The sequence below is a fragment of the Pseudomonas jilinensis genome (assembly GCF_003586265.1).
Classification (GTDB): Bacteria; Pseudomonadota; Gammaproteobacteria; order Pseudomonadales; family Pseudomonadaceae; genus Halopseudomonas; species Halopseudomonas phragmitis.
The window spans coordinates 1-50,968 of sequence record NZ_QJSA01000020.1 but is presented as its reverse complement, the minus strand read 5'-3'; the positions used below and the strand labels follow the sequence as shown (position 1 = coordinate 50,968).

At 60.8% G+C, this 50,968-nt stretch carries 50 protein-coding genes, 1 other RNA gene and 1 pseudogene; 21 read left to right on the top strand and 31 right to left on the bottom strand.

The features are described from left to right. Positions 1 to 252 precede the first annotated feature (252 nt). Positions 253 to 585 (bottom strand): DUF7693 family protein, encoded by a 333-nt coding sequence (locus C2846_RS17705; RefSeq protein ID WP_119702121.1) that lies wholly within the window; start codon positions 583 to 585, stop codon positions 253 to 255. 66 nt (positions 586 to 651) lie between these two features. On the opposite strand from C2846_RS17705, the gene C2846_RS17700 reads away from it, so the two are divergent. The 4 genes from C2846_RS17700 to modC all read left to right on the top strand — a co-directional run bounded on the left by C2846_RS17700 (position 652) and on the right by modC (position 3,786). Then, positions 652 to 1,020, top strand: coding sequence for a winged helix-turn-helix domain-containing protein (locus C2846_RS17700; protein WP_119702120.1), 369 nt, complete (start codon positions 652 to 654; stop codon positions 1,018 to 1,020). Between the two features lie 230 nt (positions 1,021 to 1,250). Beyond that, a complete protein-coding gene (gene modA / locus C2846_RS17695) occupies positions 1,251 to 2,027 on the top strand; it encodes a molybdate ABC transporter substrate-binding protein (protein WP_205890272.1) in 777 nt (258 codons plus the stop codon). 2 nt (positions 2,028 to 2,029) lie between these two features. Then, positions 2,030 to 2,716 carry a molybdate ABC transporter permease subunit gene (modB, locus tag C2846_RS17690; RefSeq protein WP_119702118.1) on the top strand — a complete coding sequence of 229 codons (687 nt, stop codon included), beginning with the start codon at positions 2,030 to 2,032 and terminating at the stop codon, positions 2,714 to 2,716. Then, entirely contained in the window at positions 2,713 to 3,786 is a 1,074-nt protein-coding gene (modC, locus tag C2846_RS17685) for a molybdenum ABC transporter ATP-binding protein (protein WP_119702117.1), read from the top strand. The genes modB and modC overlap by 4 nt, the downstream gene beginning before the upstream one ends. 8 nt (positions 3,787 to 3,794) lie before the next feature. On the opposite strand, the gene C2846_RS17680 is transcribed toward modC, so the two are convergent. Continuing rightward, entirely contained in the window at positions 3,795 to 4,277 is a 483-nt protein-coding gene (locus tag C2846_RS17680) for a nuclear transport factor 2 family protein (RefSeq protein WP_119702116.1), read from the bottom strand. Between the two features lie 31 nt (positions 4,278 to 4,308). Beyond that, a complete protein-coding gene (locus C2846_RS17675; RefSeq protein WP_119702115.1) occupies positions 4,309 to 5,052 on the bottom strand; it encodes an SDR family oxidoreductase in 744 nt (247 codons plus the stop codon). A 170-nt stretch (positions 5,053 to 5,222) separates the two neighbouring features. Here C2846_RS17675 and C2846_RS17670 point away from each other — a divergent pair, with 170 nt between their 5' ends. Continuing rightward, a complete protein-coding gene (locus C2846_RS17670; RefSeq protein WP_240638228.1) occupies positions 5,223 to 6,152 on the top strand; it encodes an AraC family transcriptional regulator in 930 nt (309 codons plus the stop codon). A 12-nt stretch (positions 6,153 to 6,164) separates the two neighbouring features. Here C2846_RS17670 and C2846_RS17665 read toward each other — a convergent pair whose 3' ends face one another. From C2846_RS17665 to C2846_RS17625, 9 genes are all read right to left on the bottom strand, one after another. Further along, on the bottom strand, positions 6,165 to 7,532 hold the full coding sequence (locus C2846_RS17665; RefSeq protein ID WP_119702124.1) for a diguanylate cyclase: 1,368 nt from the start codon (positions 7,530 to 7,532) through the stop codon (positions 6,165 to 6,167). 56 nt (positions 7,533 to 7,588) lie between these two features. After that, positions 7,589 to 8,221: an FMN-binding negative transcriptional regulator gene (locus C2846_RS17660; RefSeq protein WP_119702114.1), complete on the bottom strand. Its 633-nt coding sequence runs from the start codon at positions 8,219 to 8,221 to the stop codon at positions 7,589 to 7,591. A gap of 117 nt (positions 8,222 to 8,338) precedes the next feature. Further along, complete coding sequence (locus tag C2846_RS17655) at positions 8,339 to 10,225, bottom strand: S9 family peptidase (protein WP_119702113.1); 1,887 nt, start codon at positions 10,223 to 10,225, stop codon at positions 8,339 to 8,341. Further along, entirely contained in the window at positions 10,191 to 11,345 is a 1,155-nt protein-coding gene (pqqE, locus tag C2846_RS17650) for a pyrroloquinoline quinone biosynthesis protein PqqE (RefSeq protein ID WP_095623770.1), read from the bottom strand. The genes C2846_RS17655 and pqqE overlap by 35 nt, the downstream gene beginning before the upstream one ends. Further along, positions 11,317 to 11,595: a pyrroloquinoline quinone biosynthesis peptide chaperone PqqD gene (gene pqqD, locus C2846_RS17645; RefSeq protein ID WP_080051256.1), complete on the bottom strand. Its 279-nt coding sequence runs from the start codon at positions 11,593 to 11,595 to the stop codon at positions 11,317 to 11,319. The genes pqqE and pqqD overlap by 29 nt, the downstream gene beginning before the upstream one ends. Next, on the bottom strand, positions 11,592 to 12,341 hold the full coding sequence (gene pqqC, locus C2846_RS17640) for a pyrroloquinoline-quinone synthase PqqC (RefSeq protein ID WP_080051257.1): 750 nt from the start codon (positions 12,339 to 12,341) through the stop codon (positions 11,592 to 11,594). The genes pqqD and pqqC overlap by 4 nt, the downstream gene beginning before the upstream one ends. Positions 12,342 to 12,351: 10 nt before the next feature. Further along, on the bottom strand, positions 12,352 to 13,263 hold the full coding sequence (pqqB, locus tag C2846_RS17635; protein ID WP_119702112.1) for a pyrroloquinoline quinone biosynthesis protein PqqB: 912 nt from the start codon (positions 13,261 to 13,263) through the stop codon (positions 12,352 to 12,354). Between the two features lie 67 nt (positions 13,264 to 13,330). Next, positions 13,331 to 13,402 (bottom strand): pyrroloquinoline quinone precursor peptide PqqA, encoded by a 72-nt coding sequence (gene pqqA / locus C2846_RS17630; RefSeq protein ID WP_063607997.1) that lies wholly within the window; start codon positions 13,400 to 13,402, stop codon positions 13,331 to 13,333. 207 nt (positions 13,403 to 13,609) lie between these two features. After that, positions 13,610 to 15,202: a BCCT family transporter gene (locus C2846_RS17625; protein ID WP_240638227.1), complete on the bottom strand. Its 1,593-nt coding sequence runs from the start codon at positions 15,200 to 15,202 to the stop codon at positions 13,610 to 13,612. A gap of 367 nt (positions 15,203 to 15,569) precedes the next feature. On the opposite strand from C2846_RS17625, the gene C2846_RS17620 reads away from it, so the two are divergent. The 8 genes from C2846_RS17620 to C2846_RS17585 all read left to right on the top strand — a co-directional run bounded on the left by C2846_RS17620 (position 15,570) and on the right by C2846_RS17585 (position 22,344). Then, positions 15,570 to 16,160 carry an amino acid synthesis family protein gene (locus C2846_RS17620; protein ID WP_119702123.1) on the top strand — a complete coding sequence of 197 codons (591 nt, stop codon included), beginning with the start codon at positions 15,570 to 15,572 and terminating at the stop codon, positions 16,158 to 16,160. Between the two features lie 25 nt (positions 16,161 to 16,185). Beyond that, complete coding sequence (locus tag C2846_RS17615; RefSeq protein ID WP_119702110.1) at positions 16,186 to 17,019, top strand: alpha/beta fold hydrolase; 834 nt, start codon at positions 16,186 to 16,188, stop codon at positions 17,017 to 17,019. Next, on the top strand, positions 17,016 to 18,497 hold the full coding sequence (locus tag C2846_RS17610) for an aldehyde dehydrogenase (protein WP_095623777.1): 1,482 nt from the start codon (positions 17,016 to 17,018) through the stop codon (positions 18,495 to 18,497). The genes C2846_RS17615 and C2846_RS17610 overlap by 4 nt, the downstream gene beginning before the upstream one ends. Before the next feature lie 13 nt (positions 18,498 to 18,510). Further along, positions 18,511 to 18,996: a flavin reductase family protein gene (locus C2846_RS17605; protein WP_119702109.1), complete on the top strand. Its 486-nt coding sequence runs from the start codon at positions 18,511 to 18,513 to the stop codon at positions 18,994 to 18,996. A gap of 103 nt (positions 18,997 to 19,099) precedes the next feature. Continuing rightward, complete coding sequence (locus C2846_RS17600; protein WP_119702108.1) at positions 19,100 to 20,539, top strand: NAD-dependent succinate-semialdehyde dehydrogenase; 1,440 nt, start codon at positions 19,100 to 19,102, stop codon at positions 20,537 to 20,539. An 18-nt stretch (positions 20,540 to 20,557) separates the two neighbouring features. Then, positions 20,558 to 20,947, top strand: coding sequence for a carboxymuconolactone decarboxylase family protein (locus C2846_RS17595; protein WP_119702107.1), 390 nt, complete (start codon positions 20,558 to 20,560; stop codon positions 20,945 to 20,947). 76 nt (positions 20,948 to 21,023) lie between these two features. Then, positions 21,024 to 21,776, top strand: a complete 753-nt coding sequence (locus C2846_RS17590) for a GntR family transcriptional regulator (protein ID WP_080051266.1) — start codon at positions 21,024 to 21,026, stop codon at positions 21,774 to 21,776. A 4-nt stretch (positions 21,777 to 21,780) separates the two neighbouring features. After that, the gene (locus tag C2846_RS17585; RefSeq protein ID WP_119702106.1) at positions 21,781 to 22,344 is read left to right on the top strand and encodes an NUDIX hydrolase; all 564 of its coding nucleotides are present in this window, start codon (positions 21,781 to 21,783) and stop codon (positions 22,342 to 22,344) included. 7 nt (positions 22,345 to 22,351) lie between these two features. Here C2846_RS17585 and C2846_RS17580 read toward each other — a convergent pair whose 3' ends face one another. Then, positions 22,352 to 22,639, bottom strand: a complete 288-nt coding sequence (locus C2846_RS17580; RefSeq protein WP_119702105.1) for a DUF1330 domain-containing protein — start codon at positions 22,637 to 22,639, stop codon at positions 22,352 to 22,354. Between the two features lie 81 nt (positions 22,640 to 22,720). Here C2846_RS17580 and ribBA point away from each other — a divergent pair, with 81 nt between their 5' ends. Further along, positions 22,721 to 23,830 carry a bifunctional 3,4-dihydroxy-2-butanone-4-phosphate synthase/GTP cyclohydrolase II gene (ribBA, locus tag C2846_RS17575; RefSeq protein WP_119702104.1) on the top strand — a complete coding sequence of 370 codons (1,110 nt, stop codon included), beginning with the start codon at positions 22,721 to 22,723 and terminating at the stop codon, positions 23,828 to 23,830. A gap of 41 nt (positions 23,831 to 23,871) precedes the next feature. Here the strand turns inward: ribBA and C2846_RS19230 are convergent, their stop codons facing one another. Beyond that, on the bottom strand, positions 23,872 to 24,600 hold the full coding sequence (locus C2846_RS19230; RefSeq protein WP_420849062.1) for a methyl-accepting chemotaxis protein: 729 nt from the start codon (positions 24,598 to 24,600) through the stop codon (positions 23,872 to 23,874). Between the two features lie 126 nt (positions 24,601 to 24,726). Then, positions 24,727 to 25,761, bottom strand: a pseudogene (locus C2846_RS19225) (HAMP domain-containing protein); the annotation flags it as partial. 257 nt (positions 25,762 to 26,018) lie between these two features. Here C2846_RS19225 and C2846_RS17565 point away from each other — a divergent pair. Next, positions 26,019 to 27,062 carry an LLM class flavin-dependent oxidoreductase gene (locus C2846_RS17565; protein ID WP_119702102.1) on the top strand — a complete coding sequence of 348 codons (1,044 nt, stop codon included), beginning with the start codon at positions 26,019 to 26,021 and terminating at the stop codon, positions 27,060 to 27,062. A 158-nt stretch (positions 27,063 to 27,220) separates the two neighbouring features. Here the strand turns inward: C2846_RS17565 and exaC are convergent, their stop codons facing one another. Both exaC and C2846_RS17555 read right to left on the bottom strand, forming a co-directional pair. Further along, a complete protein-coding gene (gene exaC / locus C2846_RS17560) occupies positions 27,221 to 28,741 on the bottom strand; it encodes an acetaldehyde dehydrogenase ExaC (protein WP_119702101.1) in 1,521 nt (506 codons plus the stop codon). A gap of 153 nt (positions 28,742 to 28,894) precedes the next feature. Continuing rightward, positions 28,895 to 29,629, bottom strand: coding sequence for a substrate-binding periplasmic protein (locus tag C2846_RS17555; RefSeq protein WP_205890269.1), 735 nt, complete (start codon positions 29,627 to 29,629; stop codon positions 28,895 to 28,897). 133 nt (positions 29,630 to 29,762) lie between these two features. Here C2846_RS17555 and C2846_RS17550 point away from each other — a divergent pair, with 133 nt between their 5' ends. Then, positions 29,763 to 30,056 carry a hypothetical protein gene (locus C2846_RS17550; RefSeq protein WP_119702100.1) on the top strand — a complete coding sequence of 98 codons (294 nt, stop codon included), beginning with the start codon at positions 29,763 to 29,765 and terminating at the stop codon, positions 30,054 to 30,056. Between the two features lie 225 nt (positions 30,057 to 30,281). After that, positions 30,282 to 31,142 (top strand): pirin family protein, encoded by an 861-nt coding sequence (locus tag C2846_RS17545; RefSeq protein WP_080051274.1) that lies wholly within the window; start codon positions 30,282 to 30,284, stop codon positions 31,140 to 31,142. Positions 31,143 to 31,190: 48 nt separating this feature from the next. Here C2846_RS17545 and recR read toward each other — a convergent pair whose 3' ends face one another. The 4 genes from recR to ffs all read right to left on the bottom strand — a co-directional run bounded on the left by recR (position 31,191) and on the right by ffs (position 34,298). Then, positions 31,191 to 31,790: a recombination mediator RecR gene (gene recR / locus C2846_RS17540; protein WP_080051275.1), complete on the bottom strand. Its 600-nt coding sequence runs from the start codon at positions 31,788 to 31,790 to the stop codon at positions 31,191 to 31,193. Between the two features lie 10 nt (positions 31,791 to 31,800). Continuing rightward, a complete protein-coding gene (locus C2846_RS17535) occupies positions 31,801 to 32,127 on the bottom strand; it encodes a YbaB/EbfC family nucleoid-associated protein (RefSeq protein WP_080051276.1) in 327 nt (108 codons plus the stop codon). 17 nt (positions 32,128 to 32,144) lie between these two features. Further along, positions 32,145 to 34,097, bottom strand: coding sequence for a DNA polymerase III subunit gamma/tau (dnaX, locus tag C2846_RS17530; RefSeq protein ID WP_080051277.1), 1,953 nt, complete (start codon positions 34,095 to 34,097; stop codon positions 32,145 to 32,147). A 104-nt stretch (positions 34,098 to 34,201) separates the two neighbouring features. Next, positions 34,202 to 34,298: signal recognition particle sRNA small type (gene ffs / locus C2846_RS17525), an RNA gene on the bottom strand. Between the two features lie 142 nt (positions 34,299 to 34,440). Between ffs and arsB the strand changes: the two genes are divergently transcribed. Next, a complete protein-coding gene (gene arsB / locus C2846_RS17520) occupies positions 34,441 to 35,496 on the top strand; it encodes an ACR3 family arsenite efflux transporter (RefSeq protein ID WP_080051278.1) in 1,056 nt (351 codons plus the stop codon). Here the strand turns inward: arsB and C2846_RS17515 are convergent. The 3 genes from C2846_RS17515 to algB form a co-directional block, all read right to left on the bottom strand. Beyond that, entirely contained in the window at positions 35,480 to 36,178 is a 699-nt protein-coding gene (locus C2846_RS17515) for a hypothetical protein (RefSeq protein WP_205890268.1), read from the bottom strand. The two genes, arsB and C2846_RS17515, sit on opposite strands and share 17 nt — an antisense overlap. 97 nt (positions 36,179 to 36,275) lie before the next feature. Next, a complete protein-coding gene (locus tag C2846_RS17510) occupies positions 36,276 to 38,051 on the bottom strand; it encodes an ATP-binding protein (RefSeq protein WP_119702099.1) in 1,776 nt (591 codons plus the stop codon). Continuing rightward, complete coding sequence (gene algB, locus C2846_RS17505) at positions 38,048 to 39,394, bottom strand: sigma-54-dependent response regulator transcription factor AlgB (protein ID WP_119702098.1); 1,347 nt, start codon at positions 39,392 to 39,394, stop codon at positions 38,048 to 38,050. The genes C2846_RS17510 and algB overlap by 4 nt, the downstream gene beginning before the upstream one ends. Positions 39,395 to 39,631: 237 nt before the next feature. Between algB and C2846_RS17500 the strand changes: the two genes are divergently transcribed. Beyond that, a complete protein-coding gene (locus tag C2846_RS17500; RefSeq protein ID WP_080051281.1) occupies positions 39,632 to 39,796 on the top strand; it encodes a DUF1328 domain-containing protein in 165 nt (54 codons plus the stop codon). A 57-nt stretch (positions 39,797 to 39,853) separates the two neighbouring features. On the opposite strand, the gene C2846_RS17495 is transcribed toward C2846_RS17500, so the two are convergent. Next, positions 39,854 to 40,771, bottom strand: a complete 918-nt coding sequence (locus C2846_RS17495) for an AEC family transporter (RefSeq protein ID WP_119702097.1) — start codon at positions 40,769 to 40,771, stop codon at positions 39,854 to 39,856. Between the two features lie 25 nt (positions 40,772 to 40,796). Further along, a complete protein-coding gene (locus tag C2846_RS17490; protein WP_119702096.1) occupies positions 40,797 to 41,456 on the bottom strand; it encodes a thiopurine S-methyltransferase in 660 nt (219 codons plus the stop codon). Between the two features lie 118 nt (positions 41,457 to 41,574). Here C2846_RS17490 and C2846_RS17485 point away from each other — a divergent pair, with 118 nt between their 5' ends. Next, positions 41,575 to 43,323, top strand: a complete 1,749-nt coding sequence (locus C2846_RS17485; protein WP_119702095.1) for a potassium/proton antiporter — start codon at positions 41,575 to 41,577, stop codon at positions 43,321 to 43,323. 51 nt (positions 43,324 to 43,374) lie between these two features. Here C2846_RS17485 and C2846_RS17480 read toward each other — a convergent pair whose 3' ends face one another. Genes C2846_RS17480 through edd form a run of 3 tightly spaced genes read right to left on the bottom strand, consistent with a single transcriptional unit; the run spans position 43,375 to position 46,569 of the window. Beyond that, positions 43,375 to 44,019 (bottom strand): bifunctional 4-hydroxy-2-oxoglutarate aldolase/2-dehydro-3-deoxy-phosphogluconate aldolase, encoded by a 645-nt coding sequence (locus C2846_RS17480; RefSeq protein ID WP_080051285.1) that lies wholly within the window; start codon positions 44,017 to 44,019, stop codon positions 43,375 to 43,377. A gap of 10 nt (positions 44,020 to 44,029) precedes the next feature. Beyond that, a complete protein-coding gene (gene pgl, locus C2846_RS17475) occupies positions 44,030 to 44,740 on the bottom strand; it encodes a 6-phosphogluconolactonase (RefSeq protein WP_119702094.1) in 711 nt (236 codons plus the stop codon). Further along, positions 44,737 to 46,569, bottom strand: coding sequence for a phosphogluconate dehydratase (edd, locus tag C2846_RS17470; protein WP_119702093.1), 1,833 nt, complete (start codon positions 46,567 to 46,569; stop codon positions 44,737 to 44,739). Before edd ends, pgl begins: the two co-directional genes overlap by 4 nt. Before the next feature lie 122 nt (positions 46,570 to 46,691). On the opposite strand from edd, the gene pyk reads away from it, so the two are divergent. Further along, positions 46,692 to 48,143, top strand: a complete 1,452-nt coding sequence (pyk, locus tag C2846_RS17465; protein ID WP_119702092.1) for a pyruvate kinase — start codon at positions 46,692 to 46,694, stop codon at positions 48,141 to 48,143. Between the two features lie 120 nt (positions 48,144 to 48,263). Here the strand turns inward: pyk and C2846_RS17460 are convergent, their stop codons facing one another. Both C2846_RS17460 and C2846_RS17455 read right to left on the bottom strand, forming a co-directional pair. Continuing rightward, the gene (locus C2846_RS17460; protein ID WP_119702091.1) at positions 48,264 to 50,429 is read right to left on the bottom strand and encodes a lipase family protein; all 2,166 of its coding nucleotides are present in this window, start codon (positions 50,427 to 50,429) and stop codon (positions 48,264 to 48,266) included. Between the two features lie 11 nt (positions 50,430 to 50,440). Beyond that, the coding region (locus tag C2846_RS17455) for a hypothetical protein (RefSeq protein WP_119702090.1) at positions 50,441 to 50,968 on the bottom strand (528 nt) is incomplete at its 5' end.

The window sequence follows — 50,968 nt, the reverse complement described above, 5'->3', positions numbered from 1 at the left end:
CCATGAAACCCGGGGCGATTCAGGTTTTTTATTAAAAATCAAAAGATTGGAACCCATTCAAACCTCGGCCCTGCACGTTAAACCGTGCACGATATAGCGCCATCACCACTGCATGCCCACTGGTTGAGCCAGTGTGTGCTGAGCTGGGGATGCTTTAGTGCGGATTGGCATCCTTGCCTCAGAGGTGGGCTGCATGATGGCAGTTAGCTAGATACTGCAACGTTTTGCCGGGCTTGCCAAGTCGAATGCCGGCTAGCGCAGAGCTTCCAATGCCGCCTCCAACCTACCCCGCTCCCAAACGCTCAACAGCTCCAGCGGATCAGTGCCACGTTCTGCCCAGGAGTGCATGTCGGCGTGGCGGCCATCGGGGGTTGTGCAGGCGGCGCAGTAGTCCAGGGTGCCGGCTTCCTTGTTCAGGGTGATGAGCCAGCCGTCGATATCGATGGTAACCAGACCGCTATGCACATCGTTCCAGTTTTGCTGCCCATGACGGCGGGCGGTGGCGGTGCCCAGGCAGACGTCCTTGAGCCGTTGATAGACCTCGCGGGCCGGAAGATTGGTGGCGTTGGCGGCTGGCTGATTCACGAGCTCATGTCCTGTTCGGGTTTGTGGGTATACTGAGCGGCAACTGTCATCCGATGCAATATTTCCATGCCTTCACGATTACGTCTGCGCCAGCGATTGATGTTCGGCAATGCCATTGCCCTGGGGCCGGGTAAGGCCGAGTTGTTGCAGCACATCGCGGACTGCGGTTCGATCTCGGCGGCGGCCAGGCGCATGGGCATGAGTTATCGCCGTGCCTGGCTGCTGGTGGAAACCATGAATCAGTGCTTTCGGGCCCCGCTGATTGAAACCGCTGCCGGTGGTAAAGGTGGTGGTGGCGCGGCGCTGACTTCGCTCGGCCAGCAGGTGCTGATTCACTATAAGCGCATTCAGACGCTGGCTGAGGCGGCGACGGCTGGTGAACTGGATGAGTTGGAGGGGTTGCTTGCGGCGGCCCCACCTGCCGATCCTCACTAGGGAAACGCTGATTAAATCAGTTTTGGGCACTCCCAGGGGATTGCACGGAGATTGGTCTGTGGCTTGAGTAGCGTCGCACGTAATCAGTGTTTACCTAGCCCCCTCTGAAAACTACCTATACCTCCAACGGCAGATTGACGCTTTAATTCTTAGCCGGCTACCCTGCGCCATATTCAACTGTATATAGCGAAGCAGTTGCCTTTCCCTACTCGCTCACGCAAGGAGCCCGCATGTCCTTTCGGAGGATGATCCGTTGGATCGCCGCTTGTGCAGCGCTGCTGTTGGCCGGCACGCTGCAGGCCAGTGAGCCGGTGCGGATTGCTGCGGCTTCTGATCTGCGCTATGCCCTTGATGAGATTCTGGCGGTTTACCGCCAAGCCCATCCGGATGCAGCCATCGATGTGATCTACGGCTCATCCGGCAAGATGACCACCCAGATCATCAACGGGGCGCCCTACGATATTTTCTTCTCTGCCGACATTGCCTTCCCCAGGCAGTTACAGGAGCACGGCCTGACCGTGACTGAGCCGGCGGTGTATGCCCTGGGCCGGATCGTGCTGTGGAGCAATTCGCTGGATGCCAGCCAGCTCAGCCTTGCGGACCTGACCGACTCGCGCATCCGGCGCATCGCTATTGCCCAGCCCAGTCATGCGCCCTATGGCCAACGGGCCCAGGAAGCGCTGCAGGCCGCTGGTGTCTGGGACGCGGTGCAGCCCAAGCTGGTGTTCGGTGAGAACATCGCTCACACCGCCCAGATGACCCAGTCAGGCGCGGCGCAGGTTGGCATCATTGCTCTGTCGCTGGCGAGGTTTCCGGACCTGGCCAGGCATGGCTACACACTGATTGACGATGCCCTGCACAACCCACTGACTCAGGGCTACGTAGTCACTAGGCGGGGCGCTGACAAGCCGGCGGCTCTGGCGTTTGCCGAGTTCATGGCTACCAGGCCCGCGCATGAAATCATGCGGCGCTATGGCTTTCTGATGCCCGGCGAGCAGGAGCCATAAGCATGCTCGGACTCAGCCCGGCAGACTGGCAGGCCATTGAGGTCACCTTGCGGCTTTGCCTGTACACCACCCTGATTCTGCTGGTGATCGCCACGCCGCTGGCCTGGTGGCTGGCGCAGGGGCGTTCTCGCACGCGGGTGGTTGTACAGGCGATTGTCGCGCTGCCATTGGTGCTGCCACCCACGGTGCTGGGGTTCTATCTGCTGGTCACGCTGGGGCCGCATGGTTTTGTTGGCCGCACGCTGGAGAACATGGGGCTTGAGCATCTGGCCTTTTCGTTCGAGGGCATTCTGTTTGCCTCGGTGCTGTACTCGATGCCCTTTGCCGTACAGCCGCTGTGCGAGGCGTTCAGCAATCTCGGCCGGCGTCCGGTGGAAGTGGCCAGCAGCCTGGGCGCTGGCGCGCTGGATCGCTTTCGCAGCGTCATTTTTCCCCTGACCCGTGGCGGCTTTGTGGTCGCGGCGACCCTGACCTTTGCCCATACGCTGGGCGAGTTCGGGGTGATTCTCATGCTGGGCGGCAGTATTCCCGGGGAGACCAAGGTGCTGTCGATCCTCATCTATGACCATACCGAGGCCATGAACTACGCTGCGGCACACCGGCTCTCGCTGATGCTGCTGATCTTTGCCTTTATCACCCTGTTTATTGTCTACAGCATCAACCGGCGCTTTCAGGTGGCCAGAGCATGACACTGCATATTCAGGCCCTGCTGCGCCATGGCGATGACTTTCAGTTGCAGGTCGATACCGAGCTGCCGTTGCAGGGTGTCACCGCGTTATTCGGCCGCTCGGGCTGCGGCAAGACCACGCTGCTGCGGATCATTGCCGGGCTGGAGCGGGTGCCGGGTGCCACACTGCGGTTTGGCGAGCAGATCTGGCAGCAGGGACGCAGTTTTGTGCCGCTGCACCGGCGCCGCATCGGTCTGGTCTTTCAGGAAGACAGCCTGCTGCCGCACCTGTCGGCGCGTGACAACTTGCTGTATGGCTACCGGCGTACCCCGGCGGCCCTGCGCCGGCTGCATCCCCCCGAGGTGTGCGCCATGCTGGATATTGAAGGCCTGCTCGAACGGCGGATCGACCAGCTTTCCGGCGGCCAGCGCCAGCGATTTGCCTTGGGGCGGGCGCTGCTGATCAGCCCGCAGTTGCTGTTGCTCGATGAGCCGCTGTCTGCGCTGGACACCCAGACCAAGCGGGAAATCATGCCGTTTCTCTCATGCATGGCGGCGCAGTCCGGGGTGCCGATCATCATGGTGACCCATGCTCCGGACGAGGTGGAGCGGCTGGCCGACCGCATCGTGTTCATGCGCGACGGCCGGATCGAATGTATTGAGTCGCTGGGCGCCGCCCTGGCCCGGCACGACTCGCCGTTGTTTGCCGATGAAGGGGCCGCCAGTGTTCTGCACGGCGTGCTGGGTGAAGCCGCGGCCGATGGTCTGCGGCCCTTCGGCCCGGCCGAGGCGCGCCTGTGGCTTTCAGCGGCGGCTTCGGGGGCAGACACACGCCCGCAACGCCTGCAGATACGTGCTCAGGATGTCAGCCTGGCGCTTGATGACCCGCAACGCATCAGCATTCAGAATCACCTGAAAGTCACCATCGAACGCATCGACCCGATCAAGCTCCAGCATGTTCTGGTGGCCTGCCGGACCGGCGACGGCCAACTGCTGCTGGCCGAAATTACCCGGCGGGCCACCCAGCAGCTGCAACTGGCCCCCGGGCAAAGCGTGTTCGCCCTGATCAAGTCGGTGGCGCTGCTGGAGTAACGGGCCAATTACTCCAGCAACTCATTCAAGGCCCAGGTATCCAGAAATGCCGTAACGCGGGTGATCCTACCCCCCTCCAGCACCATATGCCAGGCATAACTGTTGAGGTATTCCGATCCATCGCTGGCCGTGGCGCGGCCATCCCACAGCACCACAACATTGTTGTCCTGAGCTATGACCTGCTTGACCTCTGGCGTTATCGGCGTCGCCAGACGGGCATTGATAGGGCCTACCGCCTCATCAATCAGTGCCTGCCTGCTGCGATAGACCGCAGATACCGGGCTGAATCCGGCTACGGTCCATTCGGCATCCTCTGCCAGCAGGTCAAACACACTGCCGCGTCCATGCCGCCAGTCTTCAAATGCCTGCCGAACCAGCGATTCGGCACTGTGCGGCGGTTGCTCCGGGCTTTTGGCATTCGCCACAACAGTCAGGCCAACACACAGAAAAAGCGTGCAACAGGCTCTGGCCAGGTGGGTTCTGTTACTCATGGGAGTCTCCTTGGTCAGGCTGGCAATGGTTTCAATGCGCGCTGGCAGTGGGCCGCACGATGATCTCGCTGGTATCGACATCCTCGGGTTGCTCAATGGCAAACCGAATGGCGCGCGCAATCGCAAACGGGCTGATGGCAACCTGTCTGAAGGTTTTCATTGCTTCACGCCCCTGCGGGTCAGAGATGCTTTCAGCCAGCTCGGACTCGGTTACCCCTGGGCTTACCGTGGTAACGCGAATGTTCGGATGTTCCTGACGCAAGCCATCGGAAATTGCCCAAACCGCGTACTTGGTCGCGCAGTACACGGCTGCCGTGGGTGACACGGCATGCGCGCCAATGGACGCCACATTGATAATCTGGCCGTAACCTTGCGCCTGCATCATTGGCAATACGGCGGCAATGCCGTGCAGTACGCCGCGGATGTTAACGTCGATCATGCGATCCCACTCGTCCACCTTAAGGGCCGCCAGCGCGGAAAGCGGCATGACTCCGGCGTTATTGATGATCACATCAACTCTGCCGCACTCGGCTCTGGCGAAATCGGCAAAGGCCTGAACCTGATCGCGCTGGGTAACATCAAGGCGCTGGGCCCAGGCCTTACCACCGCGGGCGTGGATCTCGGCTACCAGTTGCTCCAGGCGCTCGATACGCCGGGCACCGAGCACAACGTGCGCGCCCTGCTCTGCCAGCACTCTGGCAGTCGCCTCACCGATGCCACTACTGGCTCCTGTAATCAGTACAACCTTGCCCTGGATATTTTCTCTTGCTGTCATAAGACCTCCGATCCGAATACATGTGATGACTGCCCGGATAATCCTAGAGAGCCAGATGCAGGCGGCGAAGGTCAGTTCATATGCCAGTCTTGCCTATTCGTATTGACCGGGACACACGGCGTGTAAACCTGTGGTTTCATAGACTCTGGTGGTTATGGAGAGAACGGCCGATGAGCAGCAACAGCGTTCAGCAGTTACGCATGGTCGAGTTGATCAAAAGCCTGGCACCTACCGAGGGCTACACGGAGTCGATGCTCGACGGTGTTACCTTTATGCGCTCGGACCAGGCTGTGCCCAACACGCCAGCACTCTATGAGCCCAGCATCGTTATCGTGGTGCAGGGCCGCAAACGCGGATTCCATGGTGGCCGGATGTATGTTTATGACGCTCGCCACTATCTGGTGCTGGCCGTTCCCCTGCCCTTCAGCATTGAGACCGAGGCCAGTGCCGCAGAGCCCTTGCTGGGCCTGATCCTGCGCATTGATCCGACCATGGTTGCCGAGCTGGCCATGGAGGTCGACGAGACCTTGCTCCAACGCCCGCTCAACCCCGTCAGCCTCAACGCGACACCGATTGACGACAAACTAGAGAGCGCCACCCTCAGACTGCTGGAGGCGCTAAGCTCGCCGCTTGAGTGCAAGCTGCTGGCACCAGCGATTGTGCGTGAGATTACTTACCGGGTATTGACTGGCGAGCAGGGTGACGGATTACGCGCAGCCCTGGTGCAGGGCAGCAACTTTGGGCGCATCGCCAGGGTACTGCGGCGCATACACGACCAGTTCGATCACAACCTGGATGTTGGCACACTGGCCCAGGAGGCCAGCATGAGCGTTCCGACCTTCCATACACACTTCAAGGCTGTGACCCTGACCTCACCGCTTCAGTACATCAAGACGATACGCCTGCATCAGGCCCGGCTGATGATGATCCGCAATGGCATCAGCGCAGTTGCCGCCTCGCAGCAGGTCGGCTATGAGAGCACGTCGCAATTCAGCAGAGAGTTCAAGCGCCTGTTTGGCCGTAGCCCGAAGGATGAGACCAGACACCTGAAAACCTTGCTGTCGTTATCAGAGCCAGTAACTGCCGACACAATAAAGTGAAGCAAAAGGCGTTTACTGCGCCACCACCACCCGATTACGCCCGCTGTGCTTGGCCTGATACAGCGCCTCATCCGCGCGGCGCATCAGTTGCTGATAGTCCGGGTGCCCGTCGAAACCGGCCACACCAATGCTGACGGTAACGTTCAGGCTCTGTTCCTGGGGCAGGCGGAAGACTTCCCGGGCGACGTTCTGGCGCAGTTTTTCCGCTGCTCGCCGGGCTCCATCTGCTCCGGTATCGACCAGCAACATCAGGAACTCTTCACCGCCCAGACGGAACAGGTAGTCGCCTGCCCGGCTGCTGTTGATCAGCAGCGTGGCAAACTGCTGCAACACCCGGTCCCCGGCCTCATGGCCATGACTGTCGTTGATGGTTTTGAAGTGATCAATGTCGACCGCCAGCACCGCAAACGGGGTGCCTTTGTCTCGGGCATAGCTGACCTGCTTGGTCAGAACCACGGAGAGAAACTTGCGATTGAGCAGCCGGGTCAGAACATCGCGTCCCGCTTCTAGGGCATTGTTCTGCTCGAACAGGTGGTCCAGGCTGAAACGGATGACCTTGACCCGGTCACGCAGCTCGCGCAGCCGCTGAACCTTTTGTTCGGGCTGCTCATCGAACAATGGCAGCAGCGTGTCGTCGACCTGCTCCATGATTTCCATGATGGTGGTGGCCTCAGCGGTGCCTTCAAAGGCATGGATGCCCTTGTGGCGGAACCACAGCCCAAACTCCGAGGCGTGGATCCGCGGCAGTTGCGCGGCCTGCAACCCTACCGCCTGATCGAACATCAACTGGTTCTCCCAGTCCAGCAGAGCTGCGCGCTGACGCTCCTTTTCACTGGCGATGTTCTGGGTCATGGCAAACAGTCGGTAGGCTTCTTCGGTTCGGGAGTTGCGGTCATGGGACACCGAATAGGCATGGCTCATGATTTCCATGGCCAGGTCTATGGTATCCGACAGCAGCCGGGCTGCCGCCAGGCGTTGGCCCTCGGCCTGGGTGCCGGCCTGATCCAGCAGTTCGACAAACCGGTCTTTCAGGCAACGTGCCCCGCGCAGAACCAGATGCACCGGCACATCGATACGGGCGTGCACCTCACCTATCTTTTTCTGCTCGGCGATCAGGCGCTGCAGGGCTTCGTCATCAGACGCCGCGAACAGTCCTGCAATCCAGCGCTGCATTGAGCCCTGCAACCGGCTGTGTACCTGATCATGGGAAAGGAACAGCGATGCCGCCGGATCCTGCAGCATCTCGCTGTAGAAATGTTGCGCCAGGTCCAGGCTGTGTTCACAACAGAACTCCAGTACGAACTGGCGAACCTGAGCGGGAAACTTCTGGTTCAGTGCCGCCCATTCGACCGACAGCTGCTCCATAGACAATCGTGGCATGACAATATCCATCGCATAAGTTGCCGCCATTGTTCCATGCCATCAGACCAGTGTCATCAAACCTCGCCGGACCCTGCCAGCATCATGTCCAGCAACGCGGCGCTCTCCGACTCGGCGTTCAGCCCGTCGATCACGCCCTGACGGTTGGCCGCGCTCTGGTTCTGGCTCATCTTCCATTTGCCTTCGATCGCTGCAATCGGAATTTCCACCCCGACGATGCCCCTGAGCTGGGCGGAGATATAGTCCGCCGGGGCATCAGAGACTTGCCAGGGTTGCGAGCGCTGGTTTTCGTGGTTGGCGGTCAGTTGTTCAAGCTGCTCACGCAGCCAGCCGACCTGTTCAATTACCTGCGGCTGCCCGCGTACCTGCACCATGCAGTAGTTCCAGGTTGGCACGGCTTTGCCATGCTCGGCCTTGCTCGGATACCACGACGGGGTGACATACCCCTGCGGGCCCTGGAACAACACCAGCACTTCGGCCCCCTCACGCAGGGCCTCAAGCTGCTGATTGTTGCGGGCCAGGTGAGCACGCAGCAGGCCATGTTCGCCGCCACTGTGCAGCGAGAACGGCACCAGATTGGCGATCAGGCCACCACTGCCGGCAGTGATCAGGGTGCCCAGCGGATGCCTGGCCATCAGCTCGTGCAACACGGGTAGCCGAGTTTCTCGGAAAGCGGATGGGCAATGCATGACGGGCCTCGCGGTATTCAGGTGTTTGGCCGCTATTGTGCCGTCTGTACTGCTGGCCGGTAAGGGACAGTTGCCGGTCAAATCAGCCGTGCAATTCAGGCTGGTGCCGGATGCCCCCTACAACCACGCCCGATAAAACCCCAGCTCCTGCTCCAGCACCCGGGCCAGGTTGTCGGGGCGGCGAAAGCCATGGCGTTCTTCAGCGAAGGTGACGCACTGCACCGGTACGCCGTTATCTTCCAGGGCCTGGACCATTTGCTTGGTCTGCTCAGGCAGAACCACGGCGTCCTGCAAGCCCTGGAAGAAGATCACCGGAGTGCGGATGCGTTCGGCCTGGGCCAGCGGTGAGCGTTGCTGGTAGCGTACGGCATCGGTTTGCGGGTGGCCGATCAGCCAGTCGATATAGTCGGCCTCGAACTTGTGGGTAATGGCGCGCAGGCGCAACGGATCACTGACGCCGTAGAGACTGGCCGCAGCGCGAAACCGCTCGCTGGCTGCCACCAGGCTGCACAGAGTGGTATAGCCACCGGCGCTCTGGCCACGAATGAAGACCCGCTCGGGGTCGATGCTTCCCTGATGTGCCAGATGATCAATGACTGCCAGTACATCTTCAACATCCACCTGCCCCCAGCCATGGCGCAACTTGTCACGATAGGCCCGGCCAAAGTTGCTGCTGCCCCGATAGTTGAGGTCGGCGACGGCGAAGCCGCGCTGGGTCCAGAACTGGATGCGATTATCGAGGGTGGCGTAGCAGGCCGAGGTTGGGCCGCCGTGGGTGAAGATCACCAGGGGCGGACGCTGATCGGCAGGGCCGCGCACCTGGCTGTTGCAGGGCGGGTAGAAGAAACCATGAGCGGTGTCACCCTGCCCGCTCAGGTACAGCAGGCGTCGTGGCTTGGCGATATCGGCTTCGGCCAGCGCACTGGATGCCTGGCTGAGTACGCTCAACTCCCCGTTATGTGGATTGATCCGCACAATCGCGGCGCTGCAGGTCGGCGAGCCGGCAATACAGAACAGCCAGTGGCTGTTGTGGGTCAGCGCCCGAAACCGGGTGTAGCCATGCGCCAACCGGCGCTCTTCGGCGGTTTCCCGCTGACGCAGGGCCAGGTGGCCCAGCCCGCCCTCGAACCAGCTCAATGCCAGCCACCGGCTGGGCAAGTCGGCGTAGTGCTGCGGGTTGAGCTGCCAGGGTGCCGGGGCGTGGTCGGCAGTCTGGGCCGGCAACGGCTGCCAGCCACCGTCGCCATCGATGCGCCAGGGCATCCAGTAACCACGTCGGTCGGACAGACAGATCAACTCCCCTTCAGGACTCCAGGACGGCTGCTGGATCGACTCATTCCCGGTACTGTCGGCGTAGTGAAACATCACCACCCGCCCCGCCTGATCTAGCTGGCCAATCCCCAGCCGGGTCCGCGTCCATGGTAAATCCGGGCGTGACCATTCGATCCAGGCCAGTTGATCACCGTCTGGACTCAGGCATGGGCTGTTGTAGAAGTCGGCGCCTTCGATCAGGACCTGGCGCAGGCCATCGAGGCCAATACTGACCAGCCGGTGGGTTACCCGCTGACCGGCATGGCACTCCTCGACCGCCAGCACCTGCCGACGCCGGGCATCGAAACGCAGGCCGCCATAGCGGCAGTGCTCGCGGCCGAACAGCCGCTGGCAGTCATCGCTGTCCAGGGCCTGGTAATACAGAGCCTGATCGGCGTCGTTGATGAACACCAGCGCTTCACCGGCCAGGCACAATGCCCCGCCGCCGTATTCATAGACCCGGCTGTGAACGCTGTAGCCCTCGGGGGTGAGCCGACGCAATCCGGCTTCGGTCCATTCGACAACCACATTACGGCCATCGCCAGGCTGAAATTCGACCCACAGCAGTCGCTGCTCATCGCAGCAGAGGTCGGCGTAATCGGTGCCGGCAACCACTGCCTGCCGGGCGCTGAAATCAGTGTTCCAGTGGCCGTAGGGTTCAACCTTTACAGATGATCCTCGAGGTACGCTCATTGCGGAATGTCAAAGCCTCTATCGGCGGCTGGGGCTGCTCGGCCTCGGCGCGGGCGGCGAGGATCTTGTGGTGGTGCGGCGATTTGCTGCACACCGGGTCGGCCTGGCTGGCGTCGCCGGTCAGCATGTAGGCCTGACAGCGACAACCACCGAAGTCACGTTCCTTCTCGTCGCAGGAGCGGCACGGTTCGGGCATCCAGTCGTAGCCGCGAAACCGGTTGAAGCCGAACGAGTCGTACCAGATGTGCGACAGGCTGTGTTCCTTGACACTGGGAAAGCTCACCGGCAGTTGCCGGGCGCTGTGACAGGGCAAGGCCGTGCCGTCGGGCGTGATGGACAGGAAAATATTGCCCCAGCCATTCATGCAACCCTTGGGCCTCTCTTCATAATAGTCCGGTGTGACGAAGATGAGTTTGCACGGGTGGCCTTCGGCTTCCAGTTGGGCCCGATAACGGTTGGTCACCGCTTCGGCATGGTCGAGCTGGGCCTTGGTCGGCAACAGGCCGGCGCGGTTCAGATGGGCCCAGCCGTAATACTGGCAGGTGGCAAGTTCGACGAAATCGGCTTCCAGCGCCAGACACAGTTCGATGATGCGCTCGATCTGGTCGATGTTGTGCCGGTGGGTAACGAAGTTAAGCACCATCGGGTAGCCGGCTGCCTTGACCGCGCGGGCCATTGCCAGTTTCTGCTCGAAGGCCTTGCGTGAGCCGGCCAGCAGATTGTTGACCTGCTCGTCAGAGGCCTGGAAGCTGATCTGGATATGATCCAGTCCGGCATCACGGAAGGCCTCCAGCTTGGCCTGGGTCAGGCCCATGCCGGAGCTGATCAGGTTGGTGTAGTAACCCAGGTCACGGGCGGCCGCGATCAACTCGACCAGATCCTCACGGACCAATGGCTCCCCCCCGGAAAAACCGAGCTGGGCGGCCCCCAATGCCCGTGCCTGGGTAAACACGTCGATCCACTCGCTGGTGCTGAGCTCGGTCTTGTGCTGAGCAAAATCCAGCGGGTTGGAGCAATACGGGCACTGCAACGGGCAGCGATAGGTCAGCTCAGCCAGCAGCCATAGCGGCGGCCCCTGGCTGGCCGAGGTCTCAGTGCAACTGGAGCCAGTGTTGGGCATGGGCCACCTCGATAAAAGCCAGCACGTCCTCATCGAGGCCGGGCACATTGGGGAAACGCTCATCGAGCTGGGCAATGATGGTCTCGACTGCTCGGGTGCCATCGATCAATTGAAGAATCTCGGCGGCGCTGTCGTTGAGCTTGATCATGCCTTCCGGATAGAGCAGCACATGGCAGTTCTGTACCGGCTCCCACTGCAAGCGGAAGCCGCGGCGCAGGCTCGGTACCTGATCACGGGTAATCGGCGTCACAGGGCTATCCCCCGATGCCAGACGGCATCCTTGGTAACCGTGTGATACGGCGGGCGCTCCAGTTCATAGGCCATGCTCATGGCGTCGAGCATGCTCCACAGCACATCCAGCTTGAACTGGAGGATTTCCAGCATGCGCTGCTGGGCTTCCCAAGTGGTGTAATGGCCAAGGGTGATGCGCAGGCCGTGCTCGACATCGCGGCGCGCTTCTTTCAGGCGCTTGCGGAAATAGTCATAGCCAGCCGGATCGATCCACGGGTAGTGCTGCGGCCAGGTGTCCAGACGCGACTGATGGATGGTCGGGGCAAACAGTTCGGTCAGCGACGAGCTGGCCGCCTCCTGCCAACTGGCACGGCGGGCAAAGTTGACATAGGCATCTACGGCAAAACGCACGCCCGGCAAGACCATCTCGCCAGAGAGCACCTTGTCGCGCGGCAGACCGACCGCTTCTCCCAGTCGCAGCCAGGCTTCGATGCCGCCTTCACTGCCGGGCTCGCCGTCGTGGTCGATGATCCGCTGAATCCACTCGCGACGGGTGTCACGGTCCGGACAGTTGGCCATGATCGCCGCGTCCTTGACCGGAATGCTGATCTGGTAATAGAAGCGGTTGGCGACCCAGCCCTGGATCTGCTCGCGTGTAGCCCGGCCCTCGTACATGGCGACGTGGAACGGGTGATGAATATGGTAGTACTGGCCCTTGGCGCGCAGCGCCTGCTCAAAGGCCTCGGGGCTCATGGGTGCGGTCATGGCCAACTCCTTACAGCGTGATGTGCATGCCGTCGTGGGCGACTTCGATGCCATGGCGGGTCAGCTCCGCGCGCTCGGCCGAATCTTCATCCAGGATCGGGTTGGTGTTATTGACGTGAATCAGAATCTTGCGGGCCGCCGGCTGGTCGTCGAGCACGTCGATCATGCCGCCGGGGCCATACTGGTACAGGTGGCCCATCTCGCTGCCGAGTTTGTCGCCAACCCCTGCGCGGGCCATTTCGTCGTCGTGCCAGAGCGTGCCATCGACCAGCAGGCAGTCGGCATCACGCATCAGAGCCGTCAGGCCGTTATCGACCTGGCCCAGACCGGGGGCGTAGAACAGCACCCCGCCGGTGTTCAGGTCACGCACCAGCAGGCCGATGTTGTCACCGGGGTGCGGATCGTGGCGGTGCGGCGAATAAGGTGGCGCGGCGCTGCGCAGCGGTATCGGTGTGAACCGCAGTTGCGGGCAGGCCGGAATCACGAACTCGCCCTGCAGAGCAATACGGTTCCACACCAGCCCGCCGTTCCAGTGCTCCAGCATGTTGAACAGCGGGAAGCCACTGGTCAGATCCTGATGTACCATCTCGGTACACCAGACCTGATGCGGGCAGCCTTCGCGCAAGGTCAGCAGGCCGGTGGTATGGTCGATCTGACTGTCCATCAGGATGATCGCGGCAATCGCGGTATCGCGTACCGCCCGGGCCGGCTGCAGTTCAGGGGTATGTTCCAGTTGCGTACGAATATCCGGTGAGGCGTTGCACAGAATCCAGTTGACTCCATCATCAGACAGGGCAATGGACGACTGGGTACGGGCGCGGGCGTTCAGTGTACCGTTGCGCAGACCAGCGCAGTTGCGGCAGTTGCAGTTCCACTGCGGAAAACCGCCGCCAGCGGCGGAACCGAGAATCTTGATATGCATGGGGCTGCTCCTGTGACACTGCCACGTTGGCGGGTGGACACCCCGGCAAGCCGGGGCGCCAGACTACTCAACGGTTAGCGAAGTACATGGTGACTTCGAAGCCGATGCGCAGGTCGGTGTAGCTCGGTTTAGTCCACATAGGTTGATCCTCTTGTTATTACTGAAGTGGTTGCCGGCAAGTGCCGACAGAGCCAGTTAAACACCGGGATCAGGGGCTACGAATGGTACTTTGGGAGTAGATATGGTCGTGATTTGGTGGGGGTTGGCCAGGGCGGCCAGTCAGCGATAAGGCGGGATGTTAGCGGGAGGCGGGAGCAACTGCTCCCGCTAGAGATTCCCGAAAGACTCAGGAAGAGGAACTGGCGCAGCGGCGGCGCTCAGCATTGACCGGAGCGTATGACAGCCCCCGTTCTTCCTGATGGAAGGCTTTGAACAGGCAGTAGCAGATCACCAGCAGAACCAGCGAGAACGGCAGCGCGGCGGCAATGGTCGCGGCTTGCAAGCCTTGCAGCCCACCCGCCAGCAGCAGCACCCCGGCCAGCGCACCCAGTCCCAGCCCCCAGATCACCCGGTAGCGCTGCGGCGGGTTCTGATCACCACTGGACAGAATGGTGCAGATCACCAGCGTCGCCGAGTCGGCCGAAGTAACAAACCAGCTGACAATCATCAGGGTAGCCAGGCCCGCCATCGGCAGGGTCGCCCAGTGTACGTTCAGGCCTTCGATGGTCTTGTACAGCACCATGGTCAGGTCGTTGTTGGCGACGCTGCTCAGATCAGTGCCATTGAGCTGCAGATACACACCGGTACCGCCCATGATCACGATCCACAGGAAGGCGCCCAGGGTCGAGGCCAGCATGCCACCGATCACTACCTGACGCACGGTACGACCACGGGAGATCCGAGCAATGAACATGCCGACGAACGGACCCCAGGACAACCACCAGCCCCAGTAGAAAATGGTCCACCAGCCCTGCCACTGACGCTCCGGGTCAGAGTCGGTCCACAGCCCCATGGGGATGAAGTGGGCCAGATAGTCGCCAATGCTGGTGGCGTACAGTCCCAGCAGAAATACCGTCGGGCCAGCCAGCAGCAGGAACAGAAACAGGATCGCGCTCAGGCGGATGTTCCACTGGCTGAGCCAGAGAATCCCGCGCCGCACCCCGGACACCGCTGAAAAAGTCGCGACAATCGAGGTCGCGGCAATCAGCAGCAACTGATTGGTGGTGGAGATTTCCCAGCCGAAGATGTAACTCAGGCCGGCATTCATCTGCGATACCCCAAGCCCCAGGGTGGTCGCGGTACCGAACAGAGTGCTGAAAATGGCCAGCAGATCCACGGCGTGACCGATGGGGCCGTAGATGCGCTCACCCAGGATCGGGTACAGCGCCGAACGAATGGTCAGCGGCAAGCCATGACGGTAGGTGAAATAGGCCAGGACCAGGCCCATCAGAATATAGACGCACCAACCATGCAGCCCCCAGTGGAACATGGTGATGCGCAGGGCGATCTGTGCCGATTCGGCACTGCCGACCTCTGCTCCAGCCATGTCCATGAAGGGGTTGCCCTGCATGTGCATCAGCGGCTCGGCAATACTCCAGAACAGCAGGCCGGTACCGACCGCAGCACTGAACAGCATGGCGAACCAGGAGAAGTTGCTGAACTCGGGCCGTTCGTCATCCTTGCCCAGACGCAGATTGCCGTAGCGACTGAGCCCGACCCAGAAGGTGAAGAACATAACGGCACCTACCACCGTCACGTAGTACCAACCCAGCGAGCCTTCAATCCAGGCCTTGATGCCGGTGTAGATACTGTTGGCCAATTCCGTATTGGTCACCGTGAACAGCACGAAGGCCAACACCATGGCTATAGAGGCTATCGCCATGGTTGGGTTAACACCTGCAAACACATGTTCCAGGCGTTTCATCGGACGATCGCTCACTGTCGTCTCCTTTGTTTTTGTCATTGAACCGACGGCTCAGCCGGCCCCGATCCGAACATGCCAGATCTTCATTAGCCACCGGGTAGCCCCGGCAAGACACATGAAACCTGAACCCCTTTGCGGCCTCTGAACCCTGATCGGGGACGAAAAGCCATATCAAGCGTATTATGGTATACCATCATCCAAAACACCTTTTCAACGCTTTATTTTCGTCATCCTGATCAATGGCATTTACTTGGGTATATCTCGGAAATAAAGGGCATACAAATCAATCCGACGCTTGACTTACCCATATTGTATTATGGTATACCATGAACAAATGCCGGACTGGCCGGTCAACAACACCCTCACCCAGCAGGAGTACCCAATGAGTTTCGAGATTCGCAAGATCGTCAGCTACAGTGAAGAAACCCTGATCGAAGGCGGCAAGGCGACCGACAAGCCGGTGACCATGATTGGTCTGGCCGTAGTCATCAAGAACACCTGGCTCGGGCGCGGCTTCGTTGAAGATCTGAAGCCGGAAATCAAGGCCAACTGCTCGGAACTGGGTGCCATGATGGTAGAGCGCCTGACGGCGGCAATCGGCGGGGCCAACAAGATCGAAGCCTACGGCAAGGCCGCAGTGGTCGGTACTGACGGTGAAATCGAACACGCTTCAGCAGTCATCCATACCCTGCGCTTCGGTAATCACTACCGCCAGGCGGTCGACGCCAAGTCTTATCTGTCGTTCACCAACAAGCGCGGCGGCCCGGGCACTTCGATCCAGATCCCGATGATGCACAAGGATGACGAAGGTCTGCGCTCACACTACATCACCCTGGAAATGCAGATTGAAGACGCCCCGCGCGCCGATGAAATCGTCGTGGTTCTGGGCGCCTCCGATGGTGGCCGCCTGCACCCGCGGATCGGCAACCGCTACATCGACCTGGAAGAACTCGCCGCTGAACAGGCGCAGTGATCCGCCGGCTAGTCAGGAACAATAAATGATTCGGCTTACCACTCAATACACCCCGGCCGGTACCAGTTATCTGGTAACCGGCCAAGGCAAGCCCGTGGTGTTGATCCACGGTGTGGGCCTGAACAAGCACATGTGGGGCGGCCAGATCGTAGGACTGGCGCCACACTTTCAGGTAATTGCCTATGACATGCTGGGCCATGGCGACAGCCCCAGGCCTGACGCCAACGGCGGACTAAAGGCCTACGCCGAGCAACTGCGCGAGCTGCTGGCGCATCTGAACATCGCCAGCGCCACAGTGGTCGGCTTTTCCATGGGTGGTCTGGTGGCACGTGCCTTCGCCCTGGAATACCCTGAACATCTGGATGCCCTGGTGGTACTCAACAGCGTGTTCAATCGCAGCCCGGAACAACGTGCCCGGGTTATCGACCGGACTCGCCAGGCTGCCGAACACGGCCCGGACGCCAACGCCGAAGAAGCTTTGTCGCGCTGGTTCAGCCGCGAATACCAGGCCGCCAACCCGGCGCAGGTCGCCGCCATTCGCCAGACTCTGGCCAGCAACGACCCGCAAGGCTACCTGACCACCTATGAGCTGTTCGCCACCCAGGACATGTATCGGGCAGACGATCTGCACAGTATCCAGGTACCGGCCCTGATCGCTACTGGCGAACTGGACCCCGGCTCAACACCGCAGATGGCACAGCAACTGGCCGAGCGCATGCCGCGCGCGCGCCATGCGGTATTGCCGGAGCAGCGGCACATGATGCCGGTAGAGTCGCCACGGCTGGTCAACCAGTTGCTGCTCGACTTTTTTCAGCAGGCCGACAGCCTGTGCAACCCAGCAAAGGGGGTATTGGCATGAAGCTGGAACGTTTTCAGATGTGCATCGACGGCCAATGGGTCGATGCGCTGTCCGGCAACACCTTTGAGAGTCTGAATCCGGCTGTGGCCGAGCCTTGGGCGATCCTGCCCGATGCCGATGAAGCCGATGTCGAGCGCGCCGTCCAGGCCGCTCAGCGGGCTTTCGAGAACCCGGCCTGGCGCGGGCTGAACGCTACCGCCCGGGGCAAGTTGCTGCGCCGTCTGGGCGACCTGATCGCCGAAAACAAGGAACACCTGGCGCAACTGGAAAGCCGCGACAACGGCAAGCTGATCCGCGAAACCCGTGGTCAGGTTGGTTATCTGCCAGAGTTTTTCCATTACACCGCCGGCCTGGCCGACAAGCTTGAAGGTGGCACCCTGCCGCTGGACAAGCCCGACCTGTTTGCCTACACCGTGCACGAACCGCTGGGCGTAGTGGCCGGGATCATTCCCTGGAACAGCCCGCTGTATCTGACCGCGATCAAGCTGGCCCCGGCCCTGGCCGCCGGCAACACCATTGTGCTCAAGCCCTCCGAGCACGCCTCGGCCACCATTCTCGAACTGGCGCGTCTGGCGCTTGAAGCCGGGATTCCGGCCGGAGTGGTGAACGTGGTTACCGGCTTTGGCCCAAGCACCGGTGCCGCCCTGACCCGCCACCCGCTGGTGCGCAAGGTTGCCTTCACCGGCGGCACCGCGACCGCCCGTCATGTGGTGCGCAGCAGCGCCGAGAACTTCGCCAAGCTGTCGCTGGAGCTGGGCGGCAAGTCGCCCAACATCATCTTTGCCGATGCCGATCTGGACAGCGCCATCAATGGCGTGGTGGCCGGTATCTATGCCGCCTCCGGACAAAGCTGCGTGGCCGGCTCCAGATTGCTGGTACAGGACGAAATCTATGACCAGTTCGTCGAACGCCTGATTGAGCGGGCCAAGCGTATCCGCATCGGCAACCCGCAGGACGAAACCAGCGAGATGGGACCGCTGGCTACCGCCCAGCAGTTGGCGGTGGTCGAAGGCCTGGTTGCCGACGCTCAGGCCGAGGGCGCTCGACTGCGCCTGGGGGGCAAGCGCGCAAACATCGACAGCCAAGGCTGGTATTACGAGCCAACCCTGTTCGAATGCGACAGCAACTCGATGAAGATCATGCAGGAAGAAGTCTTTGGCCCGGTTGCCTCGGTAATCCGCTTCAAGACTGAAGCCCAAGCCCTGGCTATTGCCAACGACTCGCAGTTCGGCCTGGCCGCCGGCATCTGGACCCGCGACCTGGGTCGCGCCCACCGCCTGGCTCGGGACGTGCGCTCAGGAATCATCTGGGTCAACACCTACCGGGCGGTCTCGGCCATGGCGCCGATTGGCGGCTTCGGCAACAGCGGCTATGGCCGCGAGAGCGGGATCGATTCGGTCCTGGCCTACACCGAACTCAAGACGGTCTGGATCAATCTGTCGCAACAGCCGATGCCCGACCCCTTTGTCATGCGTTAAGCGGAGAACCGAGATGATCGATCCCAATGTCTACAAAACCGTAATGGGCTCCTTTCCCTCCGGCGTGACCGTGGTCACCACCCTGGACACGGAAGGCGATATCGTCGGCATCACCGCCAGCGCCTTCAGCGCCCTGTCGCTCGATCCGGCGCTGGTACTGTTCTGCCCCAATTACTCATCGGACACCTATCCGATTCTGCGCGACAGCAAGCGCTTCGCCATTCACCTGCTCAGCGCCGAGCAGCAGACCGAGGCCTACGCCTTTGCCAAGAAAGGCAAGGACAAGACCGCCGGCATCGAGTGGCGCATGAGTGAGCTGGGCAACCCGCTGCTGGATGGCGCCACCGCCATCATCGAGTGCGAACTGTGGCGCGAGTATGACGGTGGCGATCACGCCATTATCGTCGGCGCGATCCAGAACCTGATCGTCCCTGACGACGAGGTGGTGCCGATGATCTACCACCGCGGCAAGCTCGGCGCCCTGCCCGCGTTCGCCTGAGTTTCCATTTGGTCGCGCCCGGCCCCTCATCGGGCGCGGCCTGTTTTATTCATGCCCCTGACCGGCCCATGGCCGGCAGTGGGCAGCGTTTGACGGAGCCAACATGAACCCACTGTTTCGCCAACAGGCCTTTATCGATGGCCAGTGGCTGGATGCCCAAAACGGCGCCACCACCACGATCACCAATCCGGCCAACGGTCAGGCCATCGGTCAGGTGCCCAACATGGGAGCCACGGAAACCCGTCAGGCGATTGCCGCCGCTAACCGGGCCTGGCCGGCCTGGCGGGCGTTGACCGCCAAGGAGCGCAGCACCCTGCTGCGCCGCTGGCATGCGCTGATGCTTGAGCAGGCCGACGCCCTGGCCGAGCTGCTGACCCTGGAACAGGGCAAGCCGCTGGCCGAGGCCAAGGGTGAAATTCTCTATGCCGCCAGCTTTATCGAGTGGTTTGCCGAAGAAGCCAAGCGCATCTATGGCGATACTATCCCCAGCCACAAGGCCGATGCCCGGATCATCGTCAGCAAGCAGCCCATCGGCGTGGTGGCGGCTATCACCCCCTGGAACTTCCCTGCGGCAATGATCACCCGCAAGGTTGGTCCCGCGCTGGCCGCTGGCTGTCCATGCATCATCAAACCGGCGCCGGAAACCCCGTTCACCGCTCTGGCCCTGGCAGCGCTGGCCGAGCAGGCCGGGATTCCGGCCGGCATTATCAACGTGATCACCGGCGATGCCGTCGCCATTGGTGGCGAGCTGACCGCCAGCGCCGATGTCCGCAAACTGTCGTTCACCGGCTCGACGCCGATCGGCAAGCTGCTGATGGCACAAAGTGCCGATACCCTGAAAAAGGTTTCGCTGGAACTCGGCGGCAATGCGCCGTTCATCGTCTTCGATGACGCCGATATCGACCGCGCGGTCGAGGGCGCGCTGATCGCCAAGTTCCGTAACGCCGGGCAGACCTGCGTCTGCGTCAATCGCTTTCTGGTGCAGAGCGGCGTCTATGACACCTTTGCCCAGCGGCTGGCCGAGCGTGTGGCGGCCTTCACCATCGGCGACGGCTTCGGCGATGGCGTCAGCATTGGCCCGCTGATCAACGAGCGCGCCGTCAGCAAGGTCGAGGATCACGTTCAGGATGCGCTGAGCAAGGGCGCCAAGCGGCTGTGCGGTGGCGAGCGCCATCCGCTTGGACATGGTTTCTTCCAGCCCACCGTGCTGGCTGACGTCAGCGCTGACATGAAGGTGGCCAGCGAGGAAACCTTCGGTCCGCTGGCCGCGCTGTTCCGCTTCGACACCGAGGAACAGGCCATTGCCATGGCCAACGCCACTGAATACGGGCTGGCAGCCTACTGCTATACCCGCGACCTGGGCCTCGCCTGGCGCCTGTCCGAGGCGCTGGAATACGGCATGGTCGGCATCAACGAAGGGCTGATTTCCACCGAAGTAGCGCCCTTTGGCGGCATCAAGTCCTCAGGACTGGGCCGCGAAGGGTCGAAATACGGTATCGAAGACTACCTGGAAATCAAATACACCCTGATGGGCGGGCTTTGAGCCGCCGGAGGATTGGTCATGAGCAACGAAAAATACACCCGCGGTCTGGAGATTCGCACCCAGGTTCTGGGCCGGGAATACGTCGATAAGTCGCTGCAGAACGCCGATGAGTTCAGCCGCCCACTGCAGGAACTGGTCACCGAGTACTGCTGGGGCCATGTCTGGGGCCGCGAAGGCTTATCCCTGAAAGAACGCAGCATGATAAACTTGGCCATGATTTCGGCGCTGAACCGGCCCCATGAGCTGAAACTGCACATTCGCGGTGCCCTGCGTAACGGCCTGAGCCCTGAGCAAATCCGTGAAATTCTGTTGCAGGTCGGCATCTACTGTGGCGTACCGGCTGCGGTCGACAGCTTCCGCATCGCCCGTGAGGCGCTTGCCGAGGCCGACAACGAGGCCCAGGGCTGAAGCGCGAAAACCGAACCGGCGGCGTCCCGATACGCCGCCTTCAGCCCTACGGATAGCCATAACCAGAGCGGACCCTATGAAACGCCTGCCACTCGACGATACTTTCAAGATCAATCGCACCCCCGTGACCCTGCGCGAAATCGTGCTGGATAAACTGCGCGGGGCTATCCTCAATTTCCAGTTGCTGCCCGGCGACCGGCTGGTGGAGCGTGATCTGTGTGAACGCCTGGGCGTAAGCCGCACCTCGGTACGCGAAGCCCTGCGCCACCTGGAGTCCGAAGGGCTGGTAGAGTTCGACGGCAGCAAGGGACCGCGCGTCGCCATCATCACCCTGGAAGATGCCCGCGACATCTACGAGCTGCGCTGCGTGCTCGAAGGGCTGATCGTGCAGCTGTTCACCCTCAACGCCAAGGCCAAGGACATTCGCGCACTGGAACGCGCACTGGAAGAAAACCGCAAGGTGCTGGAAAGTGGCAACCTGCAACAGGTGCTGGACTCGGTGCAGGGCTTCTATGACGTACTGCTCGAAGGCTCGGGCAATCAGATCGCTGCCGCCCAGTTGCGTCTGCTGCAGGCCCGGATCAGCTACCTGCGCGCCACCTCGGTCTCCCAGGCCAATCGCCGGGACGCCAGTAACCATGAGATGGAACGTATTGTTGAGGCGATCAAGAGCGGTGACCCGATGGTTGCCCACCAGGCCTCGGTCGACCACGTCCGCGCTGCTGCCAAGGTGGCTCTTGAGTATCTCAAGTCCAAGCAGGGTGAACAGGGAGACATGCGCGAGTTCGTTACCCCCATCGCTCTGAAAGAGCCCCGTATAGGACGCTAGCACCATGCGTACGCCCCGCTTCTGCCCGCAATGCGGCGGGTCCACCCTGCAGCGCGGCCTACCGCCGGGTGATACCCATGAGCGGCTGATCTGCATGGGCTGTGGCTATATCCATTACGAGAACCCCAAGGTCATCACCGGCTGCATCATCGAGCAGGAAGGCAAATACCTGCTGTGCCAACGAGCCATAGCGCCGCAGGCCGGCACCTGGGTATTGCCGGCCGGGTTCATGGAGAATGGCGAAACCACTGAACAGGCGGCGCTACGCGAGGTCTGGGAAGAAAGCGGCGTGCGGGCTGAAATCCTCTCGCCTTACTCGATCTTCAGCGTGCCGAAGATCAACGAGGTCTACATCATCTTCCGCGCCATCGCCCTGGAGATCACTGGCCAGTACGGCCCGGAGACCGCCACCTGCGAATTTTTCGCTCCCGAGGATATTCCCTGGGACAGCATCTACTACCCGGCCATCCGGCAGATTCTCGAACGCTTTATCTGTGAACGCCAGGCTGGCGTCTATGGTATCTACGTCGGTAATGACGACACCGGCATGGTGCACTTCATTCACTGACAACCGCTCACAGACCCTCGACGATAATCACCTCGGCCTCGGCCACCCCTTCACGCTGCGCCTTGGCCTGCTGGTATTCGGCCGAGTGGTAACAAGCGATAGCCTGCTCATAGGAATCGAACTCGATCACCACGCTACGCTGTGGCGTAGCTCGCCCTTCCTGCGCCTCAGCCCGGCCACCCCGAGCCAGCATGCGTGCGCCATACTTGGCGAAAGCCGCTGGCGCCAGGCGGATGTATTCGCTGTACTGATCAGGGTTGCTGACGTTGACGTGGGCAATCCAATAAGCCTTCATACTGACCTTCTGAATTCGTTGTAATTTGGTATTATGGTATACCATTAATGCGATAAAACAGCCAGACCAGGAGCACCCGTCATGCCATTCGACCGCATCGAAGACATCATTGAAGACTTCCGCCAGGGCAAGATGGTGCTGCTGGTTGACGACGAAGACCGCGAGAACGAAGGTGACCTGTTGCTGGCTGCGGAAAAATGCACCACCGCAGCGATCAACTTCATGGCCCGTGAGGCCCGCGGCCTGATCTGCCTGACCCTGACCGAGGAGCATTGTCAGCGCCTGGAACTCAGCCCCATGGTGCCGCATAACGGCAGCCCGTTCGCCACCGCGTTCACCGTCTCGATCGAAGCAGCCCAGGGCGTCACTACCGGCATTTCCGCCGCTGACCGGGCCCACACCGTTCTCACCGCGGTAGCACCGGATGCCCGCGCCGAAGATCTGGTGCAACCAGGACATATCTTCCCCCTGCGAGCCCGTGAAGGCGGAGTGCTGACCCGCGCCGGACACACGGAAGCCGGCTGCGACCTGGCCCGGCTGGCGGGCCTGACCCCAGCAGCGGTCATTGTCGAGGTCATGAACGAAGACGGCACCATGGCCCGACGACCCGAGCTGGAGATCTTCGCCAAGCAGCACGGCATCCGTATCGGCACCATCGCCGATCTGATCCATTACCGGCTTAGCACCGAGCACACCGTTATCCGCATTGGCGAGCGCGAAATGCCAACGGTGCATGGCAACTTCCGCCTGGTGACCTACGAGGACCGCATCGAAGGCGGCGTTCACATGGCGATGGTCATGGGCGATATCCAGCGTGAACAGCCGACCCTGGTGCGGGTCCATGTCATCGATCCGCTGCGCGATCTGGTTGGTGCCGAATACACCGGCCCGAAGAACTGGACCCTGTGGGCAGCGCTGGAAAAAGTCGCCGAGGTCGGTCATGGCGTCGTAGTGGTGCTGGCCAACAACGAATCCTCCCAGGCCCTGCTGGAACGGGTGCCGCAACTCACTCAGCCGCGCCGGCCCTACAACCGCTCCCAGTCACGAATCTATTCCGAGGTCGGTACCGGAGCGCAGATTCTTCAGGACTTGGGCGTCGGCAAGCTGCGCCACCTGGGCCCGCCACTGAAATACGCCGGCCTGACTGGCTACGATCTGGAAGTAGTGGAAAGCATCCCGTTCGAAGGTTGAGCAGGATCAGGGCCGTCACTGACGGCCCCGGAAACCTGGACTCAGGTCTTGAAGCGCCGAACCAGACTATTGAGGGTATCCGACAGACCAGTCAGGGTCTGGGCATCGGCCCGGGTGGCATTGGCCAGTTCAGCCACCTGCTGTGAGTCACCGTGGATCTGACTGATGTGGCGATTGATGTCTTCGGCAACCTGATGCTGCTCTTCAGCCGCCGTGGCGATCTGGGTATTCATATCGCGGATCCGGTCCACCGCCTCGCGAATCAGCTCGAAGCTCGAGCGCGCCTCGCTGATTGAGCTGACCGTCTGCTGGGACACCTCCAGGCTGCTGTGCATCTGCCGGGCGGTAGCCTGGGTGCGCTGAGCCAGGCGACCAAGCAAATCATCGATCTCTTCGGTAGAGTCGGCCGTGCGCTTGGCCAGCGCCCGCACCTCATCGGCCACCACGGCAAATCCACGCCCCTGCTCACCGGCCCGGGCAGCCTCAATCGCGGCATTGAGCGCCAACAGGTTGGTCTGCTCGGCAATCGCATTGATGGTGCCAAGAATCGACTGAATCGCATTGCTGTCCTGCTCCAGCTGCTGCATTGCCTGAGCCGCCTGTTCAATCTCGCCACTCAACCGGCCAACGCTGTCAACCGACGCATCGATCTGCTGCTGCCCGGCATGCGCCTGACTCTGCCCTTGATCAGCCGAGTTGGCGGCCTGGCTGCAGGAGCGGGCCACCTCATTGGCGGTCATCACCATTTCATGGAAAGCGGTCGACACCATATCCACCGCCTCACGCTGTCGGGCCGCCACCTCGGCCAGTTCCTGGGACACCTGAGTGGCACTGCCTGAGCTGCTGTGGATTTGCCCGGCCGCCTGGGCGATACGCTGCACCAGTTCGCGAATGGCGCCGAGAAACTGGTTGAACCAGCCCGCCAGTTGCGCGGTTTCATCCCGGCCACGCACCGCCAGATTGGTGGTCAGATCACCCTCCCCCTGAGCTATCCCCTCAAGCCCATTGCTAACCGCCTGGATCGGCCGGGTAATCAAGCCCGCACTCAGAGCCCCCAGAGCGGCAAAAGCGAATGCGGCCAGGGCGGCAATCAGGGCAATGATCCAGGTCAGTCGGGTTGCGCCGGCCATCACCTCCTGCTCGCGGATCAGCCCAATGAACTGCCAGCCCAGGGCCTGCGAGGTATAGACGTTGGCCATATAGCGCTCGCCGGCCAACTCCACTTCGACCGAACCACCGTTGGCGGCTGCCAGCCTGGCATAACTGGGCCCAAGATCGGCCAGTTGACGAAAGTTGTTCTCTGGCCGGCGCGGATCGACCAGTACGGTGCCGTTACTTTCGATCAACATCAGATAACCGCTCTGCCCCAACTCGATGTCACGAACGATATCGGTAAGCTGCTGCAGTGATACGTCGATATTGACCACTCCCCCCTGATTGCCCAGGCGGTTGGCGAAGCTGCGCACCGTGCTGACCAGTACCACATCATCGTCAGCCCAGTAGTAGGCTTCGGTGCGCTGGACCTTACCCGGCTCAGCCATAGCCCGCTGATACCAGGGCCGAGTGCGTGGATCGTAGTCGCTCAAATTGGGGTCGCCGGGCCAGAACAGGTAGCCACCTTCACGCGTTCCCAATGACACATAGGCATAGGCCGGATGGCTGGCGGCCAGCCCGGCAAACAGCTCAAACACCGCCCGGTCCTGCTCACCTTCGGGCTGACGGGCGCTGCGCGCATCGACATAACGCTTGAACTCTCCGTCAATGTTCTTCAGCAGCGGATGCGCCGCCAGGAATTCAACATTCTGACTGATGCCCTCAAAGAACAGCTGCATGGCGGTTTCGACCTGCCGGATTTCGCGCCCACTGCTATCAATAAAATCATCTCTGGCGGCTTCACGCAGGTTCAGTACAACCAGCAACGCCACCAGCATGACCGGCAAACTGGCAATGATCGCAAACGTCATGATGAGCTTGTGTCGGATGCTCATGGCCCCTCCCTAGATAAACGGTACGGTGAAATGGTTTTAAGATATCCCGTATTATGGTATACCAATATCCAGTGATCTGCTGCACTTTGCTAGTACGCCAAGATCAGGCGTGATCGACACCCGATAGCCGCGCAGGGACACTTAAACCAAGCCGGCCAAACGATGGTCAAACCAACAAGTACAGGTTCGAGGACAGTCATATGAAGTTTTCATTGTTCGTGCATATGGAGCGCTACGACGATCAGGTCAGCCACCGGGAGCTTTTTGAAAACCTCACCGAACTGACCCTGATGGCCGAAGCCGGTGGGTTCTCCACCGTCTGGATCGGCGAACACCACTCGATGGACTACACCATCGCCCCCAGCCCTATGCCGCTGCTGGCCAACCTCGCCGCTCGTACCACTACCATTCGTCTGGGTGCCGGTACTCTGATCGCCCCGTTCTGGCACCCCATTCGGGCTGCCGGCGAGTGCGCTCTGCTTGATGTGATCAGCAATGGCCGGATGGAAGTGGGTCTGGCCCGTGGCGCCTATCAGTTCGAGTTCGACCGTATGGCAGGCGGCATGCCGGCCACCGACGGCGGTCAGCATCTGCGTGAGATGGTGCCGGTGATCAAGGCGCTCTGGCAGGGTGACTACGCCCACGATGGCGCGCTCTGGAAATTCCCGACCTCGACTTCCTCACCGCGCCCGATCCAGCAGCCGCACCCGCCAGTCTGGATTGCCGCACGCGATCCCGACTCGCACAACTTCGCGGTCAAGAATGGCTGCAACGTGATGGTCACCCCGCTGATGAAGGGCGACGAGGAAGTGGTCGATCTGAAGAACAAATTCGACACCGCACTGGCCAACAACCCGGACGTACCCCGCCCGCAGATCATGGTGCTGCGGCATACCTTTGTGCACAGTCCCGATCAGCCGGATGGCTGGAAAATCGGTGCTGAAGGCATCTCGCGCTTCTACCGCACCTTCGACGCCTGGTTCGGCAACAAGCAGATTCCGGTCAACGGCCTGCTGCCGCCCAGCCCGGAAGAGAAGTTCAAGGAGCGCCCGGAGTTCGAACTGGAGAACATCCGCAAGAACACCATGGTCGGCACACCGGACGAGATCATCGCCCGCCTGCGTCACTATCAGGAACTGGGAGTGGACGAATTCAGCTTCTGGACCGACAACACCCTGTCGCACGAAGAGAAGAAGAAGTCGCTCGAACTGTTCATCAACCACGTAGTGCCGGCGTTCCGCTGAGAACTGGCCGCGCTCTGAACAGAGAGTGCGGACAAAAAAATGCGCGGCCGAAGCCGCGCCAATCTCACGAACATTAGGACAACAACCGAGCCCCTAAGGGCTCGGGTACCACCGCACTCATGGCCGGGGAGCAGGCCGGCCACGCGAGCTGCCGGGGCTCAGAAGAAGCCCAGCGGGTTCACGTCGTAGCTGACCAGAAGGTTCTTGGTCTGCTGGTAGTGGTCGAGAATCATCTTGTGGGTCTCGCGGCCAACACCGGACTTCTTGTAACCACCGAACGCGGCATGTGCCGGGTACATGTGGTAGCAGTTGGTCCATACCCGACCAGCCTGGATGCCGCGACCCATGCGGTAGGCACGGTTGATGTCGCGGGTCCAGACCCCGGCACCCAGACCAAACTCGGTGTCGTTGGCGATCGCCAGCGCTTCTTCCTCGGTCTTGAAGGTGGTGACGCTGACCACCGGGCCAAAGATTTCTTCCTGGAAGATACGCATCTTGTTGTGGCCCTTGAGCAGGGTCGGCTGGATGTAGTAGCCGTTGCCCAGCTCATTGTGCAGGTGCTCGGCACCACCACCGATCAGGAACTCGGCACCCTCTTCACGGGCCACTTCCATGTACGACAGGATCTTGTCGAACTGCTGCTCGGAAGCCTGGGCACCAACCATGGTCTCGGTATCCAGCGGGTTGCCGCGCTTGATCTGACGGGTACGCTCGACCACCCGGGCGATAAAGTCGTCGTACATGCTTTCCTGAATCAGCGCACGCGACGGGCAGGTGCAGACTTCGCCCTGATTGAAGAACGCCAGCACCATACCTTCAACAGCCTTGCTGATGAACGACTCTTCGGCCTGCATGATGTCGGCGAAGTAGATGTTCGGCGACTTGCCGCCCAGCTCCACGGTAGAAGGAATAATGTTCTCGGCGGCGCACTTGAGAATATGCCGGCCAACCGGGGTCGAGCCAGTGAACGCCAATTTGGCGATACGCTTGCTGGTGGCCAGCGCTTCGCCGGCTTCACGGCCGTAGCCATTGACGATATTGAGTACGCCGGGCGGCAGCAGATCAGCGACCAGCTCGGCAAATACCAGGATGCTCAGCGGGGTCTGCTCGGCCGGCTTGAGCACGATGCAGTTACCAGCAGCCAGAGCCGGCGCCAGTTTCCAGGCAGCCATCAGCAGCGGGAAGTTCCACGGAATGATCTGCCCAACCACACCCAGCGGTTCATGGAAGTGGTAGGCAGCGGTGTTTTCGTCGATCTCGGCGGCAGTACCTTCCTGAGCACGAATACAACCGGCAAAATAGCGGAAGTGGTCGGCTGCCAGCGGGATATCGGCATTGAGGGTTTCACGCACGGCCTTGCCGTTGTCCCAGGTTTCGGTGACAGCCAACTTTTCCAGGTTCTGCTCGATACGGTCGGCAATCTTCAGCAGGATATTGGAGCGGGCCTGTACCGAGGTTTTGCCCCAGGCATCCTTGGCGGCATGAGCGGCATCCAGGGCCTTTTCGATATCTTCGGCGGTGGAACGCGGGATTTCACAGACTGCGCCGCCAGTCACCGGAGTGGTGTTGGTGAAATACTGACCTTTGACCGGAGCAACGAATTCACCGTTGATGAAGTTGCCGTATCGGTCCTTGAAAGTAACGACGGAGCCGGGTGCTCCAGGATTGGCGTAGATCATTGTTATGTCCTCTGAGCTTGCCTGACCCATCACGGGCCAAGTCATGAGTCGATACTAGGACTGCCCGGCGGGTGCGTGTATGCGTCCTTGGCAGGGACGACTTCGTTATTTAGTAGTAGGCAGGCGCCAGAACAGCGGTCTATTAAGGCTAGCTCAGAAATCCGCGTACCGTGCTTCGATGCGCTGATAACGGCCACTCTCGCGCAACCGTTGCAGCCCCAGATTGAAGCGATCACGCTTGTCCGGATCGATGAAGCCGACGCTGTATGGCGATGGCGGAAATAACGGGTGCACCCGGATTGGTTGCCGGGTATCGACCTGATCACCAATCTCATGATTGAAGGCATGGAAAATTCGCAGATCGGCAATTACCACATCGACCCGACCGGCATAGAGCAACATGTTGCGAATAACCTGGCGGGCCTCCTCGCGATACCGTGGGTTGCTCACGGTCATGGCCTGGAACTCCTCGCCGAGCAGAAAGCGGGCCCGCTGGAAGGCACTGACCGAGTAATTGTCCAGTTCGCCGATACTGTCCAGCTCGATCTCGCGCCGGGCAAGGGTGATCGCCACATTCTGGTACTCGACATAGGGCGCGGAGTAAAACGCCGGAATACCGCTGACCGGGCTGGTGGTAGCAATCGCATCCAGCTCACCGCGCGCCAGCAGCACATGCAGACGCTCCATTGGCCCGTAGTAAAGCTCCATCTGGAAGCCGGCCAGCTCGAAGGCAGCCTTGATCAGATCGTGCTCCAGTCCACGGAGCTGCCCCTCATAGATATAAGGTGGCTTGTGGGTGCCCATCCCCACACGCAAAACCTCAGCCCAGATCACCCCAGACTGCAGCCCAGCCAGTAACAGGACACACGCCACGATAAGTCCTCTCATGCACTTATCCTAGCTCGGACCAGCCGTCTTTTCCGGGTGCGTCACATAGACCTGGTGCCAAACCATGGTTGGAGGAACGCAGCCAAGCGGCTACCATAACCCTTTCTCGCCTACGGGCATTACGAGGTAAGACATGAAAATTCGCTCTACCCTGGCCATCGGTTGCGTGCTGGCCCTGCTCAGCCAGCCCAGCCTGGCCTGCTCGCCGGAAGACGCCATCGAGATGGCTGAGAAAGTCGCCCAGACCATCAACCGCATCGCTGCCGGCGATCCGGACAAGGCCAACCAATTGCACACCCAACTGCTGGAGCTGCAACAACGCGATCCAACCCGCAGCGAACATGGTCCCTGCCGCGCCTATGAGCGGATCATTGAGGAATTGGAAGCCCGGGAACGTGGCGAGAGCCCAGGCGAAACATCGAATTAATCGATGCTTTTGGTGGATTTTTTGCGCTATTAAACCAAAAAATCCACTTATAGAATGGCCACATATCTAAAGGGTGTTTACAAATGTCACGAGCGACGGCCAGGCAAGGCGAAATCAGCCGAACAAGCGCAGTTTACGTGGTGTAAATGAGCATTGTGAGGCTGATTTCAACGCTGCATGGCCGAGCGCAGTAATTTGTAAACACCCTCTTAATGGAGGTGAGCCATGCACAAACGCGATGTGATTGAACTGCTTCAGGGTCGTCCAGCCTCCGATGGCGACGGCGTCAAACTGGTACGTGTATTCGGCGGCCAGGGCCCGGAACGTTTCGACCCTTTCCTGATGCTCGACGAGTTCGGCTCCGATGAAGCTGCCGACTACATTGGCGGCTTTCCGCCGCACCCGCATCGCGGCTTCGAAACAGTGACCTACATGCTTGAAGGCAAGATGCTGCACGAGGACCACATGGGCAACCAGGGTTTACTGGAGTCCGGTGGCGTGCAGTGGATGACCGCCGGGCGCGGCATCATTCACTCGGAAATGCCGCAACAAAGCTCCGGCCGCATGCGCGGGTTCCAGCTTTGGGTCAACCTGCCGGCCAAGGACAAGATGCAGCCTGCCAGCTATCAGGACCTGCCACCCTCGGCCCTGGCCGAAGGGCAATTGCCCGGCGGTGGGCAGGTGCTGGTGATTGCCGGCGAGTTGACCATCAACGGGCAAACGCTGTCAGGGCCGATTCAGGGCAAGGCCACCGAGCCGCTGTACCTGGACCTGCATCTGGGTGCCGACGAAGCACTGGAGTTGCCGCTGGAAAGCCAGCTCAACGTGCTGCTGTATGCCTATGAGGGTCAGGTCAGCGTGCACGGCGAGCAGCGCAGTGCCGAGCTGGCACCCAAGCAATTGGCACGGCTGGGCCAAGGTGGCGGGGTTAGCCTGCGTGCCGGTAGTTCAGGGGCGCGGTTGCTGCTGATTGCCGGCAAACCGATCGGCGAGCCGGTGGTGCAGTATGGTCCGTTCGTGATGAACAGTCGTGAGGAGATCGAACAGGCCCTGCGCGACTACCGCGACGGCCGCCTGGCCAGCTGACCCACAGCCCTGTTTCGTGGCCCTCGGCCACGAAACAGGGCGCCAGCATCAACCAATCGGGGTACGCCCGGCCAAGGCATGGGCCAGCGTACCGCCGTCAATATATTCCAGCTCACCGCCCAGCGGCACACCGTGAGCAATGCGTGAAACCTTGATACCACGCGGTTTGAGCAGATTGGCAATATAGTGCGCGGTGGCCTCGCCTTCCACGGTCGGATTGGTGGCCAGAATCACCTCGGCCACGTCGCGATCCTCAAGGCACGCCAGCAACGCCGGAATACCAATCTCCTCAGGCCCCAGCCCGTCAATCGGCGACAGATTACCCTTGAGCACGAAGTAGCGGCCATGAAAGCCACCGGCCTGCTCCACCGCCCAGACATCAGCCGGGCTTTGCAAAATACAGAGCAAACTGTCATCCCGGCGCGGATCAGCACACAAGTTGCAGATCTCGGTTTCACTCAGGGTGCGGCAACGCGAGCAATAGCCGACGCCATCCATCGCCGCCTCCAGTGCCCGGGCCAGATGTCGGGCTACTTCACGATCGCGCTCAAGCAAATGCAGGGCCATGCGCTGGGCGGTTTTAGGCCCAACGCCAGGCAACCCCCGCAGCGCATCAATCAACTGCCGGATCAGCGGACTGAAACTCATGCAGGCAGGCTCAGAACGGCATCTTGAAGCCGTCGGGCAGATTCATCCCGGCGGTCAGACCAGCCATCTTTTCCTGATTGTTCTTTTCCAGTTTGCGCACCGCATCGTTGAACGCTGCGGCAATCAGATCCTCGAGCACTTCCTTGTCTTCGCTCATCAGGCTGTCGTCAATGCTGACCCGGCGCACATCGTGACGCCCGGTCATAACCACTGACACCAGACCGGCACCGGATTGACCGGTTACTTCGGCGTTGGCCAGCTCTTCCTGCATTTTCTGCATTTTTTCCTGCATTTGCTGGGCCTGCTTCATCAGACCCGCCATGCCACCTTTCATCATCTGCTTGTCCTCTTCAATTATTTCGCTGTATCAATGGGCCGGATACTGTCATCGCAGATCCGGGCCGAGAAATCCCTGATCAATGCCTGGACCAGCGGGTCAGCCTGAATGCTGGCCTCGGCCTCTTTCTGCCGGGCGACCTTGCGCCGCGCCGCAGCCACGGCCGGTGTTTCCTGATCCGGGGCCTGAATCTGCACGTCCAGCGTCACCGTCTCGCCGACATGCTCGCTGAGCGCCTGCTGCAGGCGCTGACGATGATTTTCGTTGTACAGCGCGCTGTGCCCAGGGTCCAGATGCAGCCGCCAGACGGTCGCTTCACGGCTGATCAACTGGCAATGGGCGGCAATGCTCTGGGTCAGACCACTCAAGCCCAAACTCGGGAACATCTCCAGCCATTCGGCGGCGATGCCGCTGGCAACCGGCAGATCACTGACCTCATCGGCTTCCGGCTCTTGCGAGGGTTGTGCTACAGACTCGGCCTCGGGTTGCCAGTCACCCAGATACTGGCTGACATCGACATCATCCTCGTCCTGCTCGGCACCATCGGGGCCATCCTCCAGCGGCGGCGCTTCCAGCCACTCTGGCGGGCTGTCTTCGACCGGCGGCTTGACCGGCGTACTCGGGTTCAGCGGCCTGGTCACATTAACAGGCAACGGCGGTTCAGCCTGGGGTTGCGGCTCAGACACTTGCCGCTCCGGGCTCGCCGGCATCGAAGGGGCTGGCGCAGGGGCCGGTGCAACTGGCTCGGCTGGCGGCAAACTGGAACTAACAACCGGTGCCGCTACCGCGGCTGGCCCTGTCGTCTGGGGATCAGCCTTGGGCTGGCTCGATCCCGGGGACTTTCCCGTCAGTGGCGTTGGCGGTGCGGCCGGACCATCTGCCTGGGTGCCTGGCCGGAACGCCAGCATGCGCAGCAAAGCCATCTCGAAGCCGCCACGCGGGTCCGGCGCCAACGGCAGGTCACGACGCCCGTGCAAGGCCAACTGGTAAAACAGTTGCACATCTTCAGCGCTGATACGCCCGGCCAAGTCCAGCACCCGCTCACGATCACCCTGGCTGTTGTCGGCAGCCTCCGGCAACACCTGGGCTATCGCCAGGCGCTGCAGGGTGGAAATCAGCTCGGCCAGCACACCGGCAAAGTCGGCGCCCTGCTCGGCCAGTTCGGCCACCGCCACCAGCAACGCCCGGGCATCATGGGCGGCCAGCGCTTCGAGCAGACCAAACACCTGGCCGTGGTCGATGGTGCCGAGCATGTTGCGCACCTCGGCAACCCGCAAGGTGCCGTTACCAAAAGCGATAGCCTGGTCAGTCAGACTCAGGGCATCGCGCATCGAACCATCGGCGGCGCGGCCCAATAGCCACAGTGACTCATCATCATGGGGAACGTTCTCTTCGCCCAACACATGGCGAAGGTGCTCAACCACTCGCTCCGGCGGCATATTCTTCAACGAGAACTGCAGGCAACGCGACAGGATGGTGACCGGCAGCTTTTGCGGATCGGTGGTAGCCAGCAGGAATTTGACGTGCTCGGGCGGCTCTTCCAGAGTTTTCAACAAGGCGTTGAAGCTGTGGCTGGAAAGCATGTGCACTTCGTCGATCAGGTAGACCTTGAAGCGCCCGCGAGTAGGCGCGTACTGCACGTTGTCGAGCAGCTCACGGGTATCCTCGACCTTGGTCCGGCTGGCGGCGTCGACTTCGATCAGGTCGACGAAACGACCTTCGTCGATCTCCCGACAAGCCGCGCACTGGCCGCAGGGTTCGGAACTGACGCCGACCTCACAGTTCAGGCACTTGGCCAGAATCCGCGCAATGGTGGTTTTGCCAACCCCACGGGTACCGGTAAACAGGTAGGCATGGTGCAGACGATTGTGATCCAGCGCGTTGATCAGGGCCTGGAGCACATGGGTCTGGCCGACCATTTCACGGAACAGGCGCGGACGCCATTTACGGGCTAGTACCTGGTAACTCATCGGGGTCCGTTCGGTCATGAATGCAAGCGGGTAATGTACCGAATGCCGGCGGACATTGCGAGGGAGAGATACGTCAGAAAACACGGCGGGGAAATTGGGGGCGACCCTACCAGCCACACCCCGGCACACGATGTCACCGCCGTGGCTGCTCCCTTCCGGGCCTGACCAGGTTCACGGCTAATCATTGCGAGGGGACCGGCAGGGCCACCATAACAAACCCGCCTTGGGCGGGCCGCGCTATTGTAACGACTTGGCGTCAGGATACAACCGCAATCTTTTCCGGGCTTTACTTATATATGGAAATACGTATATTCACATTCAACCATTTGCATGGAGCATTCGCATGTCATCAGTCACTGCCAGCAGCCCCCTTGGCCTGTTCGAGCGCTATCTGTCACTCTGGGTCGCCGGATCAATCATCAGCGGTGTAATACTGGGACAGTACCTGCCCGGTCTGTTTACCCAGGTTGCCGCCTTGGAGCTGGCCAACGTCAACCTGGCAGTAGCCGTGTTGATCTGGGTGATGATCTTTCCGATGATGGTGCAGATCGACTTTGCTGCAATCAAGGATGTCGGACGCAAGCCCAAAGGGCTGATTCTGACGCTGGTGATCAACTGGCTGATCAAGCCGTTCAGCATGGCAGCGCTGGGCATCCTGTTCTTCGAGTACCTGTTCGCAGGCTGGGTCGACCCGCAAAGCGCTCAGGAATACATCGCCGGGATGATTCTCCTGGGGGTGGCGCCCTGTACGGCGATGGTGTTCGTCTGGAGCCAGTTGACCAAGGGCGACCCGAACTACACCCTGGTACAGGTCTCGATCAACGACCTGATCATGATTTTTGCCTTTGCGCCGATTGCCGCCCTGCTACTGGGGGTGACGGATATCAGTGTGCCTTGGGAAACCCTGCTGCTTTCGGTGCTGCTGTATGTGCTGCTGCCGCTGATTGCCGGAGTCTGGACCCGCCATCGGCTGAACCAGCGTGACCCGCATGGCGTCGAGCAGTTCAGCGCCCGGATCAAACCTTTCTCAATCATGGGCCTGCTGCTGACCGTCGTGTTGCTGTTCGCCTTTCAGGCGCAAACCCTGATCGACCGGCCGCTGATCATCCTGCTGATCGCCATCCCCTTGATGCTGCAAACCTACGGCATCTTTGCCATAGCCTATGTGTGGGCCAGGTTGTGGAAGCTGCCACACAACATCGCCGCTCCGGCCTGCATGATCGGCACCTCTAACTTCTTCGAGCTGGCGGTAGCCGTCGCCATTTCCCTGTTCGGCCTGCACTCGGGCGCCGCTCTGGCCACCGTCGTCGGGGTACTGGTCGAAGTACCAGTGATGCTATCGCTGGTCTGGTTCGCCAACCGGACCCGGCACTGGTTTCCCGCTATTTCTTCAAACTGATCCAGGTGGCCTCGGCGCAGGCCACCAGCTCGCCATCGGCACGATATAGGGCAGTACCAGCGTGGTGTTTGCGTCCCTCATGCCCCAGAGCCCAGCCCAGCACCACCAGATTTTCTTCTGCTTGCACCGGAGCGATCAGCCGAGCAGCGAAACGTCCGAGCAGAGCGGCATCGGAGCGCGACTTGACGGCGAAAAAGCCGGGGCAATCGAGCGCGGCCCAGAGATATTCGTCGGCAACCCGGCCGCTGCTGTCAGCCAGATCAGCAGCCGGGCGCCAGAGCGCGGCGACCTGGCCATCAGCCACGGGGCCGGCAAAGATTCGCAGCCCATCACCGGGCTCACGCTGGGTTCCGCATACGAAACAGCCCGGCAAGCCGTGAAACACCAGCCCCTCGAAACGCTGCTGAGCCGCTTCGGCCACCGCTACCGCAGGGGCCGGTGGTACCTTGAGCTCGAACTGATAAGGGACTGCCGAGCCCAGCAACCGATCGCCCTGACGCAATTCAGCCCCGGTTTCAGTGCGCTGCAGTTGCAGCTCGGTATCCAGCGGCGGCGGCGCATGCAGGGTAACCTGACACCCTGTGTCCATGGCACTGGCCAACAGGCCAGAAACATAGCCGCCATTGCCGCTGTGCGGCGGGCCACAGAAACGCTGACGAATGATCACTGAACGAACCGACATGCTGACGCTCCAGTTAGGGCCAAAACCCCATGGTACTCTGCCTGGACAGGCTGTGGCGCAGGCTTATGCCCGTCCATAAGTCAGACGCAGGTGATGATCAAAGTGGCAGACTGAAGAAGAACCGAGCGCCCTGCCCCGGCTGCGAATGCACGCCAATGCGACCACCGTGCAGCAACACGATTTCCTTGCACAGCGCCAGCCCCAGACCGGCCCCACCCTTGCGCTTGCCGACCTGAACAAAGGGCTCAAATACCCGCGCCTGCTGGCCGTAAGCGATGCCGTCACCGGTGTCCTCAACCGCCAGCACTACCCGTTCGCCCTGACGACCGGCCTGCAGACGGATACGCCCGCCGGCATGACTGTGGCGCAAGGCGTTGCCAAGCAGATTGTCCAGCACCCGCTCGATCTGTAGCCGATCCAGCCGTACCCGAGGCAACTGCGTGTCGGCCTCGCAGCTCAGCTCAACGCGCTGCTGCACCGCCGCAGCCTCAAAGCGCTGGCAAGCCTGAGCGAACAACTCAGCAATATCACAAGGCTCCAGCTCCAGTTGCTGCAGGCCACTCTGATAACGGGAGAAGTTGAGCAGATCGTTGATCAGCAACAGCAGGCGCTGCATTTCCTCGTCGACAGTCCGCAACAAGTCGGCCTCACGCGAATCCTCGGTAAAATGCAGTCGCTCACAAAGCAAGGCAAATCCCATGTGCATACCCGTCACAGGCGTGCGTAGCTCATGCGAGGCGCGCAGCACGAACTCGCTGCGCACTCGCTCAAAATCACGCTGTTCGGTGACATCGCGCAGCACCATGACCGCACCACGGATCGGCTCATCCGCCTGACTAACCGGTGTCAGGCTGTAGGCCAGCAAGCGCTGTTCGCCTGCAACATCAACCTCGATATCCTCAGTAGCACTGGCCAGCCCCTGCCCCTGCAACACCTGACGCAATTGTTCATCGATCTGCGGTGTGCCGAGCAAGCCGCCGGGCATTTGCCCCAGCTCAGCCTGGGTCCAGCCCAGTTGCCGTTTGGCTACCGGATTGAAATGTTCTAACCGCCCGCCATGGTCAAAGATCAGCAAACCGTCATCAATACTATCGAGCACGGCCTGCAAGCGGCGCTGCTCGGCCTGCAAGGCCTCGATATCACTGTTCTTGAACTCGCGCAGAGCTTCGGCCATAAAGCCAAAACGGCGGATCAAGGCTGCCAGCTCGGCAACCTTGGAGATCGGCAATGTGACCTGAAAGTCGCCGCGTCCGATCTGGTCAGCCGCCAGCGCCAGGGCCTCGATAGGCTCGGCGAAGTTACGGGCCACGCTGTGCGCGGTAACCAGCCCAATGAGCAGAACTGCCACGCCAATCCCGCCAAGCAGCCAGACGATTACCCAGGCATTCTCACGGGTCGCCTGTTCGCTGCTTTGCACCGCGTTGGCATACCGGGTCTGCATGCCATTGAGGCGATCACGCACAGCGGCAATCGAGCGCGCATATTCGTCATGGCTGAACAGCTCGCTGCGCACCGACAGCGGCCGCTCCAGCAGATCGTCGTAGGTTGCATAGGCGCGGCGAATCTCACTGACGGCCTGACGGTCGGCATCTTCGATGGCCATGTCCGCGGCCCGATTCAACCATTCGCGAAAACGCCTATCAGACCCCTCCAACGCTGGCATATCGAGCACTTCGGCAAGCAGCAGGGTGGTCTGCTTGCTCAGCTCATGCCCCATCATCTGGCTGGCCTGGAGAATACCCAGGTTGCGGGTCATCGCCTGCCCCTGGGATTTAGTCAGGCTGAGGACACTGAAAATCGCCAGCAGCAGGCCGACCAATGCCACAGTCAGCAATGCGCTGCTACTGAGAAACAGGCGCGAACGCAGTTTCATAGGCCGAATTGTTTGCGCTTACGATACAGGGTGGAGGCGTCGATACCGAGGGTTCTGGCAGCCTGATCAAGTGTCTCACTGGCGGCCAGCACTGCGGCAATATGCGCTTTTTCCAGCGCTTCCAGGCTCATGTCGGCACCCACTCTTGGCACATCGTCACGGGCCGAGCCGTTGAGCCCCAGATGCTCAAGGCTAATGCATTCCCCCTGACAGATGATGCTGGCCCGCTCGATGACATTGCGCAGTTCACGGATATTGCCCGGCCAACCGTAGCCCTGCAGCGCGGCACGCGCCTGATCGTCGAAGCCCTTGGCCGGGCGGGCATATTCGCTGACAAAGCGCGCCAGAAAACGTTCGGCCAGATCGAGGATATCCTCACGCCGATCACGTAGCGCCGGCAGGGTCAGGGTAATGACGTTAAGCCGATAGAGCAGGTCTTCACGGAACTGACCTTCATTGACCATCGCCTGCAAGTCCAGATTGGTGGCGGCTAGAATGCGTACATTGGCCTGACGCGTGACCGGATCGCCAACCCGTTCGTACTCGCGATCCTGAATAAAACGCAGCAGCTTTGGCTGCAAGACCAGGGGAAAATCACCGATCTCGTCGAGAAACAGCGTTCCGCCGTCGGCCTGATTGACCCGCCCCAGCGTGCTTTCACTGGCACCGGTGAACGCCCCCCGGGCATGCCCGAACAGCTCGCTCTCCATCAAGTCAGCACTCAGCGACGGGCAGTTAATTGTAACCATGGCCTTATCGGCACGCTGGCTCCAGCCATGAATGGCGCGCGCCAGCTCTCCTTTGCCTGTACCCGACTCGCCAAGAATGAGGATATTGGCATCGGTGCTGGCGACCTGGCGGGCCGTGTCGAGTACCACCATCATCGCCGGGCTGGCCGATTGAAGTTCGCTGCGAGACTGGCGTACCTCGCCCTCCAGCGCCTCAAGCCGGGCGGCCATATGCCGAACTTCCAGTTGCTGGGCGGCAGACAGGCGCAGTTGATCAGGGCCGCAGGGCTTGACCAGATAATCAGCGGCGCCGGCCTGCATCGCATCCACGGCGGTGTCCACCGCCGAATGGGCCGTCACAATCACCACCCGCATCCAGGGGGCCTGCACACGCATCTGCGCCAGCACATCGAGGCCGTTGTCATCGCCCAGCCGGAGATCGAGAAAGCACAGGTCAAAGACCTGCTGCTGCAGAGCCGCGAGCGCCTGGGGCGCGCTGCTGGCGGTACTGACCTGATAGCCCTCGTCTTCCAGACAGTAACGAAAGGTCCGCAGAATAGCGGCTTCATCATCGACCAGCAAAATACGTCCATTGTCCGCGGTGGCGGCATCCATGATGCAGGCTCCTTGTCGAGAGTTACCTGCGTTAGTCAACGAAAAGTCGTGCAAGTTGCACGGCTGGCCATCCGCAGATCATGCAGAACGCATGCCACTCCAATCTCGCCACAAAATTCAATTTATTGATTTAAAAGGAATAAACAAAATAAAAAAGTTGGCATGCAGGTTGCGACAGAGTCACTACAGCCCGCCCGACGACTCGGCAGGCCTCACGAGAAAAAGGAGTAACTCACCATGCTTAGCTGGGCTCTGACATTTCTGATCATCGCCATCATCGCCGCGGTTCTCGGCTTCGGTGGTATCGCCGGCACCGCAACCGGTATCGCCAAGATCCTGTTTTTGGTGTTTCTGGTGCTGTTCGTAGTGTCTCTGATTTTTGGCCGCCGACCTCGGGTCTGAGGTTTATCAACCGCGCACAACACACAAACCCGCCACTGGCGGGTTTGTCATTAGCGCTCAGAATAACAGGGTCACCATCAACGGAATGTACAACAGCGCGAACAGTGTGCTCAGCAATACCGTACCGGCCACCTGCCGGGGAGCGGTATCCAGCAGGGTGGCAATCACCACAGTATTGGCGGCAATCGGCGTGATTGAGATAAGTATTACCGCCTGATGCACCGCCGAGCCGTAAATACCCAGCCACTGGCTGTCGAGCCAGCAGAACCCCAGTGCCAGCAACGGCCAGCCAACGAACTTGCCGGAAAAGGCCAAGGCGCTGAAGCGCAGATTGCCAGCCAGCCCATGAAAGCTGAGGATGCTCATGCCGATAATCATCATGCCCAACACACTGTAGGCGCCGCGCAAGTTATCGAACAGCGGCAGGAAAATCGACGGCAGCGTGACCCCGGACAGGTTCAACAGCACCGCCAGCACAAAGGCATACAGTGAAGGCAGCCGCGCCACCTTACGCAGACAATCGGCGACACCGTAGCGTCCGCGCGCCGCCAGGTAGAAACCCAGCGAATTCTCGAACAGGGTGGTGCCGAGCATGCAGACGATATACAGGCTCAAGCCCTGCTCACCGAACAGCAACAGCGCCAGCGGAATACCGAAGTAACCGGTATTGCCACTGCCGACCGACACCGGAATCAAGTTGGCGCTGGCATCGCCCAGCCAGCGTCTGGCCAAAGGCAGGTGCAATAGTGCATTGAGGCTGCACAGAGTGAAGGTCAGAACCGGCAGCAGGATCACGCTGGGGCTCAGTGGCGCGGTCATTACCCCGTAAAACACCACCGACGGGGTCAGGATATAGAGCATGATGCCGGCGATATGACTGCCGCTGGCATTAAGAAAGCGTCCGGCCAGCCAACCGAGGGCGATGGTGACATACAGCGGGAGTAGCTTGAACAGCAAAGTCAGGGCTGCGGCCATTCAGAAATTCCAGTCAGGCAGACACTCACACCGTTGGTGCCTGAATGGCATATACCCGTTCGTGCAGACTGGTCATGCCCTGCTCACGAAAAACCGGGTGCTCGGCCAGCACGTCCGTGTCCTCCAGAACATCTATGCGACAACCAGTAAACAGTAGCCGCACCTCGTCATCCGGCACGCTGAACGGCGGACCAGGGCGCTGCTCCTGCGGATAATCCAGGGTAACCAGCAGCATTCGCCAGTCGCGCCCCAGCAAAGTACGCAGGTGCGCCACATAGCGTTCGCGCATATCCACCGGCAAGGCAATCAGCGCCGCCCGGTCATACACCGCCCGTACGCCATGCAAATGCTCAGGGCATAAGGCGAAAAAATCGCCACACAACAGCTCAAACCCCTGCCCGGCAAGACAAGCAAAATCGTCCCGCTGACTCCAGTGCAGATCCAGACCCTGCTCCTGGGCAAAAGCGTCCAGCGCGCTGCGCGCCAGTTCCACTCCAATGACCGGATGTCCCTGCTCGCGCAACCAGAGCATATCCAGACTTTTGCCGCATAACGGCACCCAAACCGGCTCATCAGCAGCCAGCCCCAGGCTCGGCCACCAACGGGTCAACAGCGGATTGGTACTCTGCTTGTGGAACCCAATCTCGCCACGTTGCCAGCGGGCATGCCAGAAATCTGCTTCCATACTCACTCTCGTATTATTTAGTCAATTGACTATACAGCATTTTTCCCACAGGCCCGGGCCTGCGTTATATAGTGGTCGCTTGTGTGTCACCCGCCTGCAAGGACCCTTCAGCCGCCCAATGGATAGTATCAACACTCTGTTTCTGATCGGCGCCATTCTGCTGTGCGCCAGCATTCTTGCCAGTTCGCTGTCATCGCGGCTGGGTATCCCCTTGCTGTTGGTGTTCCTGGTGATAGGGATGCTGGCCGGCGTCGACGGCCTGGGCGGCATCGTATTCGACAATGCCGACACCGCCTTCATGATCGGCAGCCTGGCACTGGCCATTATCCTGCTCGATGGCGGCATGCGCACCCGGGTAGAGAGCTTTCGGGTCGGACTATGGCCAGCCCTGTCACTGGCAAGCCTGGGGGTTGTGATCAGTGCCGCTCTGACTGGGGTGCTGACCGCCTGGTTGCTGGACCTGAGCTGGATGTACGGCTTGCTGCTGGGCGCCATCGTCGGCTCTACCGATGCCGCTGCGGTGTTCTCTCTACTACAGGGCAAGGGTCTGAACCTCAAACAGCGGGTCGGCGCCACTCTGGAAATCGAATCCGGCTCGAACGACCCCATGGCAATCTTCCTGACTATCGCCCTGGTCGAAAGCCTGGCCGCCGGGCAGGACAGCCTGAGCTGGAGCTTTCTGCTGATTCTGATTCAGCAGTTTGGCGTAGGCGGAGTTTGTGGTCTGGCAGGCGGTCTGTTACTGGCTTGGCTGGTCAACCGGGTTCACCTGGCCACTGGGCTGTATCCACTGCTGATTACCAGCGGGGCAATTCTGGTCTTCGCTGCCACCAACAGCATTGGTGGCAGCGGCTTTTTGGCCATTTATCTGACCGGCCTGGTACTGGGCAACCGCCGGGTACACAACCTGCAGAACATCCTTCACGTTCAGGACGGCATGGCCTGGCTCAGTCAGATCGGCATGTTCCTGATGCTGGGGCTGCTGGTAACCCCCAGCGAAATGCTGCCGATCGCCCTACCGGCAGTGGGCATCGCCCTGTTCCTGATTGTGGTCGCCCGCCCCATTGCAGTGCTGATCTGCCTGGCACCCTTTGTGTTTTCCTGGCGTGAGCGGCTGTTTATCAGCTGGGTCGGTCTGCGCGGGGCGGTACCGATCATCCTGGCGATCTTTCCGTTGCTGGCCGGCCTTGAACAGGCTCAGTTGCTGTTCAATCTGGCGTTTGTGGTGGTGCTGGTGTCATTGCTGCTGCAGGGCTCGAGCCTGCCGCTGGCAGCCCGCTGGTGCAAAGTAGAAATTCCACCGCAACCCGAACCGCTGCAACGTACCAGTCTGGACGTGGCGGTCGATGGTGATTACGAACTACTGATCTATCAACTGGACAATGCCAACTGGTGCGTTGGGGTGCAATTGCGCGATCTGCACATGCCGACCGATACCCGGATTGCTGCGCTGTTTCGTGGCAGTCATCTGCTGCATCCAACCGGCAGCACCCGGCTGGCACTCAATGACGTGCTCTGCGTAGTCGGTCGGCCGCGCGATCTGCCGGCACTGTCAAAACTGTTCAGCAAAACCCAGGCGCCGCGCTATCTGGACTCACGCAAGTTCTTCGGTGACTTTATTCTCGAAGGTGATGCGACGCTGGGCGAGGTCGGCAAGTTCTATGGCTTCCCTGTTCCTGAAGAGCTGGCGAACCAGACCCTGGCAAGCTTCTTCAGCAAACAGTTCGGCGGCCACCCGGTGGTCGGCGATACCATCGAGTGGGGCGGGCATACCTGGGTAGTCGCCGCCATGGACAACGACTGGATCCTCAAAGTCGGCCTACGACTCGGTGACGGTTCAGGCAAGCCGCCGATGGGGTTTCTCTAGGGTCTGTGTAATCTTCTGGGAGTGTCGTGCGCCTGCACGACATGGAATTTACTACGGCAGCAGGGCCAGCGACTCACGACACAGCTGAGTAATCCGCGTCCAGTCCTGGGCATCCACCGCGCTCTGCGGCGTCATCCAGGTACCGCCGGCGGCCATCACGTTAGCCATAGCCAGATAGCTGGGCAAGTTGCTCAGGGTAATACCGCCACTAGGGCAGAAACGGATATCGTGAAACGGCCCGGAGAAATACCGCAGAGCCGTTACCCCGCCGACAACCTCAGCAGGAAACAGCTTGAAGCGGCGGTACCCGAACCGATAACCCATAAGGATTTCCGACGGCGTGGCCACTCCTGGCAACAGCGGCACCGGGCTGTCCAGCCCCAGCGTCAGCAATTCTTCGGTACTGCCCGGGGTCACCACGAACTGGGCACCGGCATCCAGCACTGACTGAAACTGCCGGCCATCGAGCACAGTACCGGCACCAATGCACAGCTCAGGGCGTTCACGGCGCAGCAGCTTGATCGCCGGCAGCCCCCACTCGGTACGCAGGGTGATTTCCAGAGTGCGGATACCGCCAGCGGCCAGCGCGTCGGCCAGCGGCAGGATATCGCTCTCACGGCGAATACTCATGACCGGCAACAGCCGGGCTTGAGCCAACAAATTGTCCAGGGTTTGGGTATTGTCTGCCAGACTCATGCCTGTCCCGTCAGCCCGGCCGGCTGTAGTAAATGTCCAAAGGAGGCGCCAGAAACGCACTGATCGGCAGACCCGCGTCCCTGGATTCCAGCGCACGGATCAATGTCCGGCGCTTATCGTCGCCGGAGATGGCCAGCAGTTGCAAGCCCGCCGTGCGCAGAGCCCGGCCACTCAAGCTCAAGCGTTCAGCTCTGCCGGCCTGCGCCGGGATCGCCAGGCACAGCTGCGGCGCATCCACGGCCAGCGCCTGGGCCAGCCCCGGCATGCCAGGGAACAGCGAGGCGGTATGCCCATCATTGCCCATCCCCAGCACCACCACATCCAGCGGCAACCAGCCCGCCAGATGCAGATCCACCTGACCGGCATCAGCTTGCGGACTGATACCCTGATACAGCGGCATCCACTGGGCGGTCTCCAGCGCTTGCGGCAGACAGCGGCGCAACAGCCCGGCATTGCTGTCCGGATGCTCGACCGGCACCCAGCGCTCATCCACCAGGGTGACCCGAATCCGCGCCCAATCCAGCGGCAAAGTCGCCAGATGTCGCAGAAACGGCTCCGGGCTGCGCCCGCCGGATAACGCCAGGCTGGCTACACCACGCTCGGCCAAAGCGGTGTTCAGCGCCGCAGCCACCCGGTTGGCCAGCTGTACGGCCAACTCGTCCGGCCCTGCCGTCTGAAACAGCCCTACCCCACTGGCGCAAGCCAGCGTCGCCAAAGTCATGCCCGAGACTCCTGATCGGTATCTCGCAGGCATTCGGTAAAACTGCTGCCGCCCTCTTCCGCACTGCTGATCTGGGCACGCATGAAGCCGAACAGTTCACGCCCCCAGCCTCGGCGAATTGGCTGATCATGACTGACTGCCTGGCGCTCTCGCCACTGTTCGTCCGCCAGCTCGACACGCAGCAGGCTGCGCTGGGCGTCCAGGGTGATCATGTCTCCCTCGCGCAGTCGCGCCAAGGGGCCACCTTGAGCGGCCTCAGGACAGACATGGATGGCTGCCGGCACCTTGCCTGAGGCACCGGACATCCGTCCATCAGTAACCAGCGCCACCTTGAAACCACGATCCTGCAGCACGCCCAGGTAAGGCGTCAGCTTGTGCAACTCCGGCATGCCGTTGGCCCGCGGTCCCTGGAACCGCAATACGGCCACCAGATCACGCTCCAGCTCACCGGCCTTGAACGCCTCGACGAAAGCTTCCTGACTGTGAAAGATCCGGCACGGCGCACTGACCCGCCAGTGTTCAGGCTTGACCGCCGAGACCTTGATTACCCCGCGCCCCAGGTTGCCTTCGAGCAGCCGCAACCCGCCATCGGCAGAAAACGGCTCGGCCTGGCTGCGCAGGATGCTGTCATCCAGACTGGCGCCCGGCCCTTCACGCCACTCCAGGCGCCCATCATTGAGTATCGGTTCCTGGGTATAGGCTTGCAGCCCCGGTCCTGCCACCGTCTGCACATCGGCATGCAACAGCCCGGCATCGAGCAACTGGCGAAACAGCCAGACGGTGCCGCCAGCAGCCTGAAACTGGTTGATATCAGCCTGACCATTGGGATAAATCCGCGCCAGGGTCGGCACCACCTCAGACAGCGCCGCCATATCTTCCCAGCGCAGTTGCAGGCCAGCCGACTGACCAATAGCGACCAGATGCAGGGTCAGATTGGTCGAACCGCCAGTTGCCAGCAGCATGACCACGGCATTGATCAGAGTCCGCTCATCGAACATCGCCATCAGGTTCTGGCCATTGCGCGCCAGCCGCGCCGCCTGCTCGGCGGCGTGGACCGTCAGTGCATCGCGCAGCGCAGTATTGGGGTGAACGAAGGACGCCCCCGGCAGTTGCAGCCCCATAGCTTCGAGCAGAATCTGATTGGTATTGGCCGTGCCGTAAAAGGTGCAGGTGCCCGGGCCATGGTAGGAGCGGCTTTCCGCCTCCAGCAGCTCCTCACGGCTGGCCTTGCCCTCGGCAAAGCGTTGACGCACGGCAGCCTTCTCGCTGTTGGGCAGGCCACTGGGCATTGGCCCGGCTGGCACAAAGACCACCGGCAGGTGAGCAAAGCGCAGGGCCCCCATCAGCAGACCCGGGACGATCTTGTCACACACGCCCAGGCATAGCGCGGCATCGAACATGTTGTGCGACAACGCCACCGCCGTGGCCATGGCGATCACATCGCGGCTGTGCAACGACAACTCCATGCCGGGCTCGCCCTGAGTCACCCCATCACACATCGCCGGCACACCACCGGCGACCTGGCCCGTAGCGCCGAACGCCCGCAGCGCCTGGCGAATCAGCTCCGGAAAGCGCTCGTAGGGTTGATGGGCCGACAGCATATCGTTATAGGCTGTGACCATTGCCACATTGACCTCGTCCACCATACGCAAGCGGTCTTTATCGGTAGCCGGACATGCCGCCATGCCGTGCGCCAGATTGCCGCAAGACAGCCCCCGGCGCCCGCGAGGCAGCGCCGCCGCCTCAGTCATCTGACGCTGCCAGGCCTGACGCGACAACTGGCTGCGCTGACGAAGTCGCTCAGTCACCTCAATGACCCGTGGATGCATGCCTCTTCCTCCCAGGCCGGGTACTCGACGGCCTGTCATGTTGGGTTGGTATGTTCTATTGTAAGCCGCAAAGCACTGTTCTTTTCATTCAACTTTAGGGAAGACCTGAAGGAAGACTGCCAATGTCTATACGTCGTACCAAGATTGTCGCCACCCTCGGCCCCGCCAGCAGCAGCCCCGAACGTATCGCCGCCCTGATTGATGCCGGCATGAATGTCGCTCGCCTGAACTTCTCCCACGGCAGTGCCGATGAACACCGCGAACGCGCCCGTCAGGTACGCGCCATCGCTGCTGACAAGGGCTGCCATGTCGCCCTGCTCGGCGATCTGCAAGGCCCGAAAATCCGTATCGCCCGATTCGCCAATGGCCCGATTCAACTGGAAGTCGGTGACCGCTTCCGGCTGTCGACCAGCCATCCGCTGGATGCTGGCAATCAGGAGGTGGTGGGGATCGACTATCCCGAACTGGTCAACGATTGCCAGGCCGGCGATGAACTGTTGCTCGACGATGGCCGGGTCGTCATGCGGGTCGACAGTGTCGGCAGCGATGAAGTGAGCTGCACCGTCACCGTGGCCGGCCCACTGTCCAACCACAAGGGCATCAACCGCCGTGGTGGCGGGCTGTCGGCCGCCGCACTGACCGACAAGGACCGGGCCGATATCATCCTGGCCGCCGAGTTGCAGATGGAGTATGTCGCGGTCTCCTTCCCGCGCGACGCGGCCGACATGGACCTGGCCCGCAGCCTGCTGGCCGACGCCCAGTCCCAGGCCTGGCTGGTGGCCAAGATCGAACGGGCCGAAGCGGTCGCCGATGACGAAGCGCTGGACGGCCTGATTCACGCCAGCGACGGGGTCATGGTGGCGCGTGGCGATCTGGGGGTTGAGATTGGTGATGCCGAGCTGGTGGCGATCCAGAAACACATCATCAGCCGTGCCCGCAAACAGAACAAACTGGTGATCACCGCGACCCAGATGATGGAATCGATGATCTCCAGCCCATTGCCAACCCGCGCCGAAGTATCCGACGTGGCCAACGCCGCGCTGGACTACACCGATGCCGTGATGCTGTCGGCTGAATCAGCCGCCGGGCAGTTTCCGGTCGAAGCCGTACAGGCCATGGCCCGTATCTGCCTGGGCGCGGAAAAACACCCGACCAGCCAGCGCTCCGGTCACCGCCTATATCAGTCGTTCGAGCGCTGTGATGAAACCATCGCCCTGGCCGCCATGTACGCCGGCAATCACTTCCCCGGCGTGACCGCGATCATCAGCCTGACCGACAGCGGTTTCACCCCGCTGATCATGTCGCGCATTCGCTCGCACCTGCCGATCTTCGCCCTGTCACCCAACCCCCAGACCCTGGGTCGGGTCGCGCTGTTCCGCGGCGTCCAGGCCATGGCCTTCAACCCCGCCGACATTCCGGCCGAACAGCTCTACCAACAGGCCATCGGCACCTTACTGAAGCACGGCCACGTCAAGCCGGACGACTGGGTCATCCTGACCAAAGGCGACAGCTACAACGCCAGCGGCGGCACCAACTCACTAAAGCTGCTGCAGGTGGGTGAGCAGTTGGTGTAGTCGCAGCAACAGGTGGCGGCATAAACACGAAAAACCCCGGCCCCAATCACCTTAACCGTGAACAGGCCGGGGTTCCTCCAACGGTTCAAGCCAAGCCGCAACAATACGTACGTTAGCTGACTACCCCACCAACGCACCCTGCTCAATGCGCCCCCGGGCAGACGGAAGTTGAGCCAATTGCACCTGCGCCTGGTTTTCATCATGCGCCTGCCAGCGTACCAAAGCCTCGGATAAGCCACTCTCCGCAGACAGATTGCCATAGACATCCACTAGGCTGACTTGACGATAGTGCAGCCGGGTCACACGCTGCTGCGTTTCATCCAGTTTGCGCATTTCGGCACGCAAGGCGCTCATGGCCAACTCCAGCGCGCTATCATCCTGAGTGCGTCGACCAGTCCACTGCTGGCGGTAAGTCTCATACAAATCACTCATCGCCTGACGATTCTGTGCCAGATACCCGCTCAATACCTCCAGCTCACGCTCGGTGACCAGGGTGCCACCACGTTCCTCGGTCTGTTGCCAGCGCCGCAGAGTGGCCCAGGTATGAGGAATGTAGCCAGCCACCATGAAATGATCGGCTGCCTGTAGCAACTGATTGATGAACCCAGCCCTGACGGGCAGATCATTGTTGCGGTTAAGACGCAACGCCCGACTGCATGCATTTTGTTCAATCAGGTCACAGCCTGGCTCCCAGAGCACCGAAGACTGCTGGCCCTGACCCAAGTCAAGCGGCGTGAAATGCAGCAACTGCCCCTGATGCTGGTAGGGCTCACCGCCGAAGCGCAGCAACCCGATGGTAAACAACACCGCGCCACCAACCGGGTTGAACACAGCCAGCAGCCCTCCAGTACCCAGCCAGCGAGGCTTAACATTCATCCAGGGCGCCGGCAGGCTGGGTACCGGATCGTTATGGCTGACGATTCGGTAATGTTCCAGCGCGACCGCGCCCCTGACGAAGTCGGCATCACCGACACGCGGTGCGCCGTAGGTGTAGAGCTGGACGTTGTATGTTTCATCCCGACTCCTGCGCAAAGCTTCTGCCAAAAGTTGGGCTATCGCTCCACCTAGACTATGGCCACAGATCACGACTTTCTGGCCATTGTAGAATTTTTGGAAATATTTGAGGATAAAGCTCTCAATCGCTAAATACCCGCCATAAAACCCGCGATGCACCTTGCCTTCACCCTCACGGAAGGCCACCTGCCGGGCATCGATATCGCGCAAAATATCCTCTTTGCTATCGACCTCAGTGCCGCGTACGGATATCAGCACAACGTCATCGTGATGAGTAATAAAAGCCTGGGTATGGGTACCGCCATCGGCGTCATCGAAAAAGTGCAGCCGGGCCGGGTGCTCCTGTTCAGCGCCCAGATCGGGGTCGTTCTCGGTATACAGCGACGGGTCGAAGGGCAATATCTCGAAACGCCGGGAATAGGCTACATCCTCATACAGAGGGTAATAGCGACTGGACTGCGCCGGATCTACCCGCCAGGCTTCCACGCCATTACCCAGAGCGGTAGCAAAGAAATGCCCCACACTGGGGTCAAGAGGGAAACTGACCTGATCCACGGGCCTGCTCGCCGGCTCCTGGCCAAAGGGGTTGTAGCTCATCGCCGCCATCAGGGCCAACTGGTAGAGATTGAGCGCACAGAAGCCGGAAGCGGTTGACAGCATCGGACGCAACGCCCGTAGCGGTCGCACCTCCAGCACATAATGTCTGTTCGGCAACAGCCCCAACCCAACGGGCTCTTCGTGCAGGTAAGGTGCAGTGCGCATGGCCGCGATCACCCCGGGCTCGGGCGGATAATGACGCGCCACTGCCGGCGGCAGGTGCGCGGCATGGCGTACCAGCTCCCGCACCTCAACCTGGTAAAACGCATCGCCTCTGGATCTGGCCGGATTGTCCCGGGTACGGCTGGCATCGGCCTGAGCAAAGCGGGTTTTCTCGGCGCGGACCTGGAGTTCGGTGATGGGGAGAGGATAGGACGGACGGGACATCAAATCCGTATACAGCTTCTCTCCGCTTTGATATGGCTTATCCAGCAATACCGTAGCTGGGCCACGAAAGAAATCATCGACCCGTCCGATGCCATCGGCATCCAGCTGTCCTTGATAACGCTGCCCAGTACAGTCCAGCAACTCAAAGCTCAAACCGGCATAAGCCGCGCCATCACCCTGTTCATCAACCAACTGAAAACTGACCCAATGCCCACGCTGAGGGCAAGCCAGCAACTCACTGCTGAGAAACACGTTATCGGCATCATCCAGATGCTCATCATTCGCCATCAGAACACTCCTTATTCCGTGCAGTTGGGGTAAACCGTGCAGGTTTGGCCATCAAGCTTGAAGTCCGTGAACTGAGGCGGGTCTAAACAAAGCTCCTCATTGTCCGATCCCCAACGCCCTGTGCAGGGCTTCCAACCTTGCTCTGTCTGGAACCAATAGCCTTTAAAGCCCGGCATCTCATGCTCAGCCATCCCAATTACCAGCCGAATGGTTTTGCCCGCTGCCTCGTCACGCAAGATCAACCCACCCGCTCGCCGTTCCTGAATTTCGCCTTCGCTCTGTGCCCGGCATTGGAGTAGCTTGATAATATTTCGCTGTTGCCCATAAGTCCTGAACAGCCACATGCACTGCCCATTCAAAACCTTAGTCCCGGCCGACCATGTATTGGGGTATCCATCCGGCAGGGCCTCTCGGAACGACAACATTGCATGATCTTCGCTTGAGTCCATTTGATTCGGCGTTGCATCAAGCCGCCACTTCCCCTGCAGATCCATCTTCACACTGCGTAGCTCCAACTCGCAGCCCTGCACCCGATACCC

Coding starts and splice junctions, on each gene's coding strand:
- C2846_RS17595 (WP_119702107.1), top strand. CDS start 20,558: ATGAGCAACGAAAAATACACCCGCGGTCTGGAGATTCGCACCCAGGTT.
- C2846_RS17675 (WP_119702115.1), bottom strand. CDS start 5,052: ATGACAGCAAGAGAAAATATCCAGGGCAAGGTTGTACTGATTACAGGA.
- C2846_RS17515 (WP_205890268.1), bottom strand. CDS start 36,178: ATGTCGGTTCGTTCAGTGATCATTCGTCAGCGTTTCTGTGGCCCGCCG.
- pyk (WP_119702092.1), top strand. CDS start 46,692: ATGTCTATACGTCGTACCAAGATTGTCGCCACCCTCGGCCCCGCCAGC.
- pqqE (WP_095623770.1), bottom strand. CDS start 11,345: ATGCCCAACACTGGCTCCAGTTGCACTGAGACCTCGGCCAGCCAGGGG.
- C2846_RS17500 (WP_080051281.1), top strand. CDS start 39,632: ATGCTTAGCTGGGCTCTGACATTTCTGATCATCGCCATCATCGCCGCG.
- C2846_RS17615 (WP_119702110.1), top strand. CDS start 16,186: ATGATTCGGCTTACCACTCAATACACCCCGGCCGGTACCAGTTATCTG.
- C2846_RS17660 (WP_119702114.1), bottom strand. CDS start 8,221: ATGCATTGCCCATCCGCTTTCCGAGAAACTCGGCTACCCGTGTTGCAC.
- C2846_RS17545 (WP_080051274.1), top strand. CDS start 30,282: ATGCACAAACGCGATGTGATTGAACTGCTTCAGGGTCGTCCAGCCTCC.
- C2846_RS17535 (WP_080051276.1), bottom strand. CDS start 32,127: ATGATGAAAGGTGGCATGGCGGGTCTGATGAAGCAGGCCCAGCAAATG.
- C2846_RS17605 (WP_119702109.1), top strand. CDS start 18,511: ATGATCGATCCCAATGTCTACAAAACCGTAATGGGCTCCTTTCCCTCC.
- pqqB (WP_119702112.1), bottom strand. CDS start 13,263: ATGCATATCAAGATTCTCGGTTCCGCCGCTGGCGGCGGTTTTCCGCAG.
- modB (WP_119702118.1), top strand. CDS start 2,030: ATGCTCGGACTCAGCCCGGCAGACTGGCAGGCCATTGAGGTCACCTTG.
- C2846_RS17555 (WP_205890269.1), bottom strand. CDS start 29,629: ATGAGAGGACTTATCGTGGCGTGTGTCCTGTTACTGGCTGGGCTGCAG.
- C2846_RS17700 (WP_119702120.1), top strand. CDS start 652: ATGCCTTCACGATTACGTCTGCGCCAGCGATTGATGTTCGGCAATGCC.
- arsB (WP_080051278.1), top strand. CDS start 34,441: ATGTCATCAGTCACTGCCAGCAGCCCCCTTGGCCTGTTCGAGCGCTAT.
- C2846_RS17485 (WP_119702095.1), top strand. CDS start 41,575: ATGGATAGTATCAACACTCTGTTTCTGATCGGCGCCATTCTGCTGTGC.
- C2846_RS17480 (WP_080051285.1), bottom strand. CDS start 44,019: ATGAGTCTGGCAGACAATACCCAAACCCTGGACAATTTGTTGGCTCAA.
- modC (WP_119702117.1), top strand. CDS start 2,713: ATGACACTGCATATTCAGGCCCTGCTGCGCCATGGCGATGACTTTCAG.
- modA (WP_205890272.1), top strand. CDS start 1,251: ATGTCCTTTCGGAGGATGATCCGTTGGATCGCCGCTTGTGCAGCGCTG.
- C2846_RS17490 (WP_119702096.1), bottom strand. CDS start 41,456: ATGGAAGCAGATTTCTGGCATGCCCGCTGGCAACGTGGCGAGATTGGG.
- C2846_RS17590 (WP_080051266.1), top strand. CDS start 21,024: ATGAAACGCCTGCCACTCGACGATACTTTCAAGATCAATCGCACCCCC.
- C2846_RS17580 (WP_119702105.1), bottom strand. CDS start 22,639: ATGAAGGCTTATTGGATTGCCCACGTCAACGTCAGCAACCCTGATCAG.
- pgl (WP_119702094.1), bottom strand. CDS start 44,740: ATGACTTTGGCGACGCTGGCTTGCGCCAGTGGGGTAGGGCTGTTTCAG.
- C2846_RS17655 (WP_119702113.1), bottom strand. CDS start 10,225: ATGAGCGTACCTCGAGGATCATCTGTAAAGGTTGAACCCTACGGCCAC.
- exaC (WP_119702101.1), bottom strand. CDS start 28,741: ATGATCTACGCCAATCCTGGAGCACCCGGCTCCGTCGTTACTTTCAAG.
- C2846_RS17510 (WP_119702099.1), bottom strand. CDS start 38,051: ATGAAACTGCGTTCGCGCCTGTTTCTCAGTAGCAGCGCATTGCTGACT.
- C2846_RS17680 (WP_119702116.1), bottom strand. CDS start 4,277: ATGAGTAACAGAACCCACCTGGCCAGAGCCTGTTGCACGCTTTTTCTG.
- C2846_RS19230 (WP_420849062.1), bottom strand. CDS start 24,600: ATGGTGTCGACCGCTTTCCATGAAATGGTGATGACCGCCAATGAGGTG.
- C2846_RS17460 (WP_119702091.1), bottom strand. CDS start 50,429: ATGGCGAATGATGAGCATCTGGATGATGCCGATAACGTGTTTCTCAGC.
- C2846_RS17665 (WP_119702124.1), bottom strand. CDS start 7,532: ATGCCACGATTGTCTATGGAGCAGCTGTCGGTCGAATGGGCGGCACTG.
- C2846_RS17670 (WP_240638228.1), top strand. CDS start 5,223: ATGAGCAGCAACAGCGTTCAGCAGTTACGCATGGTCGAGTTGATCAAA.
- C2846_RS17600 (WP_119702108.1), top strand. CDS start 19,100: ATGAACCCACTGTTTCGCCAACAGGCCTTTATCGATGGCCAGTGGCTG.
- dnaX (WP_080051277.1), bottom strand. CDS start 34,097: ATGAGTTACCAGGTACTAGCCCGTAAATGGCGTCCGCGCCTGTTCCGT.
- C2846_RS17585 (WP_119702106.1), top strand. CDS start 21,781: ATGCGTACGCCCCGCTTCTGCCCGCAATGCGGCGGGTCCACCCTGCAG.
- C2846_RS17565 (WP_119702102.1), top strand. CDS start 26,019: ATGAAGTTTTCATTGTTCGTGCATATGGAGCGCTACGACGATCAGGTC.
- pqqC (WP_080051257.1), bottom strand. CDS start 12,341: ATGACCGCACCCATGAGCCCCGAGGCCTTTGAGCAGGCGCTGCGCGCC.
- edd (WP_119702093.1), bottom strand. CDS start 46,569: ATGCATCCACGGGTCATTGAGGTGACTGAGCGACTTCGTCAGCGCAGC.
- C2846_RS17550 (WP_119702100.1), top strand. CDS start 29,763: ATGAAAATTCGCTCTACCCTGGCCATCGGTTGCGTGCTGGCCCTGCTC.
- C2846_RS17610 (WP_095623777.1), top strand. CDS start 17,016: ATGAAGCTGGAACGTTTTCAGATGTGCATCGACGGCCAATGGGTCGAT.
- algB (WP_119702098.1), bottom strand. CDS start 39,394: ATGGATGCCGCCACCGCGGACAATGGACGTATTTTGCTGGTCGATGAT.
- recR (WP_080051275.1), bottom strand. CDS start 31,790: ATGAGTTTCAGTCCGCTGATCCGGCAGTTGATTGATGCGCTGCGGGGG.
- ribBA (WP_119702104.1), top strand. CDS start 22,721: ATGCCATTCGACCGCATCGAAGACATCATTGAAGACTTCCGCCAGGGC.
- C2846_RS17620 (WP_119702123.1), top strand. CDS start 15,570: ATGAGTTTCGAGATTCGCAAGATCGTCAGCTACAGTGAAGAAACCCTG.
- C2846_RS17495 (WP_119702097.1), bottom strand. CDS start 40,771: ATGGCCGCAGCCCTGACTTTGCTGTTCAAGCTACTCCCGCTGTATGTC.